Genomic DNA, 57,428 nt, shown 5'->3' on the forward strand with positions numbered 1-57,428 from the left:
TCTAGAAGTTTTCTTGTTTCTGTATTTAATTCTCTAATAAATCGCATAAACTTTCTGATTTTAAACTACAGTTTATAGTTTATATTATTTTGTTTGATCTGTGTAATTAATTTTGTGTGTCTACTTAATGCAAGAAAAGGGGAAATTTTAACAATTTTTGGCTTAGCTTTAGGTGGACAATATGCTCTCAAAGCAGGATTAGGATTTTTACGAAATATTCCTGCTGCGGGTGCGGTAATTGGAGCAAGTACCAATGCGCTTATGCTCTACGCTTTAGGATATAGTGCTTGTCAATTCTATGAAGCCAAATTTAATCCTTTAGAAATGGAAGCTACTCTTGAAAAAATTCAATTGGAAGGAAAGGAATACCTTCAAGAAGCCATTGCTCAAGAAGTTATTATTGATCAGGTTTTAGTTCATTTATTTTTGGCAGGAAATCCTCATAAAACACGAGAAATGATTCTCCCAGAATTACAAACGTTAAATCTTAGTCCTGCTTCGTTAGAAACAATCGCCAAAAATTCAAACAATCCCCCTTCTTTGGACAAATTACTGTCACAATTAAATCAAGATTTTGCTATTGCTTTACTTGCCCAATGTGAAAAAGTGGCTAAATTGGACGGAGTTATCACTCTAGAGGAGTTAGCAATCATGAAGACAATAGCTAACCATTTCAATCTACAACTCACTTTATAAAAAATCATTTCCGATCACAAATTAATGATACAAGGCAAGGCGGTTTTATTTAACTTATTTGTGAGGATCATAACTGATGTAAAAAAACCGCCCCTACGAATTTCGGATAATTTATTTTATGCCAATTCTTGTGACTTATCTAATCACTCAATGTCAGGATTCTATCACATACCGCAATGAATGAACTTCCTTTACTCAATACCAGTTTCATCCTAGTTTCTAACCAGTTTCTCTCCGTCTTAAGATTAATTTAAGGCCAATAAAATTGAAATATGTTGTCCATTTATTGATTTTTGTGTCATTATTTAAAGTAACCATTTTGACCTCCACGGGATTAGCCCGTGGAGTTTCTGTTTATAGGGTAAATTTTATCTATATTACTGATTATTCCTCAAAATATCGCAAAAAGACCCTTTTCTCTGAATATAGAGATATGGTATAAAATATCCCTAGTTCCCGTGAATGCCCCAAGATCGTTAAGATATATATAGTTAACCTTATCAACCCAACTTATGAGTGAACAACCATTACGCATCTGTATTGTCGGGGGAGGGTTTGGGGGACTCTATACCGCTTTACGTCTCAGTCAGTTACCTTGGGAGGATGATCGTACCCCAGAAATTATCCTCATTGATAAAAGCGATCGCTTTTTGTTTACGCCCCTATTGTATGAATTAATTACTGAGGAGATGCAAACTTGGGAAATATCCCCCCCTTATGAGGAACTTTTAAGCAATACAGGAATTCGTTTTCATCAAGGGTGTGTTACAGGGATTGATATTGACAATCAACAGATACAATTAGAGAATCATCATAGCTTACATTATGACAAATTAGTGTTAGCAATGGGAGGAAAAACCCCCTTAGATAGTTTTAGTGGTGTCAAAGATTATGCTATTCCTTTTCGTACTTTAGCTGATGCTTATCGTATCAAAGAAAGATTGCGTTTATTAGAAGCATCTCAAGCAGAAAAAATTAGGATTGCCATTGTTGGTGGTGGTTATAGTGGGGTAGAATTAGCCTGTAAATTAGCAGATACTCTGGGAGAAATCGGAAGAATAAGGTTAATTGAACGAGGGGACAAAATTCTAAGAAACTCTCCTGAGTTTAACCAAAATGCTGCCCAAACTGCCTTAGAAGCAAGACGAGTTTATATAGACTTAGAAACGGAAGTAACTCAAGTAACTTCAGATAGCATTTCTTTAGCTTATAAAGGTCAAATTGATGTCATTCCTGTTGACTTGGTATTATGGACGGTAGGAACCCAAGTATTAGATTTGATTAAAGGTTTACCCCTCCAACAAAATCCACAAGGTTTATTAAAAATTACGCCAGAATTGCAGATAATTGATCATCCTAATATTTATGCTTTGGGTGATATTGCTGACTGTTATGATCAATCAGGAAACAGAATTCCTGCAACTGCACAAACCGCATTTCAACAGTCTGATTATTGTGCTTGGAATTTGTGGGCATCAATTACTAATCGTCCCCTCTTACCTTTCCGTTATCAACCATTAGGAGAAATGATGGCATTAGGAATTGATAATGCGACTTTATCTGGTTTAGGGATGACATTGGATGGCCCCTTAGCTTATATTGCTAGAAGGTTGATTTATTTGTATCGTTTACCTACCTTAAAACATCAATTAAATGTAGGGATTAATTGGATTACACAACCCTTAATTGAATGGTTATCAAACTAATTTTGTGCAGATGTTGTAAGTAAATGAGCATAATTAAACAAACAAAACTTGTAGGGTGGGCATTGCCCACATTAGGTTTAATTATAACCATCTACTTATCTAATGTCTATACAAAAATCATCAGTTAGAAATTGTAAGATTATGCAACAACCTAAAGTGATTTTTTTTGATGCTGTTGGTACATTATTTGGGGTTAAGGGAAGTGTGGGAGAGGTGTATAGTTATCTTGCTTCTACAGTCGGAGTAAAATGTTCATCTGATTTGTTAGAAATAGCTTTTTTTAAAAGCTTTAAAATGTCTCCACCTTTAGCATTTCCTGGTATTGATATCATGGCGGTTTCTGAATTAGAATATCAATGGTGGTATCAGGTTGCTTATGATACTTTTACGGAAGTAGATGTTATTGATCAATTTGCTGATTTTGATAGCTTTTTTCAGCAAGTTTATGATTATTTTGTAACTCCTCATCCTTGGTTTCTCTATACTGATGTTTTTCCTGCTTTAAAACATTGGCAACAAAAAGGCATTGAGTTAGCAATTATTTCTAATTTTGATACTAGAATTTATGAGGTACTTGATCTATTTTGTTTGAGTGAATTTTTTACTACTATTACTATTTCTTCCACCACAGGAACCGCAAAACCTCATCCTAACATCTTTCTTAAAGCCTTAGAAAAACATCAGTGTCAACCCCAAGAAGCTTGGCATATTGGTGATAGTAAAAAGGAAGATTATGACGGGGCCAAAGCTGTGGGAATTCAAGCATTTTTGTTAGAAAGAAATGATGATAAAATAGAATCAGAATCTATTATTAATTCTATGGAAATGCTGATTTAAGTAAGGACAATTCATGAATTGTCCCTACAATAATATAAAATTAGATGATGATAATAGAAACATGAAAAAGCTTTTAGTAACAGGTGCCAGTGGGTTTTTAGGCTATAATCTTTGTCAATATGCTCAACAAAATTGGCAAGTTTATGGTACTTTTTATTCTCATCAAATTAATATTAATAATGTAAAATCTGTCAAGGTTGATGTTACAAATTTTATTGATTTGCAAGAAATATTTAATGAAATAAAACCTGATGCAGGGATTCATTTAGCGGCAGCATCAAAACCCAATTATTGTCAAAATAATCCTGAAGATGCTTATAAAATTAATGTTACTGCTTCTTTAAATATTGCTCAATTATGCGCTGATCTCAATATTCCTTGTGTTTTTACTTCAACGGATTTAGTTTTTGATGGTTTAAATTCACCCTATAAAGAAACTGATCTGGTTTCACCTATTAGTTATTATGGGGAACAAAAAGTTAAAGCAGAACAAGGAATGTTAGAAATTTATCCCAAAACTGTGATCTGTAGAATGCCATTAATGTTTGGTATTCCTTCACCCTATGGAGAGAGTTTTATTCAATTCTTTTTGAAGACATTTAGGGAAGGTAAAGCATTAAGTTTATTTACCGATGAATATCGCACCCCCGTGAGTGGTTTAACTGCCGCTAAAGGGCTATTGTTAGCCTTAGAAACCTTAGAAGGAGACATCTTACATTTAGGGGGAAAAGAAAGGGTTTCTCGTTATGAATTTGGCTGTTTAATGGCAGAGATATTTGATTTTTCTCAAGATTTAATTACTCCCTGTTTACAAAAAGATGTAACCATGTCTGCTCCGCGATCGCCGGATACTTCTTTAGATAGTTCCAAAGCTTTTAAGTTAGGTTATAATACCCTATCTATAAAAGAAGAATTAGAACAATTAAAAGGTAAAATTTAACACTAAAATAACTATTGCCCACTCTACGTTAAATATTAAATATAAATACTTAATGTCGGTTCTATTAAAGAACATAATTTTAATTACGCCAAGTAAAAATAATTTTTTCTTCTGCTTGTCTAAATTCTATATTAAAACGAGAATGAATCGGTAAAATCTGAAGAGAACAACGATGAGGAGGAACAACATAAATTAAATATTTTTGTTCTGAAGCATTAGCAATATCTAAAACATCTTGTAAATTTTCACCATGACTAATAATCCCTTCCTCATTGTAAGCAATATATTGATTTTTATATAAATCTAAGACCATTTGACGGTTAGTATTTAACCATTTAATAATTTTCTCCGTTTGTTCTTTTGACGGTGAATGAGACATAATCTTGTACCCTTTCTTCTCTAAATAATTAATAAAAATGAATAAAGGTGAGCATGGCCCACCTTTATTATAAATAATATGTATTAATTTCTTACCAACTTAACAAAGGTTGAAACCCATGCTTAACAGACGCTTCTCCTATTTGTTCCATTTTAGTCACAGTAATTTGATTACGTCCCCAAGAAAAATTAGTATGCCATTGTTCAAACTCTAATAAAATAGCTTCAGCAAAACAGGCAAACATCTGACGAGAAGGAACATCCATACTGACAATTTCCATGATTTTCCAGTCAATATCTAAAGAATGTTCAACAATTCCCCCCTTGAGAATATGAACATCAGGATGTTGAATTTTTGTACCTAAATTCTTGGGATAACCCCCATCAATAATTAAACAGGGTTTCTTTAAAGTTTCAGGGTTAATTTCTACCCCTTTGGGCATACTAGCCACCCAAACAATAATATCAGCTTGGGGTAAAGCCTCCTCTAAGCCCATAATTTTGCCCCGTCCTAACTCTTCCTGTAATCCTTGTAAACGCTCTTGATTACGGGCAATTAACAAAAGTTCCTGAACTTCCGTTTTGCGATCCAACCAACGACAGACTGCACTGCCAATGTCTCCCGTTGCCCCACAAACCGCAATAGTGGCCTGAGATAAGTCAATTCCTAGTTTAGCTGATGCTTGCTCTACCTGACGACAGATCACATAAGCAGTGTGAGTATTGCCAGTGGTAAAGCGATCAAACTCTAGAGACACATTCCGTACTTGGCTGTTATCTTTGAGGTTAAATTCTTCAAAAATAATTGAAGAAAATCCCCCCAATGCCGTAATATTAATCTCGTTTTTCTGGGCCAAGGCCATCGCATTCAAGATTTTGCGAATGGCTGCTTTAATCCGTCGGTTTACCAGCATTTCTGGCAAAAAACAGGATTCAACATATTTTCCTTCAATCGTTTGTCCTGTCACACTGGTAACATGGAAATGATCAACGATTTGCGGTGGGGCTGAACACCAGAAATCAAGACCTTGATTGGCATATTCAGGATAGCCAAGAGCATGAGCGACGGACTGGGCGTGTTCTAAACTTGTAAGATGACCGATCAGACCAAACATTGATTATTCTTTATGATAATTAGGCAGAAAAGAGACTAGATAATAAGAAAAAGTTAAGACCCTTAACAATCTTACCATCAAAATAAGGGCTTAATAGTATTAAGCCCCTAAAGATGCCTTAATTAAGCGAAAATCGTTAATTTAAGCAGCGCGTAACCCATAGGAGGACATTTTCATGATTTCGCGGGTAGAGAAACCGATATTGCTTAAAGCTTCTCCATAGCTGATCATGAAGTCTTCCACTAAAGCCTCTTTTTCCATGCCTAAGACTTCGGCATCGTTTTCCACCTCATTGAGCATTTTCCAAACGATGGGTAAGTTATCTTTGTTAGCTTGTTCTAACTCGGCTTTCGAGTCTTCAAAATGTTTTTGTAACCAAACTTCCCCAAAGTTGAGGTGAGTATATTCATCTTTGACTACCCCTTCAGTGATTTTCCGCGCAAAGGGATCAGCCACGGGAATATAAATATTATAAGCAGCGATCGCAAAGGCTTCGATAATCAGAGATTGAATGAGTAAACAGGTGACAATTTGGCCCTCGGCTTTAGCGGTTTGGAAATTTTCGTGTAGTCGAGCGAAAAATTCCTGAGCATAAGCCATATCAGGGGTAACATCTAAATTTTTACCACAAGCTTGAAACCCTTTTTTATGACGATTTTCCATCTTAGAGAGACGAATTAACTCCTCTTCGTCTTCGGGTAGCAGTTTGGCCATCTCAATGTAGTTTTGATGAGCTTCTTGCTCACCTTCAATGACAATGGCATTGATGCGACTGTAAGCATCTTTATAGGTGTCGCTGTTAAAGTCAAGCTCTGAGCGTAAAGCAAGCTCTTGCATAAGCTAATTTATCTCCTATTGGTTATCAACTGGGTTAGAGAGCTAATTTGTATCCTTATGGTATAAGGCCTTTTAGGTTTAACTTTAAGTAGAGGCCAACGGCTGTTCGCCCCTACCATTCATCTTAGGTTCTACTTTAGTGCAAAATGGTGGGAAACGGGGAGGGTGTGTTTGAAGTCAGAAGTCAGAAGTCAGAAGTCAGAAGTAAAATACAAGGATTTTCCTTTTCTTAAGACACAGCAAGAAATTGCTAGATTAAACTAGAAACAAGATTGCATAACGTGGTAGTGAGTGAAAACACGATGAAAAAAACCCTATTTTTGAGTCCCCCTTCTTTTGATGGTTTTGATGGTGGGGCAGGGGCCAGATACCAAGCCAAACGAGAAATTACCTCTTTTTGGTATCCTACTTGGTTAGCGCAACCAGCAGCTTTGGTGCCTGGTAGTAAGTTAATTGATGCACCGGCCCATTATCAAACCGTAGAAGATGTCCTAAAAGTGGCTAAGGACTATGAACTGGTGATCATGTATACCAGTACCCCCACTTTACCCAATGATGTTAAATGCGCCGAAGCTATTAAAGCCCAAAACCCTGACACTCAAGTGGGTTTATTGGGGGCCCATGCTGCGGTTTTGCCCACTGAAACCTTAGAAGAAAACCCAATTTTAGATTTTGTTTGTCGCAACGAATTTGATTACACTTGTCAAGAATTAGCAGCAGGTAAGCCCTACGATCAGATTAAAGGACTCAGTTACCGGGATCAATTCGGTAATATTAAACATACGGAAGAACGGGAATTAATTCATGATTGGGATTCTATGCCCAGTGTTTTTCCTGTGTATGCTGATAATCTCAATTTCCGTAATTATTTTATCGGTTATTTGCTCCATCCTTACGTTTCTTTGTACACCGGAAGAGGTTGCCCTGCTAAGTGTACTTTTTGTCTCTGGCCCCAAACTATTGGGGGACATCAATACCGGGCTAAAAGTCCCGAAGCTGTAGGCCAAGAAATGGCACTTGCTAAGTCAATTTGGGGTGATTCTGTCAGAGAATATTTCTTTGATGATGATACTTTTACCATTGACAAAAAGCGGGTGATGGCCATTAGTGAATACCTCAAAAAATTAGATTTAACCTGGAGTTGTAACGCCCGCGCTAACCTAGATTATGACACCTTAAAAACTCTCCGAGATAATGGCTTACGCTTGTTATTAGTTGGGTTTGAATCCGGTAATCAAAAGGTTCTGGATGGGGTGAAAAAGGGCATTAAATTAGAAGTTGCCCGTAAGTTTATGGAAAACTGCACCAAGTTAGGAATCAAGGTGCATGGTGCTTTTATTATTGGTTTACCGAATGAAACAAGGGAAACCATAGAAGACACCATTCGCTTTGCTTGTGAAGTGAGTCCTCATACGATTCAAGTATCTATTGCTTCTCCTTATCCTGGTACAGAATTGTATCAACAAGCGCAAGAAAATGGCTGGTTTACTAATAAGGATTTAGTGGCTAGTTCGGGAATTCAATTGTCTACTTTACAATATCCTAATCTCTCGGCCTCTGAAATTGAAGATGCAGTTGAACAGATGTATCGTCGCTTCTATTTCCGTCGTCAGACTATCGTTCCTATTGTCAAAGAAATGTTAGTTGATCCGCAAATGTTAGTGCGTCGTTTACGGGAAGGACGAGAATTTATGTCCTATCTAAAAGAACGTCATACTCGTAGTTTAGTTAACGCTTAAACTTAAGGTAGGGTGGGCAATGCCCACCCTACCTGATTTTATTGCTTCTTGTGCTTTTTCAACAAAAAAGCAGGTAAAAGTACCTGCTTTAAAGATTGACTAAGGTCTGTTAGACTTACTTCACACTAACCTTAGCACCCGCTTCTTCGAGTTGCTTCTTGACAGCTTCTGCATCATCTTTGCCAGTCGCTTCCTTAATCGCTTTAGGAGCAGATTCAACCAGATCTTTTGCCTCTTTCAGTCCTAAACCAGTGATGGTACGAACAACCTTCAGAATGGCGATCTTCTTATCAGCAGGAACTTCTTCAAGAATGACATCAAATTCGGTCTTCTCTTCTTCAGGTTCAGCCGCGGCCGCACCAGGAGCAGCAGCCCCAGCCATCATCATCATGCCACCAGCAGGAGCAGCAGCACTAACCCCAAAGGCCTCTTCAATTTGCTTAACTAATTCAGAAGCTTCTAACAAAGAGAGAGTTTTTAGCTTTTCGAGAATTTCATCAGTTGCAGCAGACATAGTTTAACTCCTTGACAATAAATGAACAAATTAGATAATGAAACAAACACAATTGATTAGAGGGGTGATGCTTAAGTCCCATCGCCCTCTTCTTTGGCTGCCATTGCGCCGATGACTCGACCCAAGGAACTTGGCACTTCGTTAATACCCCGTCCCAAAGACGATGGAACCTCTTTGATGCCAACGGCCAGTTTGGTAGCGATCGCATTGATCGCGCCGGCCACTTGTCCCATGAGTTCCTCTTTCGAGGGTAAGTCAGCGATCGCTTTGACTTGGTCTTCATTGAGGGCTTGCCCTTGCATGACACCACCGCGAAATTCGGTTTTTTTGGTGTCTTTTTTAAAGGCTTGATAAGCCCTAACTGCGCTTCCCACGTCATCTTTGACTAAGACAAAGGCCGCTGACCCCTTCAAAAAGTTGGTCATGGGTTGCCAAGTCTCGTTTTCTGCCACCGCTTGCTGCATAAAGGTGTTTTTTGTCACCTTACACACAGATCCGGTGGGACGTAGGCGGTTCCGCAGATCGGTAATTTCCGCAACGGATAGCCCTTGATAATCAATGACAAAGGCCAGTTGCGCGTCACTCAAGAGTTCCTTGAGATCGGCGATCACCGCTGCTTTATTTTCCCTGTTTCTCCCCATTCTGCTCTCACCTCCTTGTTTTGTGGGAAAGTTTATCGATGGACAAAAAATAAACCCCTAGCTTGATGCCGGGGCCGAAGTCGAATCACATCCCAGAAAAAAGAGCTTTTGTCTCCCTTTATTTCTGGTGTGTTTTCTGTCTTCAGGCTTCAACCTCGGCAGGATATTAAGCTGTTTGCTCCTGCTGTCTTCGGTATAACCAAAGTTCAGTTTTTAGTTGTTTTAGGGGTTTATTTTACAGTTACCCGTAGGGGCGAAGGGCCCTTCGACCCTACATAAGTTACTTATTTTATCCTTATGCCTCTTCTAGTTTTAGATCTCGTAAGGCACTAATGTCAACCTGGATCGATGGCCCCATGGAAGCCGCCACAAAAATGCTCCGCCAGTAGCGACCTTTCGCCCCAGAAGGACGGTTGCGGTCAATGGTTTCCTGTAAGGCTTTAAGATTAGCCAACAAGTCTTCCGGGGCAAATGAGGCCTTTCCAAACATAACATGAACAATCCCTGTGCGGTCAGCCCGAAATTCTAATTTTCCGGCTTTAAATTCGGCGATCGCATTGCTAAGATCAGCCGTTACGGTTCCCCCTTTGGGTGAGGGCATCAAGCCCCGTGGCCCTAATAAACGCCCTAATTTAGCGACTTTCGGCATCATATCAGGGGTGGCAATTAAGACCTCAAAATCCATCATGCCCTGTAAAATTTCGTCGATCAGTTCTTCTGATCCTACTACATCTGCTCCCGCATTGCTGGCTTCTTGCACTTTTTCCCCTCTAGCAATAACGGCGACTCTCACTTCTTGCCCGGTTCCTTTGGGTAAGGAAACCGTTGTCCGCAGTTGTTGGTCAGTATATTTGGGATCAATTCCTAAGCGAATATGGGCTTCGGCTGATTCATCAAACTTGGCGGTGGCCGTTTCTTTGAGGAGTTTTAAGGCTTCTAACGGCTCATAAACTTGGTTTTGATCAATTTTGGATAAGGCTTCTTTTATCCGTTTTGAGAGTTTTTTGGGCATTCTATCCTCCTAGGGTGCTAACGAAGCAAGGCTTCTCCCCATAATTACTGATTAAGATTGATTAGTCTTTGATGGTAATGCCCATGTTACGGGCTGTCCCTTCAACAATGTTCATGGCCGCGTCAATGTCGTTGGCATTGAGATCGGGCATTTTCGTTTGGGCAATTTCTTTAAGTTGATCGCGGGTAATGCTGCCCACTTTGGTTTTGTTGGGTTCATTCGAGCCTCTTTCTACCCCGGCAGCTTTCCGAATTAAAACAGAAGCGGGGGGAGTTTTGAGGACAAAAGTGAAGCTACGGTCTTCATAGACTGAAATCTCCACAGGAATGATCATTCCCGCTTGGTCGGCGGTTTTGCCGTTATATTCTTTGCAAAACGCCATGATATTGACCCCATGTTGACCCAAGGCGGGCCCAACGGGGGGGGCAGGGTTGGCCTTTCCCGCAGGAAGGGCAAGTTTAATCAAGGCAACCACTTTTTTGGCCATCGCTAATTAATTTTGTTTCTCAATTTGATTAAATTCCAGTTCGACTGGGGTGTCTCGCCCAAAAATTGAGAGTAAAGCTCGCAATTTGTTCCTCTCTGGGCTTACTTCTACCACTTCTCCTTCAAATTCTTTGAAGGGGCCCGACAGAACCAGAATTTTGTCGCCGATTTCCATATCAATCTTGACGACGGGTTCTTGAATCTCGGCTTGTTTAAAGATTCGCTCCACTTCTGAGGGACTCAGGGGAACTGGCCTCACATGACCTCTGCCTCTGCCGTATCGCCGTTTTTGTTCAGCCCCCACAAAGTTAATCACATTCGGGGTGTTTTTCACGACTTGCCAGGCTTCATCGTCCATGATCATCTTCACCAAGACGTAACCAGGGAAGACTTTTTCTTCACCGTGCTGACGGGCGCCATCTTTACGGACTTTGATGGTGGGGGTTTTGGGAATTTGAACCTGAAAGATGCGGTTGGCCACATCTAGGGTGTGAATTCGTTGTTCTAAGTTGGTTTTAACCCGCTTTTCACAACCAGAGGCCACCTGAACAGCATACCAGCGAGGGACTGATTTCTGTTCTTGTTGTTGTTGTTGTTCGAGTTCGAGTGATGGATCGTGAGCAAAACTCATTAGAATACCTTCCCAGATCCCCAAGTAAAGAGGTTATCCACAAGATAAATAACGGTGGCGACTAAGCTTACCATGAGAATCACGGCGGCTGATTCGCTTAAAAGTTGTTGTCTAGAGGGCCAGACAACTTTGGCCAATTCTTCCTTAGTTTCACCAATTAGCTTGGTGACTTTTGATTGGTTATTGGCTGGCTGCACATCGCTTTTATCTTTTTTGGTGCCTTCTTTTTTGACCACGGTCGTTCTCTCCCCAACATAAAACAACGAGTTTTTTGTGACTGCGCCTGATTGGCCTCTAAATAACTAAGGTTACGCGCCCTGGAGGACTTGAACCCCCGACATCAGGTTTTGGAGACCTGCGTTCTACCAACTGAACTAAGAGCGCACTGCCTGAGCCATAACCAAGGGCTATGCTCTAAACCTTTTTTATCATAGCGCAGTTTGACCCTAATTTGCTCGCTTTGTGTGCGCTGTTGTTAGGGTATTTTATAAAGGACGATCAAATCGCTGACGAATTCGAGTGGCTTTACCGATGCGATCGCGTAAATAATACAGTTTCGCGCGGCGGACTTTACCACGACGGATTATTTGAATATTCGCAATGCGCGGGGAATGTAAGAGAAATACTCTCTCGACTCCTACCCCTTGGAAGGTTTTCCTTACGGTAACGGTTTCGTTAATTCCCCCATTCCGCATGGCAATGACGGTTCCTTCATAGGGTTGGATTCTTTCTTTCCCACCCTCTCGAATTCGCACACCGACTCGAATGGTATCACCGACGTGGATGGTCGGCAAATCCTTCTTGAGATGTTCGGCTTCTATCTCGTTGATAATTTGTTCGGCGTTCATGGCTTTGGCAAAAACTCACAATTTCTTATCTTACCTCGTTTTTGTTTTAAGAGCAAGACCATTGAAGGTGTTACCCTAGACCTAACTCTTACTCTTTCAAGATTGACATGGCATTAGGGCAGTTGTCGTTTCGCCGTATTCTTTTGTCCCGCTTGCTTTTAGTTAGCGTTCCCGTCTTGCTGATGGGGGTTTATTTAACTTATCGTAAGGGCCGTTCGGCTTTTTTAGAAACTGCGCGGCAGAATTTAACGGAAAGTGCGATCCGCAAAGGGCAAAGTCTTAATGATTCGGTGGAAGCTCTCAAAGCGAATTTAGTAACAGCGAGTGATAGTCTGGTTCTGCGATCAGGTTCTCAACAGGATCAACAGAAGTTTCTGCAACAATTAACAACTACCCTTCCCCTAAAAATTCTTTGTCTTCAACTAAGGGATTTAAGGACTCAAAAATTGACGGTGAGTACCTGTCAAGATGCCCCGAAAAATGCTGTTAATGCTCAAACTTGGCCCCAACAAAGAACGGAATTATTGACCCAACCTGATCAGATCTTAATTCAGATAGTTCCTCCTGCTCAAAATGTCTTTGAGGATTCACAAAATAGTCAATTAAAATTATTATTAGCGGCCCCTATTTACGATCAAAATAACCGATTATTCTACGAATTAGTGATTAAAGTGGCTCTTCTGAATAAAGAAAAGACTGTTCCTGGATCTTTAGAAGGCTATCCTGTGGTCATCAATCAGTCGGGGACGATTTTAGCCCATCCCTTTCCTCAAAAGGTAGGACATAATATTCAACAAGAGGCAGATGCCGAACGTCTGAATAGTTTAATTCGCAGTGCGCTCGCGGGAAGACAAGATTTTTTACATCTTTTTGCGTTAGAAAAGGATGGGGTAGAATTAGTAGCTGGTTATCGCTCTATTCCTTCACCAGTGACGGCAGAAAAAGGTCAAAAATGGATTGTTTTAGCGGTTACACCTTTAGACGATGCCTTAGCTCCTTTACAAGAAATTCAACGAGTTTTAATCTATCTAGTTTTAGCCTTAATAACAGCTACTTTTTTTGCCATTCTCTATATTGCTTGGGAGTTATCTCGTCCCGTGATCAAGTTACGAGATTATGCTTTAAATAAAGAACATCTCCATTCTAAAGATCCCATTCCTTTAAACTTCAAAATTCGAGAATTTGATCAATTAGCCGTGGCGATTCAAGACATGATTCAAAGGTTACAAACTTGGGGAGAAGAAATCGTTTCTTCTTGGCAAGAGGCCCAAAATGCTAACCGAATTAAGAGTGAATTTTTGGCCACTACTTCCCATGAGTTAAGAACACCTTTAAATGGCATTATTGGTTGTCTTCAAATTCTTAAGGATGGCTATTGTGATAGTCGTGAAGAAGAATTAGAATTTTTAGCTCAAGCGAATGAAGCAGCTGTTCATTTACTCGGAATTATCAATGATGTTTTAGATATTGCCAAAATTGAATCAGGAAAACTCTCAGTAAAAATTGAACCTGTTAATCTTAATCAGTTATTAACCGAGGTTATCAATTTACAAAATGCCACCATTCAAACCAAAGGACTGAGATTGATTACTGATGATAATGCTCAGACAATTATGGTAAATGCTGATCCAGCCAAACTGAAACAAGTCTTACTTAATGTTTTAGGCAATGCCATCAAATTTACGGCAAAAGGGACAATTACTATAACAACTGAAATTGTTAACCAAGATATCAATTTTAGACAAGTAAAAATCACCTTTAAAGACACAGGAATTGGCATTGATCCTAAAAAACAAGGAAAACTATTTCGACCGTTTATTATGGCAGATAGTTCGACGACTCGTAAGTATGGAGGCACAGGCTTAGGGTTAGCAATTTCTCGCAATTTTATGATGTTAATGGGGGGAAATATTACTCTATCTAGTGAAGGATTAGACCAAGGAACAACGGTAGAAATTTATTTGTCGTATTAACTTTTTTTATTTTCAAAAAATACTTTATCTCTTATAATTGGTTCTACCGAACTTGCCATGTAAAATTCATCAATAAATACAGGCTAAAGCCTTATTCTCTAAGAACAAAGGCTGTCTATACAGCCTGATGCTAAGCCTGGGTTTTAACCCTTCAGGGTTTAAGCTTATAATTTTTAATCATGTTACATTCTAGGTTCGGCAGAGCTTATAATCTAAAAACAGATTACACTCTGATTAAAATTGCAATTGACAGACACATCATTCTATGAAGAAAGATAACCAACTTCTAAAACAATTCAATGCTGGTCTTTTTGAGATGAGAGAGTTATTTCATGGTTCAGGAAGACTGGAAGATTCAAATACGAAACTCGATGAAATTGTTAAATTGCTTTGTCTTGAAATAGCCTCTGTTCGTGATCCACAATCAAAAGTGCCGAGTTTACAAACAATTCTCAATAATCATGATAGCAACAATGGGCTAATTGAGTCTTTAAACCATGCACTGCTTTTAGCCAGTCAAAGTTCAATTCTCATTAATTATGATGGTGATTCGCTTCTTGGCCAAAACCCTAAATTCAATATTGCAGAATCAGAGGAACCTTTAGCAAGAGCTTTAGGGCAGATAGTTTTAAGTTCATTTAATGGGTATTTAAGAGGAAGCCACACAGCCGAGTCTTTTGAATTTTTAAACGAAGCATTTTGCCATTTTATTAGAGATAATTTTCGACAAAATATTGAAGATGCACAATATATGACTCCTCCAGAAGTCGTTAATTTTATGGTTGATATTGGAATTAACGACATCAAAAATAAAAAATTTACAGCATTAAACCCCCCCGTTATTTGTGATCCATCCTGTGGTGTGGGATCATTCTTGGCTCAATTTTATCGTAATTGGGTGTTGGGCGAGAGTAAAGAGATAAAGCCGATTTTATTGGGACAGGATAAAGTTGATAGGATGGCACGTTTAAGCCTTTTGAATCTTGCACTTTTTGGCATAACAGACGCAAAGATCTATCGAGGCAATTCATTATTAAGAGGTTCTCCTTTAGATTCATACCGTGAAAAATGTGATTTGATTCTGACTAATCCACCTTTTGGCGCAAGGTTTAGTTTGTCTGATGTATCCCTTCATAGTTATGATTTTTTTACTTTTCTTCATAATTATATTCAGAGTCACGGGGGAGATATTGACTCAGAATTGCTTTTTCTTGATAGATACATAAGCCTTCTTAAACCTGGTGGTTTGTTATTAGCTGTGTTACCTGATTCTGTGATTTCTTCCGGTGGTTTACCTGATTATTTGCGTGACCAAATTCATAACCAACTAACCATAAGATCGATGACAGAGTTGCCATCGGTTACATTTGCTCAAGCTGGTACAAGAACAAAAACTTGTATTTTAGAAATTGAGAAAAAGCATCCTACTAAACACAATATAGTATTTATGAGCAAAGTATTAAGTCTTGGTTATGAAGTATCATCCAAAAAAGGTGTGCCATATAAAAAGTCAGAAGGTGAAAATGATCTGGCAACTTTAGTGCAGGTTGTTTGTGATGAAAACAATTCTAGAGAAACTTTTTCAAACTTAGAAGTCATCTCTATCAAACCTTCCTGTGTTACGGTTTCTCAAGAGACAATTACGGAAAAAGGCTGGACTCCTTCCCATTATTCTTCCGAACGTTTATCAACGCTTCAAATAATTGAAAATTTAGCTAATACAGAAGATTATGAAATTCTACCACTCAATTCTTTAGTCATTATTCCGAGTAAAAAAAAACTAGCATTTCCTATCAACAAAGAACAGAAATGTATTAGTGTTCTTCATTTAGGGGCTTTTGGTTCTTTAAATGTCAGGGAACTACTGGAATATGAACCAAAAACCCCTGGAAAACCTTGCCAATCAGGAGATATTCTCTTTTCAAAGATCAATCCAAGAATACCTAGAGCATTAGTCGTACCAAATCTGCCCTTTGACCTAAAATGTTCATCTGAATTTGAAGTGATGCGACCAAAGGAGGGTTATAGCTCCCATGAGATTATGTTATTGCTTTTGTCTGAATATGCACAAAAACAAATTCAATCATTAACGTCTGGAACATCGTCATCACATAATAGAATTAAAACAAAAGAATTGATGTCAATTAAGTTGATAATTCCTAAATTAAGCTCACCAAAACGAAAGAAATATGATGAATTAATAAAAGCTTTTACAAGTGCCAACCTTCAGTTAAATGAGGCCAACACCATACTTCAAGAGGTATGGAAATCGATGAATACTTTATCTATCTTTTAACCATCAGAAACTTTACAGCTACCACGGTTCAGGATGTCCCCATTAAAAACTGTAAGTTCATATTTATCAACTATTATACGAGCTTCAAAGAGAAGGGGATATTCGAGATTTCCACAATTATTTGTAAATACATTATGGTCGAGATTACGGGGTGGGTGTAACTGAAAATTATCGCTTTTAATAATTCCTTTTTTTCGTCGTTCGTACCAGTCCCTTGCTATACGACGAAATTCTGTATCATACGGGGTTCTTACTACCCAGATTCGACAACGCTTTTGCTTAGTAGTCTCCGTTATTTGCAGATTCATTTGGGAAGATAAATGAGAGGGAACACAAATGGGTGGGGGCATAATATATTATGCCCCTACGAACGACTAAAGATTAGATTCACCAGATTTTCTAATTAATCTCCTCTCCAAGACAGGCCCCTCCACCAAAAACCAAATACCGATGAATCGATTCAGAATTGATTGAATTTCCCTGGGTTTTTGCCAGGAATGTTCTCCCTTCAAGATATTCATCTACTGTTGTTTCTTGCCCGTAAACCTCAAATTCAACTACCTTGTTTGCGCCTGAATAACAACTAAGTTCATTGGTCAAATCTAACTTTTTTTTTGTAGCAACTATTCCTTGATCAATAATACATAATCCACCGGAAAAATTAAAGCGATGCTCTCCTTTTTTATCCATAACTTTCACCTCATGAGCAAATTTATACTCGTCAGCAAATGGGCCTTCTAAAACAGTTTTGCGGATGATTTCTTGACCTCCAGAAAAACAAACTAGGATCGCAGAAGTAGCTGTATCTGGGTTGACTTGTTTCGCAACAGCTACGGGCTGAATCCAAAAAGATAACGTAACAACCAGAGAAATCAAAAGCCAAGGTAAAATCTTCAACATCTTGCTCCTAGGAACTAACTTCAACTAAAACCTTTAAAACACCCCGACGTTGAGCATAATCAAATGCTTTTAAACCCTCTCTTAAAGGATAACGAGCTTGAATTAAAGATTCAACATCAACCTGGTTATTGGCTAATAATTCCAAGGCAGGAAGAAAAGGGCCACAACGAGAACCCATAACCGTAATTTCATCGACGACTAAAGCAGAAGCATCTAGGGTTAATTTTCCGGCGTAGGTACTCTTTAAAACTAAAATACCACGAGGATATAAAGAACGACGGGCAATCTCAAATCCTGCGGGGTTTCCTGTACATTCTACGGCAATATCAAAACTTCTTTCTCTTATCTCATTTTCTAACCCTATTTTAATGCCTCTAGCCGCTAAATTAGCTAATTTTTCCGAGTGACGGCCAATCACCAATAAATCACATCCTGTTAAGGCTAAAGTTTGGGCGACTAATTGTCCTAATTTACCATCTCCTACCACTAAAACCCGTTGATTTTCTCCTATTTTTATCTGTTGTTGTATTTCTAATGCTGCTGCTAAAGGTTCGGTAAAAGTTGCTAGATCTGTACTCACATTATCAGGCACTTTATGTAAATTTTTAACAGGTAATGTAAGATAGTCAGCAAAGGCACCGTTACGATTAACAATCCCTAAAACGGTACGGTTTTCGCAATGGGTAGGGGAATCATTACGACAGAAACGACATTCCCCACAAACGGCGTTAATTTCACCGACAACCCGTTGATTCATTAAATGTTCTGGCCCCTGTTCAACAATACCGACAAATTCATGGCCAAGAATACCTTGATAGGGATAATAACCCCGTAATAATTCTAAATCTGTATTACAAACCCCTGCTTGAAGAACCCTGACTAAAGCTTCATTATTAGATGGTTTAGGAATAGGAATATCAGTTTTTAATTGTAATTGATTGTTTTCTAACCAGAGTCCTTTCATGGGTTTAATTTTGACTTCAAATAAATTATTCTAATAACCAGTTTAACAAATCTTGAATCGTTAACTTTAGTTCACTGGTAAATGAGGGAACAGTTAAAAGATTTTCGGATTGATCAAATACTAATACTTCCTGTTTAGGGTGATAAATAAAAACGGTTTGCTCTTTGGGATCAATTAACCATCCCATTTGAGTCCCATACTGGAGACAATGGAGAATATTTTTGATAACTTTAGTTTGATTTTGTTCGGGGGATAAAATTTCAATTGTCCAGTCTGGAGGGAAAAGAAATATATTAGCAACTTCTCCATTCTCATCGCGGGGAATTCTTTCCCAAGTGAAAATAGAAACATCAGGAACAATTGATCTGCCTCCAAAGGTACAACGTAACTCAGGAAAGGCACGAGCTATTTTTTTAGGTTTGAGAACATTATTAATCGCTGATACAAGTTCGCTTTGAATAATACTATGTTTTCCTTGTGGCATAGGTTTCTGAATAATTTTACCCTTAATATATTCACTAGCTGGCTTAGTTTCTGGTTGTTGTAGAAACTCCTCTAAAGTGAGAGTTTTTGCGGGAGTTTGTATCATGATTAATTACCTTTTAACATAAATTAATTGGTTGATTTTAAAACTCATCGCGGATACGTTCACGAGTTTCCATTAATAATTTTCCTAGTTTATTTTTGCCCTTACCATCTCCACCATCTCCCCAATAAATATCATTTCTTGTATGCTCAATTAGTTCAGCATTTCCCGTTTCTAGTAACTTCTTGGTTAGCTCAGGATGTTGAGTGAATTTAGCATAAAGAGCTTCTTCCATGATATTATCTTTGATGAGTTCCCAATCAGAACGTAAGGGTTTATGGCGATCGCGTCCTAACTGTGCTGCTTTTCTTGGTTCTTTTGCTTGACGTATTTGTTCTTCATAAATCGTTCCTGCAAACTTTTGAGCTTGAAAATAATGTTCTGAAGTTGGCCAGATTTTATCTTTTAAATATATTGGATAGAGAGCAAAATTTGAAAAGAATCCATAGGACTTGTCTTGGTGATAAAATCTGATGGGTTTAGTCATTAATTTTACCTAACCTGAGAGCGATTTAATCTTTGTTTAATCCAATTAATACAATCATCAGGGTTGAAAAATAAGGTTGGTGCTGCAATATTTCTTAATTCATTGGAAGGATAATGGTCATAAAAACATTTGTTTCCTTCTTGATGAATAATAATCAGATGATTCTGATAAGTATAACGTTGCTCAAAATAGTTATCGTCTTTTAAGTTTTGACTACACTTGTTAAGATGTTGTTGAGCAATTTCTACAATACCACTCAAATTATTAGCGCAAAGTCCCGATGGGTTTTTCGCTTTATGAAATTCATCTTCATAACCTTCTGCTGCTAATAAAGCATAGGAATAAATAAACTCTCCCCCAACTCTAGTAAACAGAAAAGGAATGATTAAATATCCTTGATAAGTTATCGATTTTTCATATAAAAAACGATTCATAATTATCAAAAACTCACGATAAGGGTTGATCGGTGAATAAGCAAATATTATGACAGATTATGACAAATTAGGCAAACACTTATAGCATTTGCAATACAGTCGTGACAGGGAGTTGCTTAAGTGACACTGTTATCAGCATATCAAGATTTGTACCCTAATTCTAGGGATTGACAAAATTGCTTTAGTTATGGGGATCAATGAGCTAAGAGGATTATAACCCTAAAACTCCCCAATAATTTTAAAGTCATCAAATTTAATGACTTCTGAATTCCCTTGACGAGTATCAAAGCGATAACTACTAATGGTTCCCTTTTCTGTATCTAAAATACTAAATATAGTTATATCATTACTGGCAATATAAGGTAAGGGATTATTATTTTTATCCTTTAAAGGATTAAGATTAGGAATAATTGGTTCGAGTCCATTGGGATTACCTGTTTCTCTATAATTATTGTTAGAATAATCAGGGGGTATAGGACGTTTATTTTCTCCTAAATGTGCGCCATAACTATTGCCAACGTTAGAAGATTCTAAGAAATTGATACCGCTAGGACTCAGAAAACGATTCCAAAGATGGGAATGACCAAAGAAAACTAAGTTAACTTTTGCGGTTTCTAAAAGGGGCATTAAATCTCGAATAATATAATCATTTTCTTGAGGATATTTATAACGAACTGTTTCTATACTACCATTGTTATTATAATTAATATTAGGCATCGGATCAGTATAAGGGGGTACAATATTTCCCCCCAAGGTATGAACAGGATGATGAAACATGACAATCTTATATTTTGCTTGTTTAAATTCTTGACTATTTAGTTCTTTTTCTAACCATTGATATTGAGAACTTCCTTTTTTAATGGGTTCAAATATATGTTGTCCATAACCCCAGTTTTCAGGGTTGTTTAAATCTTGTTGTGACTCTTTATATCTCCCTTTAACATTTGGTTCTAAACTCGGCGATCTCCAAATATTAGTAGCATATAAGACAACTAAACGAATATCACCAAATGTCACAGCATAATAGTTTTGATGGTTTCCATTATTTTTAGGGAAAGAAAAGATTTCTTGATAGGTTTCTGTATTAAAAGAATTATTCTTAATCCAGTTTTGCTTGATTTGACTATTGTTATTAGGATTGATTTTTGGGGCTTTTTCTAAATAAATTTTTTCTGCTACTTCAGAAGGTATCGCATCAACAAATTGTTGAGTTAATCTGGTATTTTCTGACAATCTTCCCATAACTTCATGATTACCAATGGTGGGAAATAAGGGCGCATATTGAATTAATTTACCCCCATAATAAATTGTTGTATTACCTTCTTTTTCTAGCTGATAATTTGCTTTTCCTTGAAGACAGGGAAAAAATGCCCCACCTCTTTGATCATCAAACCATTCCGAAGCACGATCAGCTATATTAACTAAATCTCCTGCAAAAAAGATGGCATCAACTTGACCAATTGTTTCTACAACTTTTTGTAAATTAGCTGCTACCATTGGCATTAATTGATGATCAGATGTCAAGAGTATTTTTAGAGATGTCCCAGGTTTAGGTAAGGAAGTTAAGGAGAAAATTGGACTTTGAATAATGTTTTTTTTAGTAGCATTTTCTTCTACTACACTAATGACTTGATAAGGTGTTCTAACCCCTGATGTTAACCCGATAACTTCTCCTTCATGTCGCCAAATTTTTCTAGGAGTTGTTTGAGAATAGGATGGGGTGATTTTTGAACCTTCATCTTCTCTTGTACGACTTAATTTTGTTGTATGAGCAATAGCTATTTTGTCTAAATTATCTCCATAAAAAATTTTATGGTCAACCCCAGGAAACTCAGTAAACCAAACAACTTTTACCGAGGTTTCTGTGGGGAATTGAAGAAAGGGATCGGTTAATAGGGAATAAGAGGATGATGAGGTGATAGAATAAGTTTTCATGATTAATAAAAGCGTAATGATAAACAGTGTACTAAAAATAATTTTCATTAAATTCAATCGGATTTTTTTATTTTTTTACATACTAAGTAACCCAAATTTATTATTAAGGTTTAACAGTAACCAATGGATAATTATAGTTTTAACATTGTCAAATCCCTACAAACATTAACGGTAGGGACATAATAGTATTATGTCCTGACCCCAACTAATTTATAATTCATTAGGATCAATTCCTAAACTTCTTAGTCTTTCTTCTAGTAGTTTTGCTCTTTCTTTAGCTTCCAAGGCTTGTTGTTTAGCTTCTAAGGCTTGTTGTTGGGCTTCTACTGCCTTTTCTTCAGGGGTTAAATACCGTTTACCTTGTTGATCATACCAATATAACCATTCTCTTTCAATCCCTTGATAAATGCCAGTTTCTCTCCCAATTCCCAAGTTAATTTGAGACAACCAAACGGGTTCTCCTGGCAATAATTCATATTCTTTATTGTTTAATTGATAGACTTCTAAACGGGGTTTACGTTTGCGTAATGGGTTATAAATTACATAATATAGAACCCCCATTTTTGCATAATCTTCTTTCTTGTTGGTATATTCTGCCCGTCTGGTTTGAGATACCACTTCTAAGACCATAGTAGGAATAACTTGTTCATCCCACAATACATAGGATAACCGTAAATCCGAATCAATAATACGGGGAACTCCAATACTTAAAAAACCATCGGGAACAATCACATCAGTGGGTTGTTTCGGGTTGTAATATATTCCCATATCTACCCCAAAAAACCAATCCATTCTCTCCGACCAAATTAAGGCAAGAATATCTTTGAGGACATGGGGAATTAAGTCTTGTAGTTCGTTATCCACAGGTGTATCATCAGAGTCCGGTAAATCTTCAGCAGAAGGGAAACAATGGTTCGGATTGTAGTTTAATAGCATCTTATCTTAACTTACTTATGAATATTTCAGGGGCAATGGTTATTTATGGATTGAACAGTGTTAAATCCATAAATAAATTAACTGTTGGGACATAATATTATTATGTCCCAATTCCTGACAAAGATTAATAATATTGACCCGTAAAAACAGCTTCTGCGGGGCCAGTCATATAGAGTCTTCCGTCAACCTCTGACCATTCAATGGTGAGACATCCCCCAGGTAACTCAACGGTACAAAGGCGATCGCAATTTCCGGTTAAAACCCCTGCAACCACAGATGCACAGGCCCCCGTACCACAAGCGAGGGTAATCCCGGCCCCCCGTTCCCAAACCCGCATTTTCAGATAATCAGGACGAACTACCTCAATAAACTCCGTATTTGTCCGTTCAGGAAACACAGGATGATGCTCAAACTTGGGGCCAATATTTTCTAAAGCAATACTAGCAACATTATCCACAAAGGTAATACAGTGAGGGTTTCCCATACTCACACAGGTAACTAACCAAGACTTTCCGGCCACGTCTAAGGGTTGATTAACCACCTTATCATCAGGACTTCCCAGGGTGGTAGGAATTTCTTTGGCCAACAGATAGGGGGTTCCCATATCCACTTTAACCTGTCCCTGAGCTTGTATTTCAGGGATCATGATACCCGCTAAAGTTTGAATGCGATAGGACTTTCCGATGAGTTCTTGACCTTCTAATTGAGCCAAAAAACGGGCTAAACAGCGAATTCCGTTACCACACATTTGCGGTTCCGACCCATCAGAATTAAAAATCCGCATGGTGTAATCACTATTTTGATCACCTGGGAGGGCAAAAATCACCCCATCGGCCCCAATCCCAAAATGGCGATCGCACATTTTAATAGCTTGTTCAGGAGAGATGAGGGGAGTTGAACTAGCGCGGTTGTCAATTAAAATAAAATCGTTACCCAATCCTTGATATTTAGTAAATTCCATGATGATCAGTCCTTCCCTTGTCTTATAAACAATTATCAATCACCAGAGAAAGAAGGACAAGCGATCGCTGATAATTGGAAGAATAGTCAACATTTATTTTGAGCAATAATGACCGAATTTGATACAGGGTTGCCCAGTGTGCGACAAGTGCAGAAATACATCAAAGATAAACAAAAAATAGCCATCAAGCTAACGACGGATGAGACGTTAGTGGGCAATGTTCTTTGGCAAGATTCTCAAAGTATTTGTCTGTCTGATGAGTCTCAACAACCGATTCTGATTTGGCGACAGGCATTGGTTTATATTAAACCCGCCTAATCAATTTCTTTCAATTTGCAACTTTTATCCCCAAAATGGGCAACCTGAAATTACCAACCAGACTGCTCGATTCAAGACAATATTAGACCTTATGAGCATTCAAAACATTATCGACCAAGCCCTCAAAGATGGCTTTTTAACGCCAAACATGGAAGAAGAAGTCGGAAGGATTTGTGAATCAGCCGCAGAACTTCCTATAGATGAGTATATGGCGTTAGATCAACTCATGGGAGCATTATTGACAGGGGAAGTCAAAGCCGTGCCACGAAAACAGTTTATCAACCTCATGGAAGAATTGGTACTGAGTGAAGCGATTAATCGTATTGCTGCGCTAGAGTCAAAAGAACCTTGTCAGTTAGACGTGGGAGATATTGCTGCTTATGCTCTTAATCGCTTACCCCCTCTCTATGCGACTACCCAGGAAGGGGCAGAATACCAACGTCAGCGGGCAAAAGAAGAACTACAAACCTTGATTGCTCAACAGGTAGAAGAAGGGATTCAACGCTATGTAGCTTGTCCCACGGTACCTGGCAGAAATCCCCTGGAAAAAACCCAACGCAATGACATTTTTGAGAAAATGACCGATCTGCTCAAATCCCTGGCCCCTGATTGAACGCCTACAAAAATGAGCCACTGGGGAACCTTATTTTTACCGATGCGTCAAGAGATGATAACGTGAGGAGTAATTATGCGTTGGGTAAGCTCATGAGTCAAGCAATTTCTGCACCTGGATTATTAGGCCAATGGCAACAGTCTCAGTCCAAGGTGTCCCCAGAAAAACTCTCAAATTATGATTTGATTCTCCGGTGTCAGGAAGGCTCTCAGCCAGAACGTGGGGCATTTTCTGAACTATTGCACCGCTATCAGTCCCATGTAGATCGGATTCTCTACCATCTCGCCCCTGATTGGCAAGATCGGGCTGATCTCGCTCAAGAAGTTTGGATTCGTGTTTACCGCAACATTAAGCGTCTCAATGAACCGATGAAATTTCGGGGTTGGTTGAGTCGCATTGCTACTAACTTGTTTTATGATGAATTGCGTAAGCGCAAGCGCGTAAGTCATCCCATCTCCCTAGACGCGCCTCGGCGGGTCGAAGATGGAGAAATTGAATGGGATATTGTGTCTGATTATCCAAGTCCTGATGATAATCTCACCACCCGCGAATTTTATGACCGTTTGCAGGTAGCGATCGCTGATTTACCAGAAGCTTTCCGTACTACCATTGTCCTGAGAGAAATTGAAGGCCTCGCTTACGAAGAAATCGCGGAAATGACGGGAGTTTCTTTAGGAACTGTTAAATCTCGCATTGCTAGAGCTAGAGCTAAATTACAATCAGTTCTACAACAATATCTCGACTAATTGGGATTATAGTCATCCCAATCATCATTTGTGAGGGGTGTCATGACATTGCTATTATTTAGCATCCGTCTCCGCAGCCAAGTGTCTTGGTTTAGCTTCTAGGAGAGGTTAATTCATGATGTCTGATTTTCAACAAGAGAAAGGGCCCGAGGCCATTGATTCAAGGGATATGGATAATCAGTTTGAGCGTTTTGAGTTGTTAAGTGCCTATCTGGATGGGGAAGTGACAGCAACAGAACGCAAACAAGTCCAGCAATGGCTTGACACTGATCCTCAGTTTCATCACCTATATAAGCAGTTGTTGCGTCTTCAGCGAGAAATACCAACCGCCCCTGTCCCCCATAGTCCTGTAACTGCTGAGCAGTTGTCTGAGCGCGTTTTTGATGCCGTTGATGATCAACAGCGTAGCAGACGAGGGGTATTGGTTGGCGGGTTAGCGATCGCCGCTATTGTGGTGGGTGCGGTGTCTCATTTGGGGTTACGAGATGGTTTCTTGTCTCCTCGTTATGCTGAAAATTTAACCAACCCTCAAGGAGAAGGGGAAGCTTTGACGATTGCCCTCAATCGTCCGGTGGTTGATATTCCTCCCACGGTTCCCTAGGGTTGTCTTTGTCTGTCCACCATCCTGATTTAAGAAAAGTTCCACGAAATTTTTGAATGTTTTCAGGGGTCATCAGGTAGCCCCAAGCTTCCCCTAATGGCTCTCCTGTAACATTATAAATTGGCAGTTTTTGTCTTATGTATTGGTTATCTTGCGGCGATCGCTGAGGCTCATAGTCTTCTAACTTATCTAACTTTTTTAAGGCCATTTCCTCGGCAAAAGTCAATAAATAACCTTTGACCTTACTGTCTCCTGACATCATAGCCGGATACCCCAAATTAAGGTGATAGAGATAGCCATAGGTGTAAGCGCGACAGGTTTTAATGACTTGGCCTTCGCAATAAATAGGATAATTTCGTTCCCCTGGTTTTAGGGTTCCGTAAACAAAAACTTTCAAGATCATTTTAGAGAAAACAGCTTTTATAGGGAAAACTGGTATGAGGAGACTGTGTATTTTTTTAGTTTCTCCTCATTGACAGCAAAGTCACTCAGAAAATCGGGGGCTTTAGCGATTCCACCCTGTGCGCTATATTTATTGGTAACAATATCATCGGCAAAATAATGATCGCTTGATGACATATCTGCTGGATAAATATAGCCATCTAATGTAGCAATCGCTAGGTTAAAAAAACGTCCGACAGAGGATTCTAGCATTCCACCACACCAAACCCCAATATTTTGAGATTTGCAGAGATCGTGTATTTTTTTAGCTTCAGTGAGTCCGCCTACTCTTCCTGGCTTAATATTAATAATTTGACAAGCACCTATTTTAATGGCTTTGCGAGCATCTTCTACAGAAAGAATACTTTCATCCAGACAAATAGGCGTTTTAATTTGCTTTTGAAGCTCTGCATGATCAACAATATCATCCCAAGCTAAAGGCTGTTCTATCATCATTAAATTAAAGTTATCTAAAGTCTTTAATAATTCTAGATTTTTTAAAGAATAGGCTGAGTTAGCATCTGCTAGTAAGGGTAAGTCAGGAAAGTTCTGTCTGACTTTTTCTAGGGGTTGAATATCCCAACCAGGTTCAATTTTTAGTTTAACTCGCGGCACACCATTTTCCACATTTAAAGCAACTTCATCAAGTAATTTATATTCATCTTTAATGATACCGATTGCTCCTCCCACTTGAACCTGATTAGAAGTTCCTCCCAAGAGTTGCCAGAGGGGTTGTTGTAGCTGTTGTGAATAAAGATCCCAAAAGGCTGTTTCTACAGCAGTTTTGGCAAATGAGTAACCTTTGATATGGGAAAATAGCTGACAAATTTCAGCCGGATTTTCGATGTTTTTACCAATAATTTGAGGAAGAATAAAATCTTTAAGAACCAGAAATGAAGTATCAGCATAATCGGGGACATAAAAGGGAAAAGGAAGGGTCGAACCTTCTCCATATCCAGACATACCCGCAGCTGATAATTTAGCTAAAATACTTCTTTTTTGGGATATCTCAGCAAAGCTAGTGCGATAAGTTTTAATCAGAGGTAATTCAAATAAAAAGATTTCAGCACTTTCGATGATCATAAATTTATTCCGGTTGATTTTTGTGGCTTTCTAATTTTAATACTAAATTAATAATTTTGGCCAAAGATGAGAATAGACCATTGTTTTTAGTGACCAATTAATTGAGCAACCCGTAAAGCTGAAGTAACAGCCCCTTCATGTAAACCATCAGCTAAATAGGCCCCTGCATAATAAGTATTATTTTCCCCATTGGTTTTAATAATTGCATCAACAAATTCAAAAGCGTTGACGGTATATAGGGGGGTATGATGTTCTTGAATATGCACTATTTTATCTTTGGCAATTAAAGTCTCTAAGTCAAAAGCCAAACTATATTTATCAGAGGATGAGATGGCACAAATTTGATTCAAATAGGCATTATACCCCCATCCTTTATCGGTTTGAAAAAAGTCAAATTCCGAGAATTTTGCAATGCCGTATCTTTGATAGATTGAATGATCATGATGAATAATTGTAGTCGCTTGATTTTTTTTCCAGAGAGAAAATCGTTTAATTTCCGCTTCTGTCGGGTCAGATAATAAGGTCAGAATTTGATCGGGAGGGGTGGCAAAAACCAGATGATTAAATTGTTTTTCTACTCCTGGGGATAGGTGAAGGGTTACGGTATTATCTTGTCGAGAAATACCCACAATTTCTGCATTCAGAAAAATCTTTCCCCGCAAATTTTCTTGAATTTTTTTTATATAAGAATATACGCCGCCCTTTATCCTCAACCAATCCACAAATACATAATCCCTTACAATAGGAATTCCTAAAGCAGCCGGAAATTGATCGATCAGATCAAATGACATAGAATAGCTATACATTAACAATAATTTTAGCCAACAATTCCGAATACATTGACCTTGCAAATAGTCGGACATGGGATGATGATGAAAGGCTGATTCTTGACCAAATTTAATTTTTGCCAAGAGTCCTGCGGAACGAGCATATAATGTATCTAAACGAATATATTCAAGGAATCTTTGCCATCCTTGATAATTCTTTTTAATCATTCCCCCAGATAAAAAGTGACTACCATCTTGTAGAAATAAACCAGAACCCGTGTTAACAGGTTCTAATTCAATGCCTAATTCCTGCATTAAATTGATAAAATTATGAAAGACAACAGGAAATTCTAATACCCCGCATTCCAAAATTAAATTAGAGTCTGAGTGATTTGGTTTAACATTTTGATTTAATGTCCGAATATGACCCCCTAAGATAGATTGCTTTTCAAAAACTGTCACTTGATGCCCTTGTTTTTCGAGTAAATAAGCAGTAATCATGCCACTTGCACCACCACCAATAATTGCTATTTGCATTGTTTCAAACCTCATTTACTCCTTTTTAAAAATTAGTTATCATGACATTTTTTATCTAAGATAAAATCAAATCACCGGATAATTTTTGGTACAAAACTGCTCCCGTCCAAAAGGTTGCCGCAAATCCTGGATATCCTGACGAAGCATTACAAAAATAGAAATTATTTAAGGAACTTTCATAGTTTAAACGTCCTAATCCCATTTGTTTTGGTGTTAAATTGGACCCATAGGAATTACCTTGAGGACACCAACAAAAACGCTCATTAGTTGTGGGACTTCCCGTCATTTTTAAGACAATATGTTGTCTTAAATTAGGAATGTAGTGTTTTTCAACTAGATCAAGCATGATGTTTAAAATTTCTTCTTTTTTTTGTTTATAGGCTTTTTTATCCTGTTCTTTTAACTGTTTAAAATAATCATAATTGGCGACAGTTAAAAATTGAATTACTTGGCAATCTTCTGGACAATCTCTAATTTCTTTAGTCAATAAAGTCGGGGTGGTAATCGCAAAACTTAATTGAGAAAAGTCCTGTTCCTCATACATTTGTTTAAAGGCTTTATTCAAATCTTGCTGCTCACTATGAAAAGTGTTCCATTTGCCAAATCCATAGTCTCTGAGGTCGAGATTTTTAACCACACAATAAGCCACATAATTAGAGGGAGAATATTCATAATTTAGCTTGTTTTGTACTGCCCTCGAAAATTTTTCAATACCGATCATTTGGGCGGCTTTTTGGGGATCAAGATTACTAATAATTGTTTGTCCTGTAAATTCATGGGATTGATGGGTTAAACGATCAATGGTTTTAACCCCTGTGACAGTTTTATTATTAACAATAAATTCAGTCACTTCTTGATTAAACAATACCTCACCCTGATTGTTTTCAATGATATTAACCAAGGAATTGATAACAAATTCAAAGTGCTTTGTTGGGTAATAAGCCCCTCTTTGATAGCCTGTAAATAAGATAACCCAGGCATAAAATGATAATTGTTCTGGGGGTAATAAAAAATCTGGCCATTGTAAGGCTAATAAAGTTTGGGCTGCTTGGGGTAACTGAAATTGATTAAAAACATCCTGAAGGGTTTTATTAACATATTTAATGGCACACCAAACTTCTGAAAAATGCTTAAATAATTTAAGCGGACTTAGGGGAGGTGAGAGATATTTTAAGCCTTGGCTAACAGTTTGAATTTCTGAAATGAATTGACTAATTTGCTTGGTATTTGCGGGAAATAAGGCAGATAAACGACCAATTAATTCTTGAGAATCTGAGGGAATATCTAAGGAAAAACCAGGCATTCTCATGTGATCGAATCCGTTGGGATTATAACGTTCAAAGGTGACTTCTTTAGCCAGATTTAACCGTTTAAGGACACGATTAACTGGTTCGCCTTCTCCACAATCCCAAACATAATGAAGTTGGGCATTAAAGGTATATTTATTACCGATAGTGAAGCTGTGACCAAAGCCCCCTGGATGTTCATGGGCTTCTAATATTTTGACCCGTTTTCCTGCGTTGGCCATTAATGCTCCAAATACCAAAGCAGACAAGCCACTACCGACGATTAAATAATCTATTTTCATGTTATTCGTCTGAAGGTTGAGTGACATAAACACCTTCCTCCTATACCCATGTTATCTCATATTTTTTCAGGGGTATTCTTTTGCTAAAAAAGTTTGAATTAGTTAATATTCATGATGGGGATGGAATCGTCAAACAGAGGATTTTTTTAATTTCTTCTAGAGCTAAATTAATCGCATTTTTCGTCATAGAGGAGAAATCTTCGCCAAAATTGAAATTATTGGCAGGAATTAAAATCCAATAAACCAGGGGTTCTTTTTGATAAAGGGCTTTAGTCAGTGCCAAAAGATTCCAAGGATTACTATGATGAGGATTGAAGTTAGTATGATTGTTATTTAATTTGAGTTGTTTAATTTGTGGTTTTTCCTCTTCTTGATTGGTGGTTTCTTGGACATCAATAAAAATCACTAAATCTGCTTGAGAAATGTTTTCAGCAAGTTCGGGACTAAGTTGATGTAAAGGCAGAGAAATGACATTTTTAAAGTTCCAGTTAGCAACGATTTCAGCAATTTTCTGACCGGCACCATCATCACTTCTTAAAGTATTTCCATAGCCAATCACTAAGATGTTTTTTGAGGTTTCCAGGTTCGATGCTTTACTCATTTATGACTCTATTTTTGGGTCTTAAATATAATTAATCTCGGAAAACTTCATCGAGTAATTCGCCATTTGAAGCAAATAATTGAATTTGTAAGGGCATTTGTCCTGCGGCATGAGTTGAACAACTTAAACAGGGATCATAACAGCGAATTCCTGCTTCTACACGGTTTAACATTCCTTCTGTCATCGTATTTCCCTTAACATAATATTTAGCAATTTGAGCAACAGTTTGATTCATCGCTAAGTTGTTATTTCCCGTAGCAATAATGAGGTTTACTTTTTTAATTAAGCCGTTTTCATCAACTTGGTAATGATGAAAAAGGGTTCCTCTTGGGGCTTCACTAACTCCAACGGCTTCTAAATTATTAATTCCTGCTTTAGCACGGGTATGATTTGATAAAATGTCAGGGTCATTAATTAATCTTTCAATGCGTTCTAAGGACGCTAAAATTTCCACTAATCGAGCATAATGATAGAAGAAGGATGATGTGGCTACCCCTCCAGCGCGATCGCGGTATTCTTGTAATTCTTGATCAGCTTTAGCTGTACCAAAATGAGAACAAATATTGAGTCTTGCTAAGGGGCCAACGCGATAAATTCCTTGAGGATATCCTAATGGTTTGTAGTAGGGAAATTTAAGATAAGACCACTTTTCAACTGACTCCCCAATAAAGTCTTTATAGTCTTCTTCTTTTAAGTTATCGGCAACAATATTTCCTTGGCTATCGGTAAAGCGAATATGTCCCCCATAATGTTCCCAAAGTCCGTCTTCTCCAACTAATCCCATAAACAGAGAATCAAACTGACCAAATGTTTTAACTTCTGTTTCAAATCTATCAAGAATTCCTTTAAATAAACTGAGTGCATTATTAGCTGTTTCGTAGGCTTCCGGTAAGTTATCGCTGATCCATTGTTTGCCTTCTTCTGATAAAGGAGATCTGACTCCTCCAGGTACAGACCAAGCTGCATGGATTTTTTTTGCTCCTAAAAGTTCAATAATTGTTTGTCCAAACTGTCTTAAACGAATGCCACTTCTAGCTAATTCTGGATCAGATGCTATCAAACCAAAAATATTTCTTTGGGCAGGATCACTGTCCCATCCTAATAAGAAATCAGGGCTACTAAGATGAAAAAAACTGAGGGCATGGGATTGAGTAATTTGGGCTAAATTCATCAATCTTCTTAATTTTTCGGCCGCGTTTGGAATTTTAACGGCCAAAATTTTGTCTCCTGTTTTTGCTGATGCGAGTAAATGACTAACCGGACAAATTCCACAGATTCTGGCAGTAATTCCGGCCATTTCCCACATAGGACGACCTTCACAAAATTTCTCAAATCCTCGATATTCTACTACATGAAATCTAGCGTCTTCTACTTGACCAGCATCATCTAAAAAGATGGAAATTTTAGCATGGCCTTCGATACGGGTGACGGGATCAATTACGATAGTTTTAGACATAATTACCTCTATTTATAGGATAAATGTAAAAATAACCTAGGAGCTTAACACTGTTAAGTCTGTAAGGCCATTAATCATCAAAAAATCAACCAAATTTAATCATTTTTCTCCCTTCCATAACGGGACTTTCTCCCTTTAATAACGGTTCAATTACTGAGCGAATTCTTGCTGCATTGGGGGGACATCCTGGTAAGAATAAATCAACATTGACCACTTCATGAACCGGACTCACTCTATCTAATAATTCTGGGACAATACCAGGTTCTTGTGGTAATTGAGGGGTGATATCTCCTAGCTCTAAATAAGAGCGTTTTAACACAGTTTCTGCGGGGCCTAACATATTTCTCATCCCAGGAACATTAGCCGTTACAGCACAATCTCCAAAGGAGATAATAAACTTGGTTTTCTGTCGAATTTCTTTAATTAATGCTAAGTTTTCTTCATTAGCGATCGCCCCTTCTACTAAACAAATATCAACTCCGTCTGGATAGTCTTTAATATCAGCAATGGGACTATATACGATGTCTACTTTTTGGGCTAATTCTAATAACCATTCGTCCAGATCCAAAAAGGACATATGACAACCAGAACATCCCGCTAACCAAACTGTTGCTAATTTAATCTTTTTCATGGTTTTTAATGGTTAATTGTAACTTGTTTACGAGTTTAATATTATTAAGCCCTACATAATATTAAGTCCCTACAGTCATTATCTTGTCCATTCTTTTTTAGTTCTAGCTCTGTGTAAAAACTCCAGGGTACTGCGATCGCAGGTCATTTCAGAAGCGGTACTCCCTTGACGAAAAATTGCCCCAGTGGGACAAGCATCAACACATTTACCACAGGAAGTACAAGCATCAACCTCTCCCCAAGGTTGATTAATACCTGAAACAATAAAAGATTGACCTCCACGATTCGCTACATCCCAGACATGGGCCCCTTCTATTTCATCACAAACCCTAACACATCTCGTACACAAAATACAACGGTTATGATCCATTCCAAATAATCGGTGAGATAGGTCAACTTCTCGTTTCGGAAACTTATAAGGAAAACGGGAATGATCCATTCCTACCTTAATAGCTACATTTTGCAGTTGACAATTTCCATTGACCACACAAACCGCACAGACATGGTTTCCTTCTGCAAACAAAAGTTCAACCGCCATACGTCGATATTCTTTTAATTTTTCTGTTTCTGTCTGGATAACCATCCCTTCTTGAACTTGGGTAACACAAGCAGGTTGTAGTTTAGAACTGCCTTCAATTTCAACTAAGCATAAACGACAAGCTCCAACATCAGAAACCCCCTCTAAATGACACAGGGTAGGAATTTTAATTTCTGCTTCTTTTGCTGCATCTAAAATTGTCTGTTCTGCTGATGCAGTAATTAGTTGATCATTAATGGTTAATGTTTTAACTGTCATTAGTTTAACCCTAAGTAGATTGAAGTAAGGTAATATATTCTTCTCGAAAATACTGCAATGTGCTTAACACTGGGTTAGGCGCAGTCATTCCTAAACCACATAAACTGGTATCTTTTACCATCTGACACAAGGCTTCTAATTTATCTAAATCTTGTTGATTTGCTTTCCTTTCAATTAACTTAGTTAATAGGTCATATAATTGTACCGTTCCTGCCCGACAAGGTACACATTTTCCACAACTTTCTTCTTGACAAAAATCCATATAAAATCTGGCAATTTCAACCATACTGGTATCTTGATCCATAACGATCATTCCCCCCGATCCCATGATAGTTCCTAATTTTTGTAAGGAGTCATATTCGACGGGAGTATCTAATAAATGGGCGGGAATACAGCCCCCTGAAGGTCCGCCGGTTTGTACCGCTTTTACTGTTCCTTGATTGGGAACTCCGCCGCCAATTTCTTCGACAATTTTTCGGATAGAAGTTCCCATGGGAACCTCTATTAATCCGTTATTTTCTACATTTCCTGTCAGGGCAAAAACCTTAGTTCCCTTACTATTTTCTGTGCCAATACTAGCGTACCAGTCCCCTCCTTCTCGAATGATGGGGACGATGTTAGCGTAGGTTTCCACATTGTTGATCAGGGTAGGATCGCCCCATAACCCTGATTCTGCGGGGTAGGGAGGGCGAGGGCGAGGGGTTCCCCGTTTTCCTTCTACGGAGGCGATCAAAGCGGTTTCTTCCCCGCAAACAAACGCCCCTGCGCCTACTCTGATGTCAATTTTGAAGTCAAAGGGAGACTCGAAGATTTGTGACCCCATTAAGCCGTATCTTTTGGCTTGTTGGATGGCTTTTTCCAGACGTTTTATTGCCAGGGGATATTCGGCGCGAATGTAGATATAACTATGATTTGCCCCCACTGCATAGGCGGCGATCGCCATGCCTTCTAAAACACGGTGGGGATCGCTTTCTAAGACGGCCCGATCCATAAATGCCCCTGGATCACCTTCATCAGCGTTACAGATGACGTATTTTTGTTGTCCTGGCATTTTAGCGACGGTAGCCCATTTTACTCCTGTGGGATAACCGCCTCCTCCTCTTCCTCTTAACCCGCTTTTTGTTACTTCTTGGGTAACATCATTGGGGGTCATTTCTAAGAGTACATGACGTAATTGTTGATAGCCTCCTTTACTAATATAATCATCAATGCTTTCTGGATCAATTTTCCCACTATTTTCGAGAACGATAGGTTGTTGATAGGCAAAAAAAGGATGAGTTAAATCAGTTTTTTGGGGTAAGTTTTCACGGTTTTGTTGACCATTTAAACTATCAATAATAGCAACGACTTGTTCTGGTTTAACTTGTTGATAAAGGGTATCATCAGGGTCAATTTCAATCAACGGCCCTTGACTACATAAACGGAGACATCCCACTGAAGTAACTTCAATTTCTTCGGTAAGATTTTGATGCTTAACTTCTGTATTTAAGTTATCAATAACTGCTTTTGCTCCCGAAGATAAACACCCTGCTGCTGTACAACACCGTACCCTTTTTCGCTTCTTTTGATGTTTTGCTTGGGTGGTTTCTTTAATTTCTAATAGTTCTTCTAAATCCATAGTTGTTTACTCTTCTTCTTGCCAAATTTTAATTGTTTTGAGTGCATTTTCAGGTGTTTGTTTTCCGGTAACTTCTCCATCAAACACCACGGCAGGGGCAATACCACAAGCTCCTAAACATCGAGCAGATAATAAAGAAATTTGATTGTCTGATGTCGTTTCACCGGATTGTATGCCTAATTCTTGTTGTAATGTGGCTAAAATTCTATCGCTCCCTTTGACATAACAAGCAGTTCCTAAACAGACAATACAGGTATGTTCGCCACTGGGTTTAAGAGAGAATAAATGATAAAAGGTAGCTACCCCATAAACACGACTTAAAGGAAGCTTTAAGGCGTGAGCAACATATTCTAAAATATCAGGTTCAAGATAACCAAATGCTTCTTGTGTTTTGTGTAAAATTTCGATAAGAGCATCTTGACGATAATGGTTACGCTTCATAGTAATATCAATGACTTTGAAGCGTTTATCTGGTCGTTTATCAATTTTTTGATGATTTTGAGGCTTTTTATTTAAGGTTCTTGTTTCCATGTTTTTGTCTTTTACCTTACTCCTATTATCCCATTTGTTGATACAGCTTCAAAAGACTGAAAGGTTATGACAAGATTAAGCTTGTCCTTGTAAGATTTCTCTGTTGTTATCTTAAGAAAAAATATCGCAGTTAATCCCTGATGTTAACTTTTTGTGATAAACAACAAAACTATTTCTAAACTAAGAATAATTCTTGAAATTTGTTTACTTAAATCACTAGAAATTAATTCATCCGATATTCAGAAAATCATTACTCAAAGATAGGTTGAAAGTTAACAACTACTCATAATAGTTACTAAAAAAGATGGATTAACAATTTCTAATTAAGTCTAAATACTCATTAAGCTCTCACCCCTCCCAGGTTATCCGGCGGTTTTGTTAAGTTTTACAACGTTTAGCATTTAGGTAACGATATAACTGTATAGTAATAAATTGAAATAGAAATTAAAGCAGTGGTTTGATGGCTGAGGACAGAGAGACAAATCTGAACTTTTGACTTCTAACTGGTTGGTGAGCTTTTCGAACCACTGACTTCTACTAATGAGGTATTGATCATGAGTAATAATTTAGCCCTTAAACTCCGTGAAGGAACCAGTCATTCTCACACTTTAGCTGAAAATACAGCCTTTACTAAATGTTTTCTCAAAGGCATTGTGGAAAAAGAACCCTTTCGTAAACTCTTAGCCGACTTTTATTTTCTCTATTCTACCCTAGAAGAAGAATTAGAACGCCACCACAATCATCCTGTTATTAGTAATATTTATTTTCCTGAATTAAACCGTAAGCAAAATCTAGCAGCAGATCTCGAATACTACTACGGAGAAAACTGGGCGCAAGAAATTTCTCCCTCAGCAGCAGGTCAAACTTATGTAGCAAGAATTCGGGAAGTTTCTAATAGTGATCCTGCCTTATTAGTTGCCCATTCTTATGTACGTTATATGGGTGATTTATCCGGTGGTCAAAGCTTAAAAAATATTGCCCGTTCTGCCTTAGCATTACCCGCAGATCAAGGCACACAATTTTATGAATTTGAGCAAATTCCTACGGCAGAAGCAAGACGGGAATTCAAAGGAAAATACCGCGATGGGTTGAATGCTTTGCCTATTGATGAAGCCTTAGAAAATAAGATTGTCGAAGAAGCAAACACCGCTTTTACACTGAATCGTGATGTAGTTCATGAGTTAGAAGATGATGTCAAAGCTGCCATCGGTGATCATGTTTTTGATCTGATTACTCGCCAAGAAATTCCTGGAGCAACAGAACACCATCACCATCATGGTCATGGTCAACATCCAGAGAATTTAGTAAGAGCAGAATAAGACTAATTATCTTTTGTTAGTTAAGTGTGATGGGGTCAGTAAAACAAATAATTAAATTAATGTTTTCGTTTAACTGACTTCTTTTTTTTTGCGCTCCATCTTTCTTTATTTACTGAAACCATTGAGAGGTTAATAAACAGTATGAACTTGACATCACAAAGCGTAGTATTTAATACTGATTTATTGAATAAGTACGATAAATCTTTGCCCAGATATACCAGTTATCCTCCTGCAACGGAATTAAAATCCAAGGTAGGAGAAGCAGAATTTCGGGCAGGAATTGCGACAGGAAACCATAAAAAAACGCCTCTTTCCTTATATTGCCATATTCCTTTTTGTGAAAGTGCTTGTTATTTTTGTGGCTGTAATACTATTATTACTCGTAATAAAAAAGTTGCTCCTCCTTATGTAGACTATTTAATTAAAGATATTACTCGAACGGCTGAATTAATTTCTTCAGATCGTTCTGTTAATCAAATTCATTGGGGAGGTGGAACCCCTAATTATTTAGATCAATCTCAAATTGATCAGTTATTTAACGCCTTAGTCAAGAACTTTAATATTGACAAAGATGCAGAAATCTCTATTGAAATTAATCCCAGATATATTGACCGAAACTTCATCTTTTTCTTAAGAAGTATCGGGTTTAATCGGATTAGTTTTGGTATCCAAGATTTTGACCCCAAAGTGCAACAGGTTATTAACCGTATTCAACCCGAAGAAATGCTCTTTAATGTCATGGGTTGGATGCGAGAAGCTGAGTTTGAAAGTGTTAACGTTGACCTAATTTATGGACTGCCTTATCAAAACCGACACACCTTTGAAAAGACAGTTAAAAAGACCATAGAATTGAATCCTGATCGCATTGCCGTCTTCAATTTTGCCTATATTCCTTGGATTAAACCTGCTCAAAAAAATCTGCCTGTTGAAGAACTTCCTAATGCGTCAGAAAAGTTGGCAATGTTGCAAATGACCATTGAAGAATTCAACCGCAATGATTACTTATACATTGGCATGGATCACTTTGCCAAACCCAATGATGAGTTATCTATTGCTCAAGCAGAAGGTCAATTACATCGCAATTTCCAAGGATACACTACTAAACCAGAATCCGATCTTGTTGCCTTTGGTATGACATCAATTAGTATGTTACAAGATGTCTATGTTCAAAATCATAAAGGCATTAAAGACTATTATCGGGCATTAGATGAGGGACATTTACCCATCGAAAAAGGTGTTACCTTAAGCAAAGATGACATTATTCGTCGTGCGGTAATTATGGAATTAATGTGTCAATCACAATTGTACAAGAATCGCATTGAAGACAAATATAATCTTGATTTTGATCTTGATTTTGATGAATATTTTGCCCAAGAATTAATCGATCTTAAACCCTTAGAAGCAGACGGATTAATTAATTTATTCCCTGATCGCTTAGAAGTTACAAACTCAGGACGGTGGTTAATCAGAAATATTGCTGCGGTGTTTGATCCTTACTTAAAAGGACGCAAAGAACAGTCTTTTTCTAAAGCAATTTAGTTTTCTTTAGAAAGTGAAATAAGCTGCTCCCCCATGCTTTAATTGGGGGATTTTTCTATAATATTATTAATAGTAGTTAGGGGCGAACGGCCGTTCGCCCCTACAAAAGTCGTAAATGGTTTTCAAGGATGAGTCATGGTTTCAGGACGTACAATCTTTTGAAATTCTTCTGCACTGAGAAACCCTAACGCAATACAAGCATCTTGTAAACTCGTCCTTTCTTCATAAGCTTTTTTAGCAACTTTCGCCGCTTTATCATAGCCAATATGAGGATTTAAAGCTGTCACTAACATCAAAGAATTGTTTAAATAATGATCAATTTGTTCCTTATTAATCTCCATTCCCACCACTAAATGATCCGTAAAAGATGAACAAGCATCTGCCAATAATCGAATCGAATTAAGCAGATTAAAAATCAACAAAGGTTTAAACACATTTAACTCAAAATTCCCCTGACTTCCTGCCATACTAATAGCCGCATCATAGCCCATTACCTGCACACAAACCATCGTCATTGCTTCACATTGAGTCGGGTTAACTTTTCCTGGCATAATAGAAGACCCAGGCTCATTTGCGGGTAAAATAAGCTCACCAATGCCACAACGAGGCCCTGATCCTAACCAACGAATATCATTGGCAAGTTTCATCAACGAACAGGCCAAGGTTTTCAAGGCACCACTGCACATTACCATAGCATCATGGGCAGCTAAAGCGGCAAACTTATTCGGGGCCGCAACGAAGGGTAAAGCCGTTATTTGGGCAATTTCTGCGGCAACCCGTTGGGAAAATTCAGGATGAGTATTTAATCCCGTCCCCACTGCTGTCCCACCGATCGCCAATTCATAGAGATCGGGTAAGGTTAATTTAATGCGTTCAAGATCTTTATCTAGTTGGGAGACATACCCCGAAAATTCCTGTCCCAAGGTCAAGGGAACGGCATCCATGAGGTGAGTTCGTCCAATTTTGACAATATTTTCATAGTCTGTCATTTTGGTGGCTAAACCATCCCTTAATTTAGCGACCATGGGTAATAATTTATGATGTATTTCTTCCACTGCTGCAATGTGCATGGCCGTAGGAAAGGTATCATTAGAAGATTGGGACATATTAACATGATCGTTGGGATGAATGGGATCTTTGCTTCCTAATATTCCCCCCGCCAAAGCGATCGCACGATTAGCGATTACTTCATTAGCATTCATGTTAGTTTGGGTGCCACTTCCGGTTTGCCAAATGCTTAGGGGGAAATGCTCATCAAGGGTTCCTGCTATTACTTCATCCGTTGCTTGAAGGATTAAGTTCTCTTTTTCTGGAGCTAATTTTCCTAAATCTTTATTAACAATTGCTGTGGCTTTTTTAAGAATACCGATAGCCCGGATTATTGCCCTAGGCATTACATCTTGACCAATGGCAAAATAGTACAATGATCGTTGGGTTTGTGCGCCCCAATAACGATCAGATGGCACATCAATACTACCCATACTATCGGTTTCAATTCTCATTTTTTCTCCTGATTTATTGCTCACTTTTTCGGTAAGTAAGAATCTTTTATTTCTCGGTCATTACTTATTACTTAATTCCTGATTCTCTATTCCCCATTCTCCAATTGAGAAGCGATAATTTCGTTGGAAATAACCCAAGAATTTTCTCACGGTTTCCGGTTCCAAAAATAAGGTATAAGAAACTAACATGACTGTGCTAATTTGCAGGACAAAAGCATTCATCAAAATAGCAATGGAAATGTGTAGTAAACTCATCAAAATGAGCATCGGATATTTAGTGCGCTTAAACCAAATAAAAATGCAAAAAGACAACTCAAGAATCAAGGTACTATAAGTCATGGCCATACTCATGAGATGATTATGGAAAAAATCAACATCACTAAATCTAAACCATCCATCATATAAAGAAATATAGTACATAATATTACCCTCACGCCAAGCGATATCACTTCTCAGTTTATCCAAAGCAGAAAGGGGATAAATTAAGGCAATGGAAAGCTGAAGAAGTCGCCAACTCCATACGGATTTTTTCTGAGGATAATATTGGGTTAAACGCTGATGCTTTTTACCCCATTTACGTCTCAAAAAATTATCAACAGATAAACGATTACCCAAGGGAGCAAAGCAACTATAAAATAAGAGCATCCGAATGATAACATCTTTGCCGTCTAGAATCGCAGTATTGCGGTTACAAATTGAAAACCACAAAATATAAAGAATAATTGTGGTAATTCTAGTTCCTAACCCTAAAATAAAGGCGATGGTGGTTAATAAAGTAGCACCATAAATTACCCAAATAAATTGAGGAAAATCTGACAGAGCAAAGAGAGATTTAAAGGAAGCTAAAAACCAGCCTCCTCTAGCATTCACAAACCTATCCAGGGTAATCATTCCCTGAATACCATAGAATTCTTCCCAGTCAAAATAACTGAGTAATAAGACAACAAAAATGAAGATTCCGAAAACAATCCGAAAGAAGCCTAATGTCAGGGTTGATTCTTTCTGAAACCAAAAATCATAGAACTTTTTGATACTTTTTTTAATTAATTCCGACATTGAAATTCCCCCAATTTTCCTTTATCACTAAACTCTTCAGTCAAATATTGTTGACGAATAGCAGATTGTTCTGGTGGTAATATTTGCCGCCAAAACAGATCAAAACGAATCGCCTTAATCGGATTATTGGCATCTTGATAAATTCGACAAAGATAGTCAGTATAATGCTCACGGGCATCTTGATAATGGAACAAACTTTGCTGTAATTTTCCATCCCGAAAATTGACAAAGTTATCTTTAATATTATCTTCCTCTTTATGGGAGAATATCGGTAAAACACTGGCCTCTCCATTTTGATGAATTGCCACCACATCAAGTCGCCAACTAAACCGATCAACCACAGAAAACATTTGCCAAGAACCACTCATTCCTAAAAAAGATGTTACCTTAGTGAGAAGATTAGGAATAAAGGGAATTCTGATGCTACTATTCTGAACCAGATGAGACCACAAAGTTACTAATACTAGACAAGTAACTGCGGTTTTTTTGAGTAAATCTGTAGAACGAGAAATTTCCATATTTGTCACTAAAATCCTGGCAAAATTAATAATCATTAATCATCAACAATGACTAAATAATCCTCACATTTGCCATGCAAAATCTAAAATCAGATTGATTCTGTTCAATCTTTTAAATTCTATGTAAAGCTTAATTGAAGAGCTAAGATATACAGAAACTTTTAAACTTTTGAAACCAAATATTAACTTAAATGAAGGAAAAAAAAATAAGCCCGCCGTAGCGGGACTTGACCTTTAGATTTTCTTAAGACTATTATTGAACCGGACTGACTTTGTCAATCACTTCAGTGGTTCCATCTTCTTTGACTGTCCAAACATCATAACTCCCCACAACATCCCCATTTTCATCAATATCCACATTACCACTAGCCCCCTGATAATTGATATCTTCTCCCTTACGAACCAAGGCCATCGCTTCACAGGGATCACTCACCTCTGTTCCTGGGGCATTGGCCACCTCACGAATTTTACCCTTAATCCCCTCTCCCGTGTTAGCATCTGCTGCTTCTGCGGCCAACATCAATAACACCGTAGCATCCCAACTATGGGGAACAAAGGCCGTTACATCCTTGCCTGTTTTTTCATTCCACTTAGTCGTAAATGCCCCTAACGCTTGACCATTAGCCCCTGGTACGGTTCCTAAAGCTCCGGACAAGATAAACTTCCCATCAGCCGTTTTACCCACCTGTTTGACAAAATCTTCCGAATACACTCCATCTGTTAACAAGAAGGTGACACCATTGGTTAACCCCTGTTTATAGGCTGCTTGTATCAGAATACTACCTGTCTCCGCATAAAGAACCGCGGCCACCGCATCCGGTTTATTGGCAAAAGCTGCTGCGGCCTCACTATCGAGAGTTGCTGCTTTGGGATCATAACGAACGGGTTTCCCTTGATTTGCAATGTTACCCCCTGACTTCTCAAAGGCTTTGACAAATTCCTGTTCAAACCCCACCCCATAATCATTATTAATGACCACAGTTGAGACATTTTTAAAGCCCTTTTTGGCTGCTAAGGCCGCTAAGGCTTGGGCTTGATAAGTATCAGGGGGAGCCGTTCTCGCCCAATAACCGTCAAATTCGCCATTTTTTGCCTGATCCGTAAAGACAGGGCTGGTACTACCAGGAGACACCAACATCACCTTATTCTGTGCTGCGATACCGACAGCGGCCCCAGAGACGCTACTGGCAAAGGCCCCAACCACACCAGCCACCCGATCCACTTCTGCTAATTTTGTCATAGCGGCGGCCCCGGCGGTGGGATCGGTTTGACTATCTTCCGTAATTAGGGTAACAGGTTTCTCATTGACCCCATCACAGGCATTCACTTCATCTACGGCTAATTTAACAGCCTCTGGCATATTCGCCCCAATGGAAGCTAAATCCCCCGTAACAGGTAATAAAGCCCCTAATTTTAGCCCATCGGCGGGGGTGGTGGGACTGGGGGGAGAAGATGTATCTGTGGGTTGTTGCTGATTACAGCCCCCTAATAAACTGGTACTAAAAGCGATCGCCAGTCCCAACGCTAAGGGGGACTTTAAGCCGTATTTTATCAAAAATGAATTCATTACTAAGGTCACTCCTCGGTTGCAAGTTATTCTGCTTAACTTTTGACCTTCAATCTTAACGGAATGTTGCAAACAAGCCCAATCTCTGACGAGTGGAAAAACAGGATGATCTTGGTTGAAAATTAGGACGGAGAGGGAGGGATTCGAACCCTCGATGAGTGTTACCCCATAACTCCTTAGCAGGGAGCCGCTTTCAACCGCTCAGCCACCTCTCCAAGGCACAGTATATTATCATAGCAGATTGATACTGTTTCCAACAAGCTTTTAGTTGTAAGTATTTGTTGTATGGTATCAAGAGGGTTTGCGATCGCAAAATTTAAAGGAAAAATTTTTTGCGGAAATCAGCACTCAGACTCTGTATATAAATATATCCATCTGTCAATTCCTAAGCACTAAGGTGTCTATCATGATTAACCACTCTTTTTCCCCTACCACTAAAGATAGCCTCCAACCCTTAACTGAAGAACTCTTAGACGCGCTACTCGAAGTCGAAGAAACCTATCCTTGGGATCCCACCACCCCAGAAGCGGAAGCTTATTTCAGTCATCTTGAAGGGGAATTTCCTTTAATTGATGCTTTTGATGAGGCAGAAATTACGGCTCAAGCAGATACCTTCTTTTCTCATCTCCATCAAGCTTGGGAATCAGTCGATCAAACCAGTTTTACCCAGAGTTTGTTAGAAAAATTTGGGCAAATGATTCCGAAAGCTTGGCTAGAAACCATTATTATCCAAGCAGAACAGTTAGCAAGCGAAAATATTTCTCAACTCAATCAATTAGTGGAATGTGTCAAACCCCTCTGGACAAATTGGACGGAAGAAGATTTACAAGTCTTTGCTCGTCCCCTTGCCCAAGCGATGCGGGGTGAAACCAAAGTTAAGCAAGATAATTGGCAAGATCTCTCAGAAATTGAACAAATCCGCTTCACCATGGCCATTGCTAAAGAGGTATTATGTGAAATACCTCCCCAACAAAACCAATAATTTCTGAAAGCCCCCTAAAGTTCTTACCCTCGCTGAATTTGAGCAAAGATTTCCCCTAAGATTTCCCCTGCCCCAGCATCCCGTAACCGCATCGCTAATTCTCGTCCTAGGGCTTCTGCTGTAGCCGTTGGTCCGCTAATGCTATCCTTCAGGAGTTTTTGACCATCCAGACTGGCTACCATTCCCGTTAAACTCAAAATATCCCCTTCAATAGTTGTGTTAACCCCAATGGGGACTTGACACCCACCTTCGAGTTCTCGTAAAAACGCCCGTTCGGCATAACAGCGATCGCGGGTGGCTTCGTGTTCTAAGGCTTTAAGTAATTCTAAAACTTCCTGATCTCCGATACGACATTCGATCCCTAAAGCCCCTTGTCCAACGGCGTGAAGGGAAATTTCATTGGGAATCTCTTGATGAATGCGATCGCTCATATCTAGGCGTTGCAGTCCCGCTACAGCCAGGATAATCCCATCATAGTCTCCTGCATCCAGTTTAGCGAGTCGAGTATTGACGTTGCCTCGCACATCTTTAAAGGTTAAATGGGGGAAATGATGCCGCAGTTGGGCTAAACGACGCAGAGAAGATGTACCAATAACGGCCCCTTCCGGTAAGGTTTCCAGTTGTTTATCGCGGTGCTTTTCATGCACCACTAACGCATCTGCGGGGTTGACTCTTTCTGTTACACAACCGAGCATTAACCCTTCTGGTAAGTTGGTGGGTAAATCTTTGAGGGAATGCACGGCAAAATCTACCTGATTTTCCAGCATGGCCACTTCTAATTCTTTGGTAAATAACCCTTTATCCCCAATTTTAGCTAGGGCTACATCTAAGATTATATCCCCTTGGGTACTCATGGTTTCTACATCAAATTGGCGATCGGGATAGTGATTTTGCAGTTCTTTTTGTATCCAGTACGTTTGTACTAAAGCTAATTGACTTTTGCGAGAACCGATACGAATGGAGCGACTAGAAACAACCATAGAAGTTAATCTGATACTTAACGTTATCAATAAGGGGACTCGATCTAGCGTATCGTAGTGCTAGACCCCCGTTAATAGGTAAGATTGCTCAGGAGGAAAAACGTTACATTTCTTAACTGTAAATGAGCAACCCTAGGGAACAAGTTTGAGATCTTTTCTAATTTCATCTAACGGGGTTTCCCAGAGTTGATTCCAGTCTATACCGAACAATGGTTTGGTTTGTTTGGCCAGAGTCCAACCTTCGCTGATAGCTTCTAAATATTGTCCCCCTAATTCGATATCATAAACCACAGCTTTTAATAAATTTTTCGCTAATAATGCTAACCAAAAACGGGAGACATAGAGTTGGGCGACATAAAATGCTTCTAACCTAATCTCTCCCAAAATGTCCGTATTACTTCCAGTGACAACGTGCCAAATATCATGAGTTTCTGTGAGGTGGGCTGTTAAATATTGATAGTCATTTTCCACAATTTGCGGTTTTAAAGGGCTTAAATCATGGCGAATCATGTGATCAGCGTATTGATAAGCTAAAGAATTTTTCGGGAATTGATGAAACTTTTGTAAATCAATCTTGCCTAAAGAAATACGTTTTTCAAAGGCCAATTTTCCTTGAGGCGTTTGAGATAAAAACGCGATCATGACATCAAAGCTTTCAGTTTCATACAAGGCGTTTCCTAACTGCCCAATCGAGGCGAAATCGCCATCGGGTGAGCGAACAAGATTGAGAAAACTTTCAAAAACTTTATCTTGCCATTGTTGTTGAGTTTCATTAATATTTAGCATCACATTTATCTTTCTAAGTTGCTTAATAGATACTCAAAAACAGTTTCCGGCTTACTCAATGATACGGTTAGCCGGATTTTCTTTTGTTAGGTTATTCATAGGTGAAACCGTTAATCAAAATAGAATAACGTCACCAATTTTCGTTGTTCTTCTGCTTCCGCACAGGTTTGTAATAGGGTATGACTATCATGAAAGGCAAAGCAGATTAACTGTTGACAACGAGTAATAATTTCTCGGTTACACATAGCACTAGCTTCCCCTAAAGATAAGCCATCATTTTCTGGGTTTTCCACCAGATGAATCACCTGTTCTAGTTGCTCTTTAGACTCTCTAGGCTGCTTTGTCAGGCTTTGGGGTAAAATGACTGTCAACAGGTTAGGATCGGCTCGCATAGCCCCTTTAATCGCGGCTGCGTTGGTTCCTGTGGCACCGGATGTCATCAAACGATTACCACCTAAAACCAAAGCATAACTCATCATTTCAATTAACTGTTGATGAGTGATCGGGACATGGCGCGAACCTAATAAGGCAATACGTTTTGAACCCGTTTGCTGGATAGCAGCGAGTTCCTGCGCCAACGTATCTAGGGTAGGAATATCAACTGATTGACTCAAAGACTCTCTCTTGGGCTGAATGACCGCCTGTTATTCTAGCAAACCTCGCTTCGTTATGGACTCTCTCTTGTCAAATTTTTATAATTTTGTCTCAGTCTCGCAATACATACCCTACACCGCGCACAGTTTGAATAAGGCGTTTTTCTTGTTCTGCTTCTAGTTTTAAGCGTAAATAGCGGATATAAACCTCAATAATATTGGAATCTCCCATAAAATCATAACCCCACACTCTTTCTAAAATTTGGTCACGGGTTAGCACTTGGCGCGGATGAGTAATAAGATATTCTAGAAGGTCAAATTCTTTGGCGGTGAGTTCAATTAAACGACTGCCTCGATAAACTTCACGGGTATTCCGATTTAAGCTTAAATCTTCAAATTGCAGTAAGTCTGGGTTATCGTCTTGGTTACGTCGCAGGTGGGCCCGCACTCTGGCCAGTAATTCTTCGAGACTAAAAGGCTTTACAATATAATCATCGGCCCCCGCATCGAGTCCTGCCACGCGATCGCTGATATCATCTTTAGCAGTGACTAACACAATAGGGACTTTACTCCCTGTTTGGCGGAGGCGTTTACAAATTTCTAAGCCTGAAATACCGGGCAACATCCAATCTAATAAAATTAGGTCAGGGTTAATTTCTCTGGCGGTAGTTAAACCTGATAAACCGTCATTAACCACGGTAATTTGATAGCCTTCATATTTTAATTCTAACTCAATGAATTGAGCAAGTTTGGCTTCATCTTCAACGACTAAAATATGGGCGTTACTCATGGGTTATTGCCTCGTTTTTATTGATCAAAGTCAAAGTCAAAATCATTTGAGGATTGAGTTTCCCTCGATAAACGTCGTTTTCCCTTGGGTTTTAGGGGTTGCCACAGGATCGGTAATAATGCTCCTAAGATAAAACCGCCACTCACACAAAAAGCAAGCAAAACCCCAATGGGTAGTTTAATCGATTGCCATAATAAAAAGGTTAAGGAAACAGCAGTAATATTTTGAATCGAAAAAATAGCGATCGCCCCTAACCAAAAAGCAATCAACCCAGCAACCATAAAATTAGTCAGCAATTTAAGCATAATCACTATTGTAATATAAATGACCGCGAAAATTCCTAAATCAATGATTGCTGATGATGCAGATTTGGATATTTTTACGCTTACACTGTGATCTAAATCAATCCCAACCTGAGACTGGTATCACCTTCTTAACCGCCTTTTAATAAGATACTTAAATATATGGCATTGAGTAATGTAACCTAACCCAAAATTATCATGGCAAACCCACAACATTTCGCTCTCCTCACCAGTCATTTAGAAGCTTGGAATCAGTGGCGTAAACAAAACCCTGAAATTATCCCCGATCTCCAAGGAGCAAATTTAAGTAATCATAATCTAAGAGGCGTAAATCTGATCGGTGCTAACTTAGAAAAGGCTATTTTTTATGGGACTGATTTAAGTTGTGCGCGTTTAACTAAAGCAAATCTTCGTCATAGTGATTTTACCTCTGCTATTTGTTTTGAAGGGATCTTTGATGAAGCTGATCTCAGTTATTCTTATCTCACACAAGCTGATTTTAGTCAAGCTTTTTTAAGCAAAGCAAATCTCTATGGAGTCTATTTCATTGAGGCTTATTTAGTTGATGCTAATCTTAAAAATGCTAACTTAGAAAAAGCTGATCTCAGCAATGCTTATTTAACGGGCGCAAATTTGACGGGCGCAAATCTACAAGATGCGAATTTTTCTGGTTCAGATTTAACAGGAACTCAGGGACTAAAATTGACCTCTGAAGATTCTCGATTTATGCCAGTTTATTCTGCTGATTTTTCGGCTAATTATCTGAACAAAAACACTAAAAAAACTCTTGATAAATTATCTCAAAAACGAGAAAATTTTGACGGCAAATTAAGGCAAAAAACGATTTCAACTGCGGCAGAATTTTCCAGAAAAGAAACAGATATAAATTTTCAAGAAATGACCAAAGAAATTGAAAAACTACGCCTAGAAAACACCAGATTAAAAGTTCAGTTATATGACTTATCTGAGGAACGATTTCAGTTGATCAATGAAATTAATCAATTAAAAAAAGCTGATCAAACCCTCATTATTGCTAATGCCTCTTAACATTTTTATGGAGATTAATTAGAGATTGGGGAAAGAAATAATCAAAGAAATTTAGATTAGATATTCTTTCCCTTTACTTTGATAATAATAATAAAGTTATAGGTTGCGTAGGCAACCGTTGTTTGTATAGCTAAACTCTTTAGAGTTATAGCTTTGGGACAGGGAACAGGAGAAAATAAAAAGGAATCAGCAGAAAAAGCAGTAAAAATGATACAATAGCTTTAACTGTAAACGTCTACCTTCAAACTGTGATCTATGAGTTATCGATAACAATTTATTGGGAAGGATAGAATTTCAATTTCCATCAACTGTTATCATTTAACCGAAAGATTCCCCAAACAGGAAAATTATGTCTACTTTACATGGAATTTGGCTTAAAAATAATCATCAAAGCAATTTGTTTGTTTGGGGGGAAACTTGGCGAACTTTATCCTTAGAAAGTTATTCAGATGATGTTATTAATCTACATCCTTTTGGCTTAAATAAATTAGAATTTTTTGCTTATTTAAACACTCAAAATATTAAAATTAATCAACCAAAAGAAGCAAATTGGGATTCTATCATTATTACGTTACCAAGTCAAAAAATTCCTAAGCAAAAGCAAATTATTCCTTTGTTTTCCGTCCAATTATTAGAGGATGAAAAGCGAAAAAAAACGGTATTTTTAAACCAGTGGAAACTAGAAGGAATCTATCTTAATGTCGGGGAAACAATTAATTTTTTGAGTCAGTTACCCTTAGCTTTTTCAGACAATAGTGAAAATTATATTGGTCAAGATCTAAAGTTTTGGACACACCTTTATCGTTGGAGTCTTGATCTGTTGAGTAGGGGTAAATATTTACCAGGAATTCTCCCTCAAGAAAATGGAAACTCTCAAGGTTTATGGTATCCTTTACTTGACAGTGTAATTGATCAGGCACAGTTAGCTAAATTTACCCAACTTATGCCTATAGCTTGTCTAGAAAATGATGAGTTAACTTTAGTATCTGAAAGACTATTACTGCAAAAACAAGCCATAATTCTTGACTTTTTATCAACCATCATTGATCATCAAATTCGTCTATTTTCTCCCTTATCAATTACCCCTAATATTTTTATTCAAAAATGGTTACAGTCTCTGACAACATCATCCTCAAAAATTGTTGCTTCAGACACAGACATTAAACGGCTAAGTAATGCCTTAAATAATTGGACATCTTCTCTTGATGACTATCTCATTACTCCGAGTAAAAATAAACTAGGAATCAATCAATTTCGCGTTTGTTTCAAGTTAGAAATTCCCCCCTCCAATCTACCAAATTCTGGCGATATAAATTGGACGTTAAAATATTGCTTACAAGCGTTAGATGATGCTGAATTTATTATTGATGCCCAAACAATATGGCAACATCCTGTTAAACAATTAGTTTGGCAAAATCGCACGATAGAAAATCCTCAAGAAACCCTATTAAAAGGATTAGGATTAGCTTCACGATTGTATTTTATCATTAAAGAAAGCTTACAAGAAGCATCTCCAACCTCTTGTCAATTAGATCCGATTCAAGTTTATGAATTTATTCGCTCAATTGCTGAAACTTTAAAAGATAATGGTTTAGGAGTTATGCTGCCTCCAAGTTTAGCTAAGGGGGTAGAAGAAAAGCGTTTAGGTATCAGTTTAACCGCAGGAGTTGAAGCGAAAAAAGGAGAAAGACTTAGCCTAAAAAGTTTACTAAATTATCAATTAAACTTGGCCATTGGAGAGACAAAAATTTCTCAGAAAGACTTTGAAAAATTGTTAGCAAAAAAATCTCCTTTAGTGGAAGTTAATGGAGAATGGATCGCCTTACAACCGACGGATGTTAAAGCAGCACAAACTATTTTAAATCAATCTTATGAACCGCTTCAATTATCAGTTGAAGATGCTTTACGCCTCAGTACAGGAGATAACTCAATGTTAGCTAAATTGCCTGTTACCAACTTTGAAACAACGGGAGATTTAGCGCAATTAATTAATAGTATCAATAACAATGAATCCATAAAACCAATTGAAAATCCACCCGGTTTTAAAGGGCAATTAAGACCTTATCAACAGCGAGGAGTTGGTTGGTTAGCATTTCTCGAAAAATGGGGTTTAGGAGCTTGTTTAGCTGATGATATGGGATTAGGAAAAACCCCTCAACTCTTAGGATTTCTCTTATATTTGAAAGACGAAGATATGTTAATAAAACCCACCTTAATTGTCTGCCCTACTTCAGTTTTAAATAATTGGGAAAGAGAAGTGAAAAAATTTGCACCAACCCTCTCTACTTTAATTCATCATGGGGATAAAAGAAGTAAGGGTAAAGACTTTCTCAAAGCAGTTAACAAGAAAAATTTAGTAATTACAAGTTACGCCTTAATTTATCGAGATCTCAAAAGTTTTGAACAGGTTGAATGGCAAGGCATTGTCTTAGATGAAGCGCAAAATATTAAAAATCCTCAAGCAAAACAGTCTCAAGCATTACGTCAATTATCCACACAATTTCGAGTAGCTTTAACAGGAACTCCTGTAGAAAATCGTTTGATAGAATTATGGTCAATCCTTGATTTTCTTAACCCAGGATTTCTAGGAACGCAGCAATTTTTCCGCCGTCGTTTTGCTACCCCAATTGAAAAATATGGGGATAAAGAATCTTTACAAATTATGCGCTCTTTAGTGCGTCCTTTTATTTTAAGAAGATTGAAAACGGATCGAGATATTATTCAAGATTTACCTGAAAAACAGGAAATGACAGTGTTTTGTGGTTTATCTTCGGAACAGGCTAAACTTTATCAGCAATTAGTCGATAATTCTCTCATAGAAATTGAGGAACAAACCGGAATTCAACGCAGGGGATTAATTCTCAGTTTACTCCTAAAATTAAAACAAATTTGTAACCATCCAGGTCATTTTTTAAAAGAAAAAGCTTTAGACTCTGGACAAAAATCAGGAAAATTGTTAAGATTAGAAGAGATGTTAGAAGAAGTTATCGAAGAAGGAGATCATGCCTTAATTTTCACCCAATTTTCGGAGTGGGGAAAACTGTTACAACCCTATTTAAAGAAAAAATTCTCTCAAGATGTTCTCTTTTTATATGGGGCAACTCGTCGAGAAAAACGACAAGAAATGATTGATCAGTTTCAAAATGATCCCAAGGGACCCCAGATTTTTATTCTCTCCTTAAAAGCTGGAGGAACAGGATTAAATTTAACCCGCGCTAATCATGTTTTTCATATTGATCGTTGGTGGAACCCTGCGGTAGAAAATCAAGCGACTGATCGCGCTTTTCGCTTAGGACAAAAACGTAATGTTCAGGTACATAAATTTGTTTGTACTGGAACCTTAGAAGAAAGAATCAATGAAATGTTAGAAAGTAAACAACAATTAGCAGAACAAACTGTTGATACGGGTGAACAATGGTTAACGGAATTAGATACGGATCAGTTACGGAATTTATTATTATTAGATCGAGATTCTATTATTGATGATTAGAATTGACTTACGAATTAATTAAATGGCCATCTTCCATGTGAATAATCCGATCTGCCATATCTAAAATACGATTATCATGGGTGACTAATAAAATAGTACATCCCTGTTCTTTCGTTAACCTTTCCATAATATCAACCACGTCGCGCCCTGTTTTACTATCTAAGGCAGCAGTGGGTTCATCTGCTAATACTAATTTAGGATGACTCACTAAGGCACGAGCGATCGCCACCCGTTGTTTTTGCCCTCCTGAGAGTTGATCGGGATAATAATTTACCCGTTCCCCTAACCCTACCATTTGTAACATCCCTTCCGATTTAGCGATCGCCTCTTGATTACTAATATGGTCATGTAATTCGATAGACATTTGTACATTTTGCCTAGCAGTTAAAAAGGGCAATAAGTTATGAGCTTGAAAAATATAGCCCAGATAACGACGCACATTAACTAATTTATCTTCCTTGGCCCCGTTAAGTTCATAATCAATGGTTTGAAGACTGCCCTGTTGCACTGAGCGTAAGGCTCCAATTAGGGAGAGTAATGTGGTTTTGCCTGAACCAGAGGGGCCTGTCATAATCACAATTTCCCCTGGATTAATCTCTAAATTAATATCAAATAAAACTTGTTTTTTTAATCTATCTTTACCAAAAAAATGATTAAGACTATGAATGGCAATAACAGGTTTCATCGGTTTTCAGAACTGTCAATAATGACATTTACTTGTAAGTTGGTTAATTGGGCAACCCGTTGACTATCTTCAGGATTGAGGCGGATTTTAACTTCCACTACTCTAGCATCTGCATCAGCCGTTGGATCAGTTCCTAAGACCTTTTGTCGATCAACCTGTAAGCCAATTTCTTCAACAGTTCCCTGTAATTCTTCTACTACCCCATCAGCCGTAATTGTTACAGCTTGTCCCTGGCGTACTCGCATCACGTCACTTTCGTAAACTTCTGCGGTAACGTACATTTGCGCCGTTTCCCCTAATTCAACAATGCCCTGATTTTGCACCATTTCTCCTGGCCAAGTCTGAACTTTTAAGATTTGACCGGCTCTAGGGGCTTTTACATAGGCTAACGCTAAATTAGCTTCAGCTTGTTTCACCGCAGCTTGGGCAGAGGCAAGTTCACTTTGAGCAACTTGTATATCGACGGGGCGCACTTCAGAAACAGCACTAAGCATAGCTTGGTTTTCTGCAATTTGTGTCTGAAGGGTGGTGATGGTACGATTTAGATTGGCTTTAGCTGAATTAATTTGGTCTTGTAAGGTGCTAATAATGCGTTGAAGATTAGCATTGGCTTCTTGTACTTGTTTTTGGGTAATTTCTTGCTGCAAACATACCCGATCATATTCTTGTACGGAAACCGCTCCATCTTGATTTAAAGTTTGATAGCGTTGGCATTCCGTAGTGTTATTGCGTAATTCTGCCTTTAATCGCTCAATGGTAGCTTTTTGAGCATTTCTTTCTCCGAGTAATTGGGCTTCTAAATTAGCAATGCTAGATCGCTGTACCGCAATTTGTCCTTCTAGCTCCGCTTTGGTTCCCATAAATCTCGCATTTTGGGCGTTAATATCCCCTTGTTTAGCTCCTGCTTTTACTTTGGCTAAGTTAGCTTGGGCAACTTGAACCTGAGTTTTGGCTTGCTCTAAAGCTGATTGTAGGCGATCGCGGCTATCAAGAATAGCAATGATTTGATTTGCTTTAACTTGATCACCCCGTTGCACCAGCAATTGAGTAACCCGCGCTCCTTCCTGAAAAGCAGGTGCAGAAACTTTAATGGTTTCTCCTTTGGGTTCCAAATAACCTAATGCAGCGACTCTAGAAGGCTCTGGACTCTCTGAGGATAGGGGAGAGGGGGAAGACTGGGCAATTTGTTGGCGCATGAGAGGAACAGCATAAAAGACAACACCACCAGTTAACAAAACTCCCCATCCAGAAATTGCAAGTAGCCAGAGGAATTTAGGACGTTTTTGGTTTTCTGTCTTTTCTAGCTTGCCTTGATACAAGGACTTTCCTGGGCTTCCTAACATGAGTAGCTCTCCTGGGTTTCTGACGATAGGGATTGAGTTGACCGCATCATCTATAGAATTCCCTAAAATTCATATTTAACTACAATTTTGTCAAAAAGTGGTGAAGGGTCGTCAAAAAATATCGGCCGGATCAGCATCTTTCAGCTTTTTGATAGCTGTTGCTCCAGCGATAAAACACATGATTAGGGTTAAAAAAAACACCCAAATTGCTCTTTGAACTGTCATGGCAATGGGTAAAAAAGTCGCTTTTTTCGCCACCTCATAAATAATTATCGAGAGCAAAAATCCGGGGATATAGCCTAAAACAGCGATAAAGGTAGCTTGCTGGAGAATCATGGATAACAGATAACTATTACGATAACCAATCGCTTTCAAGGTGGCATATTCGGAGAGATGTTCTGATACATTACTATAAAGAATTTGATAAACAACAACAACACCGACAACAATCCCTAAAACAATGCCTAAACTGAAAATAAAGCCAATGGCTGTACTACTATTCCAGTAATCTTGCTCAAATTCTATGTATTCTTGTTTTGATAAAACTTTTACATCTTTGGGTAAGTATGCTCTGAGTTTACGAGCAAATTCTTCCCTGTTAACACCAGGCTTCAATTTAATTAATCCCACATCAATAGCAGTCTGAGGACGTTTATTAAAAATTCTCAAAAAGTTAACATCGCTGGTGACAATATTCCCATCTGCGCCAAAAGAAGTTCCTAATTCAAATAAACCTACCACATCAATTTTGATTGTTTGACCAGCCTGAGTGAGTTGGGTCGCTACTTTCCCCTTTTCTTTGACGGACGAGATAATTGAACCAAATTCATACCGAGAATTTTGATCGAACAAGATATTTTCAGGAATTTTTAACTTGTTTCGATTTTCTTGCATACCTGGCAGATTTAACACTGAGCGTCTTGCATCAATGCCAATTACAAAGATTTTCCGCCAATATTTTTTGTCTTGGGGATTTTGCCACTGGGCAAAGCCTAGATAAATGGGACTAATAAATTCAACTTCTTTAAAAGCCAAGGATTGCCATAAACGTTTCTTATTAAAGGATTCCATCGCAATTAAGGCATTGGATTTGGGACTAATTAAAAAAACATCTCCTTGTAATGATTGGTGAAAGCGCACAGCACTTTCAAATAAACTGTGTTTTAATCCAAATTGGACAAAAACTATGACAACCGCAAAAATCACGCCAGCAAGTGCTACTAATAGCCGCGTTTTTTGGTGTCTAAGTTGTAGCCCAGCTGTCGGAATTTTAAAAATCATATCCTTTAAACGCATCCATGAACTCAAAGGTAGCATCTTTATCTCTTTTGTATCTTCAACTATAGCCACCCTACAATCATACTAGACTGTACAGTGTGTACTTTGGCGTGAGTGAGTCTAAATATATATATACCATTATCCTATTTTACTTGCCCAAAAATAGACAAAAGTAGAAACTTTATATATATGTCATCGAAGCTAATCTTTACAGCTTTTTAAAAAACTTAGAAATAATGGGATTTTAAGCTTTTTACGGCAATTTATATCAATTAATAGCCATAAAACCTATAACATTAGATTATTTTAATTGCCCCAAGTTGGACAAAAAGATAAAAAATATACCCCATAAAAATTAATATTGACGTATCAAAATATATCAACTAAAATGTCAACTGTATAAACACTCATTCCCTATATTTTTTGGGAGAATTATTATGAACAAAGCTATAACTTTTGCGACAGCAACATCTCTCCTCGTCATGGGAGTTGGTTCTTCACAAGCGGCTGATCTCAGACCTCCTATTGGTGGACCTTTCACTGATGTTTATGCTTTTAGCTCTATTCCAGGATCAGGTAATGGTGTTAACGTAAAAATTGTTGGTGGCACAGCGTTCTTCGACTTCATCCCTGACGGTTTTGGTGCAGATGGACAATATGATGTCGATTTAGCAACAGGTGCTTTTGCCGAATTTGGTAGCGTACCAGGTCTTATCAAGGATGTGTCTCTTCCTTTCCCCCTTGCTCCTAATGCACCAGTAGCAATTCCTATCACTACTTTCCTGAATCTCGATGGGGTGGCTGCTCCTGATAGTGTATTTGACTTAACTACTGCTTTTGGTCCTGTATTTACAACAACGGCAACGGGAACAACAATTAGTTTTGATTTCGCAGGTGTGTTTAAGCAAACTGCTGGTGACATTGCTAATTTCAACGGTTCCGGAACAATTTCTGCTACCTTTATTGGGTTAGCTCCCGAAGACATTATAGAACTAGCACAACGCCCTGAGGGAATAACCTCATCCCAATCTGGTACTTTCACTCTAAGAGCAGAGGCTGTGCCTGAACCCAGTGCTTTAGTCAGCTTAGCTGCTTTTGCTGGTGCGGGAACTCTGTTAAATCGTAAGCGCAAAAACAAATAGTCATCTTAAGTTAATCACAAGTTAATTTAAGAAATACTCGCCTTTTTAAAGAAGAGGTGGGTTTTCTTTGTTCCTGTCAACTATCATTAAAGCCAGTTTAGTTACGAATTATCACTAAGAGCTTTTTCTTCTGTTTGAATTCGTTGAATCATTAATAAACCATTAGCAAGACTGAACACTATTGCTGTTAAGTAAGCATTGTGAATCAGAGGAAGTCCAAAAATTTCTAAAATCACCCCTAACCAATTGGGATGTCGTAAATAACGATAAATTCCGGTATCCACAAGAGGTAAACCTGGAATCGTCATAATTGCCAATGTCCAACGGTTTC

Annotated in this window: 59 protein-coding genes, 2 tRNA genes and 1 other annotated feature (1 of these 62 running past the window's edge); of the genes, 17 read left to right on the plus strand and 44 right to left on the minus strand. The window is 38.2% G+C overall.

Going from position 1 to position 57,428, the window contains the following annotated elements:
* Positions 1-114: 114 nt before the first annotated feature.
* The 4 genes from VB715_RS09190 (at position 115) to VB715_RS09205 (ending at position 4,179) form a co-directional block, all read left to right on the plus strand.
* The gene (locus tag VB715_RS09190; protein WP_323300906.1) at positions 115-696 is read left to right on the plus strand and encodes a hypothetical protein; all 582 of its coding nucleotides are present in this window, start codon (positions 115-117) and stop codon (positions 694-696) included.
* Positions 697-1,208: 512 nt separating this feature from the next.
* A complete protein-coding gene (locus VB715_RS09195; protein WP_323300907.1) occupies positions 1,209-2,402 on the plus strand; it encodes an NAD(P)/FAD-dependent oxidoreductase in 1,194 nt (397 codons plus the stop codon).
* 141 nt (positions 2,403-2,543) lie between these two features.
* Positions 2,544-3,239 carry an HAD-IA family hydrolase gene (locus VB715_RS09200; protein ID WP_323300908.1) on the plus strand — a complete coding sequence of 232 codons (696 nt, stop codon included), beginning with the start codon at positions 2,544-2,546 and terminating at the stop codon, positions 3,237-3,239.
* Positions 3,240-3,300: 61 nt separating this feature from the next.
* On the plus strand, positions 3,301-4,179 hold the full coding sequence (locus VB715_RS09205) for an NAD(P)-dependent oxidoreductase (RefSeq protein WP_323301145.1): 879 nt from the start codon (positions 3,301-3,303) through the stop codon (positions 4,177-4,179).
* Between the two features lie 79 nt (positions 4,180-4,258).
* On the opposite strand, the gene VB715_RS09210 is transcribed toward VB715_RS09205, so the two are convergent.
* From VB715_RS09210 to VB715_RS09220, 3 genes are all read right to left on the minus strand, one after another.
* Positions 4,259-4,558: a DUF5678 domain-containing protein gene (locus VB715_RS09210; protein WP_323300909.1), complete on the minus strand. Its 300-nt coding sequence runs from the start codon at positions 4,556-4,558 to the stop codon at positions 4,259-4,261.
* A 91-nt stretch (positions 4,559-4,649) separates the two neighbouring features.
* Positions 4,650-5,672 carry a long-chain acyl-[acyl-carrier-protein] reductase gene (locus tag VB715_RS09215; RefSeq protein ID WP_323300910.1) on the minus strand — a complete coding sequence of 341 codons (1,023 nt, stop codon included), beginning with the start codon at positions 5,670-5,672 and terminating at the stop codon, positions 4,650-4,652.
* 141 nt (positions 5,673-5,813) lie between these two features.
* Positions 5,814-6,509, minus strand: coding sequence for an aldehyde oxygenase (deformylating) (locus VB715_RS09220; protein WP_323300911.1), 696 nt, complete (start codon positions 6,507-6,509; stop codon positions 5,814-5,816).
* 302 nt (positions 6,510-6,811) lie between these two features.
* Here VB715_RS09220 and hpnJ point away from each other — a divergent pair, with 302 nt between their 5' ends.
* The gene (gene hpnJ / locus VB715_RS09225; protein WP_323300912.1) at positions 6,812-8,248 is read left to right on the plus strand and encodes a hopanoid biosynthesis associated radical SAM protein HpnJ; all 1,437 of its coding nucleotides are present in this window, start codon (positions 6,812-6,814) and stop codon (positions 8,246-8,248) included.
* 115 nt (positions 8,249-8,363) lie between these two features.
* Here hpnJ and rplL read toward each other — a convergent pair whose 3' ends face one another.
* From rplL to rplS, 8 genes are all read right to left on the minus strand, one after another.
* Positions 8,364-8,762 (minus strand): 50S ribosomal protein L7/L12, encoded by a 399-nt coding sequence (gene rplL / locus VB715_RS09230; RefSeq protein WP_323300913.1) that lies wholly within the window; start codon positions 8,760-8,762, stop codon positions 8,364-8,366.
* A gap of 71 nt (positions 8,763-8,833) precedes the next feature.
* On the minus strand, positions 8,834-9,403 hold the full coding sequence (rplJ, locus tag VB715_RS09235; protein ID WP_323300914.1) for a 50S ribosomal protein L10: 570 nt from the start codon (positions 9,401-9,403) through the stop codon (positions 8,834-8,836).
* A 39-nt stretch (positions 9,404-9,442) separates the two neighbouring features.
* Positions 9,443-9,615, minus strand: a sequence feature (ribosomal protein L10 leader region).
* An 83-nt stretch (positions 9,616-9,698) separates the two neighbouring features.
* Positions 9,699-10,415 (minus strand): 50S ribosomal protein L1, encoded by a 717-nt coding sequence (gene rplA, locus VB715_RS09240; protein WP_323300915.1) that lies wholly within the window; start codon positions 10,413-10,415, stop codon positions 9,699-9,701.
* 61 nt (positions 10,416-10,476) lie between these two features.
* Positions 10,477-10,902, minus strand: coding sequence for a 50S ribosomal protein L11 (rplK, locus tag VB715_RS09245; protein WP_323300916.1), 426 nt, complete (start codon positions 10,900-10,902; stop codon positions 10,477-10,479).
* Between the two features lie 6 nt (positions 10,903-10,908).
* Positions 10,909-11,532 (minus strand): transcription termination/antitermination protein NusG, encoded by a 624-nt coding sequence (gene nusG / locus VB715_RS09250; protein WP_323300917.1) that lies wholly within the window; start codon positions 11,530-11,532, stop codon positions 10,909-10,911.
* The gene (gene secE / locus VB715_RS09255) at positions 11,532-11,768 is read right to left on the minus strand and encodes a preprotein translocase subunit SecE (protein ID WP_323300918.1); all 237 of its coding nucleotides are present in this window, start codon (positions 11,766-11,768) and stop codon (positions 11,532-11,534) included. The genes nusG and secE overlap by 1 nt, the downstream gene beginning before the upstream one ends.
* Positions 11,769-11,843: 75 nt before the next feature.
* Positions 11,844-11,916, minus strand: a tRNA-Trp gene (locus tag VB715_RS09260).
* Between the two features lie 101 nt (positions 11,917-12,017).
* Entirely contained in the window at positions 12,018-12,380 is a 363-nt protein-coding gene (rplS, locus tag VB715_RS09265) for a 50S ribosomal protein L19 (protein ID WP_323300919.1), read from the minus strand.
* A gap of 107 nt (positions 12,381-12,487) precedes the next feature.
* Here rplS and VB715_RS09270 point away from each other — a divergent pair, with 107 nt between their 5' ends.
* The gene (locus VB715_RS09270; protein ID WP_323300920.1) at positions 12,488-14,353 is read left to right on the plus strand and encodes a sensor histidine kinase; all 1,866 of its coding nucleotides are present in this window, start codon (positions 12,488-12,490) and stop codon (positions 14,351-14,353) included.
* A gap of 265 nt (positions 14,354-14,618) precedes the next feature.
* The gene (locus tag VB715_RS09275; protein ID WP_323300921.1) at positions 14,619-16,649 is read left to right on the plus strand and encodes an N-6 DNA methylase; all 2,031 of its coding nucleotides are present in this window, start codon (positions 14,619-14,621) and stop codon (positions 16,647-16,649) included.
* Here VB715_RS09275 and VB715_RS09280 read toward each other — a convergent pair.
* From VB715_RS09280 to dapF, 9 genes are all read right to left on the minus strand, one after another.
* Positions 16,646-16,999, minus strand: a complete 354-nt coding sequence (locus tag VB715_RS09280) for a MamI family restriction endonuclease (RefSeq protein WP_323300922.1) — start codon at positions 16,997-16,999, stop codon at positions 16,646-16,648. The two genes, VB715_RS09275 and VB715_RS09280, sit on opposite strands and share 4 nt — an antisense overlap.
* A 49-nt stretch (positions 17,000-17,048) precedes the next feature.
* Entirely contained in the window at positions 17,049-17,546 is a 498-nt protein-coding gene (locus VB715_RS09285) for a hypothetical protein (RefSeq protein ID WP_323300923.1), read from the minus strand.
* Between the two features lie 10 nt (positions 17,547-17,556).
* The gene (locus VB715_RS09290; protein WP_323300924.1) at positions 17,557-18,513 is read right to left on the minus strand and encodes an MDR/zinc-dependent alcohol dehydrogenase-like family protein; all 957 of its coding nucleotides are present in this window, start codon (positions 18,511-18,513) and stop codon (positions 17,557-17,559) included.
* A gap of 25 nt (positions 18,514-18,538) precedes the next feature.
* Positions 18,539-19,102 carry a Uma2 family endonuclease gene (locus tag VB715_RS09295; RefSeq protein WP_323300925.1) on the minus strand — a complete coding sequence of 188 codons (564 nt, stop codon included), beginning with the start codon at positions 19,100-19,102 and terminating at the stop codon, positions 18,539-18,541.
* A 37-nt stretch (positions 19,103-19,139) separates the two neighbouring features.
* Positions 19,140-19,586, minus strand: coding sequence for an NADAR family protein (locus VB715_RS09300; RefSeq protein WP_323300926.1), 447 nt, complete (start codon positions 19,584-19,586; stop codon positions 19,140-19,142).
* 5 nt (positions 19,587-19,591) lie between these two features.
* Positions 19,592-20,020, minus strand: coding sequence for a hypothetical protein (locus VB715_RS09305; protein ID WP_323300927.1), 429 nt, complete (start codon positions 20,018-20,020; stop codon positions 19,592-19,594).
* Positions 20,021-20,239: 219 nt separating this feature from the next.
* The gene (locus VB715_RS09310; RefSeq protein ID WP_323300928.1) at positions 20,240-21,955 is read right to left on the minus strand and encodes a metallophosphoesterase family protein; all 1,716 of its coding nucleotides are present in this window, start codon (positions 21,953-21,955) and stop codon (positions 20,240-20,242) included.
* Between the two features lie 210 nt (positions 21,956-22,165).
* Positions 22,166-22,891 (minus strand): Uma2 family endonuclease, encoded by a 726-nt coding sequence (locus VB715_RS09315; protein WP_323300929.1) that lies wholly within the window; start codon positions 22,889-22,891, stop codon positions 22,166-22,168.
* A gap of 124 nt (positions 22,892-23,015) precedes the next feature.
* Positions 23,016-23,852, minus strand: coding sequence for a diaminopimelate epimerase (gene dapF / locus VB715_RS09320; protein WP_416336920.1), 837 nt, complete (start codon positions 23,850-23,852; stop codon positions 23,016-23,018).
* A gap of 108 nt (positions 23,853-23,960) precedes the next feature.
* Here dapF and VB715_RS09325 point away from each other — a divergent pair, with 108 nt between their 5' ends.
* The 4 genes from VB715_RS09325 to VB715_RS09340 all read left to right on the plus strand — a co-directional run bounded on the left by VB715_RS09325 (position 23,961) and on the right by VB715_RS09340 (position 26,130).
* On the plus strand, positions 23,961-24,170 hold the full coding sequence (locus tag VB715_RS09325; protein WP_323300930.1) for an Hfq-related RNA-binding protein: 210 nt from the start codon (positions 23,961-23,963) through the stop codon (positions 24,168-24,170).
* A gap of 91 nt (positions 24,171-24,261) precedes the next feature.
* Positions 24,262-24,783: a late competence development ComFB family protein gene (locus tag VB715_RS09330; protein ID WP_323300931.1), complete on the plus strand. Its 522-nt coding sequence runs from the start codon at positions 24,262-24,264 to the stop codon at positions 24,781-24,783.
* 92 nt (positions 24,784-24,875) lie between these two features.
* Positions 24,876-25,529, plus strand: coding sequence for a sigma-70 family RNA polymerase sigma factor (locus VB715_RS09335; protein WP_323300932.1), 654 nt, complete (start codon positions 24,876-24,878; stop codon positions 25,527-25,529).
* Between the two features lie 115 nt (positions 25,530-25,644).
* Positions 25,645-26,130: an anti-sigma factor gene (locus tag VB715_RS09340; RefSeq protein ID WP_323300933.1), complete on the plus strand. Its 486-nt coding sequence runs from the start codon at positions 25,645-25,647 to the stop codon at positions 26,128-26,130.
* Here VB715_RS09340 and VB715_RS09345 read toward each other — a convergent pair.
* From VB715_RS09345 to hoxE, 10 genes are all read right to left on the minus strand, one after another.
* Complete coding sequence (locus VB715_RS09345) at positions 26,090-26,530, minus strand: gamma-glutamylcyclotransferase family protein (RefSeq protein WP_323301147.1); 441 nt, start codon at positions 26,528-26,530, stop codon at positions 26,090-26,092. The genes VB715_RS09340 and VB715_RS09345 overlap by 41 nt on opposite strands.
* A gap of 20 nt (positions 26,531-26,550) precedes the next feature.
* Positions 26,551-27,654 carry an o-succinylbenzoate synthase gene (gene menC, locus VB715_RS09350; RefSeq protein ID WP_323300934.1) on the minus strand — a complete coding sequence of 368 codons (1,104 nt, stop codon included), beginning with the start codon at positions 27,652-27,654 and terminating at the stop codon, positions 26,551-26,553.
* Positions 27,655-27,740: 86 nt separating this feature from the next.
* Positions 27,741-28,958, minus strand: coding sequence for an FAD-dependent oxidoreductase (locus VB715_RS09355; protein WP_323300935.1), 1,218 nt, complete (start codon positions 28,956-28,958; stop codon positions 27,741-27,743).
* A gap of 55 nt (positions 28,959-29,013) precedes the next feature.
* Positions 29,014-30,573: an NAD(P)/FAD-dependent oxidoreductase gene (locus VB715_RS09360; protein ID WP_323300936.1), complete on the minus strand. Its 1,560-nt coding sequence runs from the start codon at positions 30,571-30,573 to the stop codon at positions 29,014-29,016.
* Positions 30,574-30,655: 82 nt separating this feature from the next.
* Positions 30,656-31,147, minus strand: a complete 492-nt coding sequence (locus VB715_RS09365) for a hydrogenase maturation protease (RefSeq protein WP_323300937.1) — start codon at positions 31,145-31,147, stop codon at positions 30,656-30,658.
* Positions 31,148-31,178: 31 nt separating this feature from the next.
* Complete coding sequence (locus VB715_RS09370) at positions 31,179-32,603, minus strand: Ni/Fe hydrogenase subunit alpha (protein ID WP_323300938.1); 1,425 nt, start codon at positions 32,601-32,603, stop codon at positions 31,179-31,181.
* Between the two features lie 85 nt (positions 32,604-32,688).
* Positions 32,689-33,234, minus strand: coding sequence for an oxidoreductase (locus VB715_RS09375; RefSeq protein WP_323300939.1), 546 nt, complete (start codon positions 33,232-33,234; stop codon positions 32,689-32,691).
* A 78-nt stretch (positions 33,235-33,312) separates the two neighbouring features.
* On the minus strand, positions 33,313-34,029 hold the full coding sequence (hoxU, locus tag VB715_RS09380) for a bidirectional hydrogenase complex protein HoxU (protein ID WP_323300940.1): 717 nt from the start codon (positions 34,027-34,029) through the stop codon (positions 33,313-33,315).
* Between the two features lie 10 nt (positions 34,030-34,039).
* Positions 34,040-35,647: a NuoF family protein gene (locus VB715_RS09385; RefSeq protein WP_323300941.1), complete on the minus strand. Its 1,608-nt coding sequence runs from the start codon at positions 35,645-35,647 to the stop codon at positions 34,040-34,042.
* A 6-nt stretch (positions 35,648-35,653) separates the two neighbouring features.
* A complete protein-coding gene (hoxE, locus tag VB715_RS09390) occupies positions 35,654-36,178 on the minus strand; it encodes a bidirectional hydrogenase complex protein HoxE (protein WP_323300942.1) in 525 nt (174 codons plus the stop codon).
* Positions 36,179-36,732: 554 nt separating this feature from the next.
* On the opposite strand from hoxE, the gene VB715_RS09395 reads away from it, so the two are divergent.
* Positions 36,733-37,497, plus strand: coding sequence for a heme oxygenase (biliverdin-producing) (locus VB715_RS09395; protein ID WP_323300943.1), 765 nt, complete (start codon positions 36,733-36,735; stop codon positions 37,495-37,497).
* A gap of 141 nt (positions 37,498-37,638) precedes the next feature.
* Positions 37,639-39,036: an oxygen-independent coproporphyrinogen III oxidase gene (gene hemN, locus VB715_RS09400; protein ID WP_323300944.1), complete on the plus strand. Its 1,398-nt coding sequence runs from the start codon at positions 37,639-37,641 to the stop codon at positions 39,034-39,036.
* Positions 39,037-39,158: 122 nt separating this feature from the next.
* Here the strand turns inward: hemN and fumC are convergent, their stop codons facing one another.
* The 5 genes from fumC to VB715_RS09425 all read right to left on the minus strand — a co-directional run bounded on the left by fumC (position 39,159) and on the right by VB715_RS09425 (position 43,894).
* Positions 39,159-40,538, minus strand: coding sequence for a class II fumarate hydratase (gene fumC, locus VB715_RS09405; RefSeq protein WP_323300945.1), 1,380 nt, complete (start codon positions 40,536-40,538; stop codon positions 39,159-39,161).
* Positions 40,539-40,598: 60 nt separating this feature from the next.
* Entirely contained in the window at positions 40,599-41,594 is a 996-nt protein-coding gene (locus tag VB715_RS09410; RefSeq protein WP_323300946.1) for an HTTM domain-containing protein, read from the minus strand.
* Positions 41,582-42,148 (minus strand): hypothetical protein, encoded by a 567-nt coding sequence (locus tag VB715_RS09415; protein WP_323300947.1) that lies wholly within the window; start codon positions 42,146-42,148, stop codon positions 41,582-41,584. Before VB715_RS09415 ends, VB715_RS09410 begins: the two co-directional genes overlap by 13 nt.
* 217 nt (positions 42,149-42,365) lie before the next feature.
* Complete coding sequence (locus VB715_RS09420) at positions 42,366-43,679, minus strand: ABC transporter substrate-binding protein (RefSeq protein ID WP_323300948.1); 1,314 nt, start codon at positions 43,677-43,679, stop codon at positions 42,366-42,368.
* A 128-nt stretch (positions 43,680-43,807) separates the two neighbouring features.
* Positions 43,808-43,894: transfer RNA gene (locus VB715_RS09425), tRNA-Ser, on the minus strand.
* A 191-nt stretch (positions 43,895-44,085) separates the two neighbouring features.
* Here VB715_RS09425 and VB715_RS09430 point away from each other — a divergent pair.
* Complete coding sequence (locus tag VB715_RS09430; protein WP_323300949.1) at positions 44,086-44,661, plus strand: hypothetical protein; 576 nt, start codon at positions 44,086-44,088, stop codon at positions 44,659-44,661.
* 23 nt (positions 44,662-44,684) lie between these two features.
* On the opposite strand, the gene hemC is transcribed toward VB715_RS09430, so the two are convergent.
* From hemC to VB715_RS09455, 5 genes are all read right to left on the minus strand, one after another.
* Entirely contained in the window at positions 44,685-45,641 is a 957-nt protein-coding gene (gene hemC, locus VB715_RS09435) for a hydroxymethylbilane synthase (RefSeq protein WP_323300950.1), read from the minus strand.
* 132 nt (positions 45,642-45,773) lie between these two features.
* Positions 45,774-46,427: a Coq4 family protein gene (locus VB715_RS09440; RefSeq protein WP_323300951.1), complete on the minus strand. Its 654-nt coding sequence runs from the start codon at positions 46,425-46,427 to the stop codon at positions 45,774-45,776.
* A 110-nt stretch (positions 46,428-46,537) separates the two neighbouring features.
* Positions 46,538-47,041 carry a DNA recombination-mediator protein A gene (locus tag VB715_RS09445; protein ID WP_323300952.1) on the minus strand — a complete coding sequence of 168 codons (504 nt, stop codon included), beginning with the start codon at positions 47,039-47,041 and terminating at the stop codon, positions 46,538-46,540.
* Between the two features lie 91 nt (positions 47,042-47,132).
* The gene (locus VB715_RS09450) at positions 47,133-47,810 is read right to left on the minus strand and encodes a response regulator transcription factor (RefSeq protein WP_323300953.1); all 678 of its coding nucleotides are present in this window, start codon (positions 47,808-47,810) and stop codon (positions 47,133-47,135) included.
* A 17-nt stretch (positions 47,811-47,827) separates the two neighbouring features.
* Positions 47,828-48,115, minus strand: coding sequence for a LapA family protein (locus tag VB715_RS09455; RefSeq protein ID WP_323300954.1), 288 nt, complete (start codon positions 48,113-48,115; stop codon positions 47,828-47,830).
* A 195-nt stretch (positions 48,116-48,310) separates the two neighbouring features.
* On the opposite strand from VB715_RS09455, the gene VB715_RS09460 reads away from it, so the two are divergent.
* Positions 48,311-49,159, plus strand: a complete 849-nt coding sequence (locus tag VB715_RS09460) for a pentapeptide repeat-containing protein (RefSeq protein WP_323300955.1) — start codon at positions 48,311-48,313, stop codon at positions 49,157-49,159.
* Between the two features lie 349 nt (positions 49,160-49,508).
* Positions 49,509-52,649 carry a DEAD/DEAH box helicase gene (locus tag VB715_RS09465; RefSeq protein ID WP_323300956.1) on the plus strand — a complete coding sequence of 1,047 codons (3,141 nt, stop codon included), beginning with the start codon at positions 49,509-49,511 and terminating at the stop codon, positions 52,647-52,649.
* Positions 52,650-52,656: 7 nt separating this feature from the next.
* Here the strand turns inward: VB715_RS09465 and VB715_RS09470 are convergent, their stop codons facing one another.
* The 3 genes from VB715_RS09470 to devC form a co-directional block, all read right to left on the minus strand.
* Positions 52,657-53,334, minus strand: a complete 678-nt coding sequence (locus tag VB715_RS09470; RefSeq protein ID WP_323300957.1) for a DevA family ABC transporter ATP-binding protein — start codon at positions 53,332-53,334, stop codon at positions 52,657-52,659.
* Positions 53,331-54,677 (minus strand): ABC exporter membrane fusion protein, encoded by a 1,347-nt coding sequence (locus tag VB715_RS09475; RefSeq protein ID WP_323300958.1) that lies wholly within the window; start codon positions 54,675-54,677, stop codon positions 53,331-53,333. The genes VB715_RS09470 and VB715_RS09475 overlap by 4 nt, the downstream gene beginning before the upstream one ends.
* A 111-nt stretch (positions 54,678-54,788) precedes the next feature.
* A complete protein-coding gene (gene devC / locus VB715_RS09480; protein ID WP_323300959.1) occupies positions 54,789-55,958 on the minus strand; it encodes an ABC transporter permease DevC in 1,170 nt (389 codons plus the stop codon).
* A gap of 434 nt (positions 55,959-56,392) precedes the next feature.
* On the opposite strand from devC, the gene VB715_RS09485 reads away from it, so the two are divergent.
* Positions 56,393-57,097: a PEP-CTERM sorting domain-containing protein gene (locus tag VB715_RS09485; protein WP_323300960.1), complete on the plus strand. Its 705-nt coding sequence runs from the start codon at positions 56,393-56,395 to the stop codon at positions 57,095-57,097.
* Positions 57,098-57,198: 101 nt separating this feature from the next.
* Here VB715_RS09485 and VB715_RS09490 read toward each other — a convergent pair whose 3' ends face one another.
* Positions 57,199-57,428, minus strand: the 3' portion of a protein-coding gene (locus VB715_RS09490; RefSeq protein ID WP_323300961.1) for an isoprenylcysteine carboxyl methyltransferase family protein. Its footprint extends 289 nt past the window's final position; only the last 230 of its 519 coding nucleotides appear in the window; its start codon lies beyond the right edge, outside the window; its stop codon occupies positions 57,199-57,201.

Origin of the sequence: Crocosphaera sp. UHCC 0190, assembly GCF_034932065.1 — a bacterium.
Classification (GTDB): Bacteria; Cyanobacteriota; Cyanobacteriia; order Cyanobacteriales; family Microcystaceae; genus UHCC-0190.

What these genes read in the sequence shown, in the direction of transcription:
- VB715_RS09195 (WP_323300907.1), top strand. Translation starts at nt 1,209, where the DNA reads ATGAGTGAACAACCATTACGCATCTGTATTGTCGGGGGAGGGTTTGGG.
- VB715_RS09200 (WP_323300908.1), top strand. Translation starts at nt 2,544, where the DNA reads ATGCAACAACCTAAAGTGATTTTTTTTGATGCTGTTGGTACATTATTT.
- VB715_RS09205 (WP_323301145.1), top strand. Translation starts at nt 3,301, where the DNA reads ATGAAAAAGCTTTTAGTAACAGGTGCCAGTGGGTTTTTAGGCTATAAT.
- VB715_RS09210 (WP_323300909.1), bottom strand. Translation starts at nt 4,558, where the DNA reads ATGTCTCATTCACCGTCAAAAGAACAAACGGAGAAAATTATTAAATGG.
- VB715_RS09215 (WP_323300910.1), bottom strand. Translation starts at nt 5,672, where the DNA reads ATGTTTGGTCTGATCGGTCATCTTACAAGTTTAGAACACGCCCAGTCC.
- VB715_RS09220 (WP_323300911.1), bottom strand. Translation starts at nt 6,509, where the DNA reads ATGCAAGAGCTTGCTTTACGCTCAGAGCTTGACTTTAACAGCGACACC.
- hpnJ (WP_323300912.1), top strand. Translation starts at nt 6,812, where the DNA reads ATGAAAAAAACCCTATTTTTGAGTCCCCCTTCTTTTGATGGTTTTGAT.
- rplL (WP_323300913.1), bottom strand. Translation starts at nt 8,762, where the DNA reads ATGTCTGCTGCAACTGATGAAATTCTCGAAAAGCTAAAAACTCTCTCT.
- rplJ (WP_323300914.1), bottom strand. Translation starts at nt 9,403, where the DNA reads ATGGGGAGAAACAGGGAAAATAAAGCAGCGGTGATCGCCGATCTCAAG.
- rplA (WP_323300915.1), bottom strand. Translation starts at nt 10,415, where the DNA reads ATGCCCAAAAAACTCTCAAAACGGATAAAAGAAGCCTTATCCAAAATT.
- rplK (WP_323300916.1), bottom strand. Translation starts at nt 10,902, where the DNA reads ATGGCCAAAAAAGTGGTTGCCTTGATTAAACTTGCCCTTCCTGCGGGA.
- nusG (WP_323300917.1), bottom strand. Translation starts at nt 11,532, where the DNA reads ATGAGTTTTGCTCACGATCCATCACTCGAACTCGAACAACAACAACAA.
- rplS (WP_323300919.1), bottom strand. Translation starts at nt 12,380, where the DNA reads ATGAACGCCGAACAAATTATCAACGAGATAGAAGCCGAACATCTCAAG.
- VB715_RS09270 (WP_323300920.1), top strand. Translation starts at nt 12,488, where the DNA reads ATGGCATTAGGGCAGTTGTCGTTTCGCCGTATTCTTTTGTCCCGCTTG.
- VB715_RS09275 (WP_323300921.1), top strand. Translation starts at nt 14,619, where the DNA reads ATGAAGAAAGATAACCAACTTCTAAAACAATTCAATGCTGGTCTTTTT.
- VB715_RS09280 (WP_323300922.1), bottom strand. Translation starts at nt 16,999, where the DNA reads ATGCCCCCACCCATTTGTGTTCCCTCTCATTTATCTTCCCAAATGAAT.
- VB715_RS09290 (WP_323300924.1), bottom strand. Translation starts at nt 18,513, where the DNA reads ATGAAAGGACTCTGGTTAGAAAACAATCAATTACAATTAAAAACTGAT.
- VB715_RS09295 (WP_323300925.1), bottom strand. Translation starts at nt 19,102, where the DNA reads ATGATACAAACTCCCGCAAAAACTCTCACTTTAGAGGAGTTTCTACAA.
- VB715_RS09300 (WP_323300926.1), bottom strand. Translation starts at nt 19,586, where the DNA reads ATGACTAAACCCATCAGATTTTATCACCAAGACAAGTCCTATGGATTC.
- VB715_RS09305 (WP_323300927.1), bottom strand. Translation starts at nt 20,020, where the DNA reads ATGAATCGTTTTTTATATGAAAAATCGATAACTTATCAAGGATATTTA.
- VB715_RS09310 (WP_323300928.1), bottom strand. Translation starts at nt 21,955, where the DNA reads ATGAAAACTTATTCTATCACCTCATCATCCTCTTATTCCCTATTAACC.
- VB715_RS09315 (WP_323300929.1), bottom strand. Translation starts at nt 22,891, where the DNA reads ATGCTATTAAACTACAATCCGAACCATTGTTTCCCTTCTGCTGAAGAT.
- dapF (WP_416336920.1), bottom strand. Translation starts at nt 23,852, where the DNA reads ATGGAATTTACTAAATATCAAGGATTGGGTAACGATTTTATTTTAATT.
- VB715_RS09325 (WP_323300930.1), top strand. Translation starts at nt 23,961, where the DNA reads ATGACCGAATTTGATACAGGGTTGCCCAGTGTGCGACAAGTGCAGAAA.
- VB715_RS09330 (WP_323300931.1), top strand. Translation starts at nt 24,262, where the DNA reads ATGAGCATTCAAAACATTATCGACCAAGCCCTCAAAGATGGCTTTTTA.
- VB715_RS09335 (WP_323300932.1), top strand. Translation starts at nt 24,876, where the DNA reads ATGAGTCAAGCAATTTCTGCACCTGGATTATTAGGCCAATGGCAACAG.
- VB715_RS09340 (WP_323300933.1), top strand. Translation starts at nt 25,645, where the DNA reads ATGATGTCTGATTTTCAACAAGAGAAAGGGCCCGAGGCCATTGATTCA.
- menC (WP_323300934.1), bottom strand. Translation starts at nt 27,654, where the DNA reads ATGATCATCGAAAGTGCTGAAATCTTTTTATTTGAATTACCTCTGATT.
- VB715_RS09355 (WP_323300935.1), bottom strand. Translation starts at nt 28,958, where the DNA reads ATGCAAATAGCAATTATTGGTGGTGGTGCAAGTGGCATGATTACTGCT.
- VB715_RS09360 (WP_323300936.1), bottom strand. Translation starts at nt 30,573, where the DNA reads ATGTCACTCAACCTTCAGACGAATAACATGAAAATAGATTATTTAATC.
- VB715_RS09365 (WP_323300937.1), bottom strand. Translation starts at nt 31,147, where the DNA reads ATGAGTAAAGCATCGAACCTGGAAACCTCAAAAAACATCTTAGTGATT.
- VB715_RS09370 (WP_323300938.1), bottom strand. Translation starts at nt 32,603, where the DNA reads ATGTCTAAAACTATCGTAATTGATCCCGTCACCCGTATCGAAGGCCAT.
- VB715_RS09375 (WP_323300939.1), bottom strand. Translation starts at nt 33,234, where the DNA reads ATGAAAAAGATTAAATTAGCAACAGTTTGGTTAGCGGGATGTTCTGGT.
- hoxU (WP_323300940.1), bottom strand. Translation starts at nt 34,029, where the DNA reads ATGACAGTTAAAACATTAACCATTAATGATCAACTAATTACTGCATCA.
- VB715_RS09385 (WP_323300941.1), bottom strand. Translation starts at nt 35,647, where the DNA reads ATGGATTTAGAAGAACTATTAGAAATTAAAGAAACCACCCAAGCAAAA.
- hoxE (WP_323300942.1), bottom strand. Translation starts at nt 36,178, where the DNA reads ATGGAAACAAGAACCTTAAATAAAAAGCCTCAAAATCATCAAAAAATT.
- VB715_RS09395 (WP_323300943.1), top strand. Translation starts at nt 36,733, where the DNA reads ATGAGTAATAATTTAGCCCTTAAACTCCGTGAAGGAACCAGTCATTCT.
- hemN (WP_323300944.1), top strand. Translation starts at nt 37,639, where the DNA reads ATGAACTTGACATCACAAAGCGTAGTATTTAATACTGATTTATTGAAT.
- fumC (WP_323300945.1), bottom strand. Translation starts at nt 40,538, where the DNA reads ATGAGAATTGAAACCGATAGTATGGGTAGTATTGATGTGCCATCTGAT.
- VB715_RS09410 (WP_323300946.1), bottom strand. Translation starts at nt 41,594, where the DNA reads ATGTCGGAATTAATTAAAAAAAGTATCAAAAAGTTCTATGATTTTTGG.
- VB715_RS09415 (WP_323300947.1), bottom strand. Translation starts at nt 42,148, where the DNA reads ATGATTATTAATTTTGCCAGGATTTTAGTGACAAATATGGAAATTTCT.
- VB715_RS09420 (WP_323300948.1), bottom strand. Translation starts at nt 43,679, where the DNA reads ATGAATTCATTTTTGATAAAATACGGCTTAAAGTCCCCCTTAGCGTTG.
- VB715_RS09430 (WP_323300949.1), top strand. Translation starts at nt 44,086, where the DNA reads ATGATTAACCACTCTTTTTCCCCTACCACTAAAGATAGCCTCCAACCC.
- hemC (WP_323300950.1), bottom strand. Translation starts at nt 45,641, where the DNA reads ATGGTTGTTTCTAGTCGCTCCATTCGTATCGGTTCTCGCAAAAGTCAA.
- VB715_RS09440 (WP_323300951.1), bottom strand. Translation starts at nt 46,427, where the DNA reads ATGCTAAATATTAATGAAACTCAACAACAATGGCAAGATAAAGTTTTT.
- VB715_RS09450 (WP_323300953.1), bottom strand. Translation starts at nt 47,810, where the DNA reads ATGAGTAACGCCCATATTTTAGTCGTTGAAGATGAAGCCAAACTTGCT.
- VB715_RS09455 (WP_323300954.1), bottom strand. Translation starts at nt 48,115, where the DNA reads ATGCTTAAATTGCTGACTAATTTTATGGTTGCTGGGTTGATTGCTTTT.
- VB715_RS09460 (WP_323300955.1), top strand. Translation starts at nt 48,311, where the DNA reads ATGGCAAACCCACAACATTTCGCTCTCCTCACCAGTCATTTAGAAGCT.
- VB715_RS09465 (WP_323300956.1), top strand. Translation starts at nt 49,509, where the DNA reads ATGTCTACTTTACATGGAATTTGGCTTAAAAATAATCATCAAAGCAAT.
- VB715_RS09470 (WP_323300957.1), bottom strand. Translation starts at nt 53,334, where the DNA reads ATGAAACCTGTTATTGCCATTCATAGTCTTAATCATTTTTTTGGTAAA.
- VB715_RS09475 (WP_323300958.1), bottom strand. Translation starts at nt 54,677, where the DNA reads ATGTTAGGAAGCCCAGGAAAGTCCTTGTATCAAGGCAAGCTAGAAAAG.
- devC (WP_323300959.1), bottom strand. Translation starts at nt 55,958, where the DNA reads ATGATTTTTAAAATTCCGACAGCTGGGCTACAACTTAGACACCAAAAA.
- VB715_RS09485 (WP_323300960.1), top strand. Translation starts at nt 56,393, where the DNA reads ATGAACAAAGCTATAACTTTTGCGACAGCAACATCTCTCCTCGTCATG.